This window comes from Novosphingobium mangrovisedimenti (assembly GCF_025153475.1).
GTDB classification, from domain to species: domain Bacteria; phylum Pseudomonadota; class Alphaproteobacteria; order Sphingomonadales; family Sphingomonadaceae; genus Novosphingobium; species Novosphingobium mangrovi_A.
Genome location: NZ_JANZXA010000005.1, coordinates 56516 through 114186 on the forward strand (window position 1 = coordinate 56516; position 57671 = coordinate 114186).

Consider the following 57671-nt stretch of genomic DNA (forward strand, 5'->3'; position numbering starts at 1 on the left):
ACAGCGAAAGGTGCCGACGAGGTTAATGGCGATGGCCTTCTCGAACAGCCCCATGTCGTGCGCCTTGGGCTCGCCCGTCTCGCGGTTCTTGCCCACGGTCTTGGAAGCCGGCGCAATGCCCGCGCAGTTGACGAGCACGCGTTCCTGCCCGTGCGCCGCGCGCGCCTTGGCGAAACCGGCATCGACGCTGGCATCGTCGGTCACGTTGACTTCGCAGAACACGCCGCCGATTTCCTTGGCCATCGCCTCGCCGGCTTCGGCATTGAGGTCGAAGATCGCAACCTTCACGCCCTGCGCCGCCAGCGCCCGCGCCGTCGCTGCCCCAAGACCCGAGGCCGCGCCGGTAACGACGGCGGCAACACTACTATCAAGCTTCATTTCGTATTCCCTTCCCGAACGAGCTGCACGCACGCGCCGCCGCGATTGGCGGACGGGTGCGCCCCGATGATTTAATCAACCGGTTAAGCAGCACATCCGGGCAGGTCAATCGGTCAGGGCAAAATCACGCCCCGGCGTCATGACACGTGTAAGGTCCCCGATCTGCGCGAAAAGCCGCTTCAGTTGGCCTGATCGAGCCCGCGCTGGACCTGCGAACGCTCGATATTGGCGCGATCGCTGCTGCGCTGCGCGTCCCACTGGCTCTTGCGCATGCAGACCTTCTTGGAACGCAGGAGCGAACCGATCTGCTGAATTCTTTCGCAGATCACGGGGTCCGCCTTTTCCACCGCATTTTCGGTCTCGGCCGCAGCGGTTTCGGTCTTGGAAACGGCATCCGCGGAAGCCTTGGAATCCGGCTCGGCGAAGGCAGGAACGGCAACAACAACAGCTGCTGCCACGAGAATACGGGAAACAAGATGCATGAAAATCTCCACGGCACGAACGCAAGGCTCAAGTGCCTGAATTGACAGATGTCCCAAGCTATTATGGATTTGTGTTTTCTTCAAGCACGCGCAATGTCGAAAGCTATTGTCATGCGTTCACCGGCGTCGAACGGCCGGGTTCCGTGCCACATCCAGCTGGGGAACAGCACAAGTCGCGCTGGCCTGGGTTCGACCGTGCGGCGCGGCGCGATCGTCAGGCCCAGTTCGCCAGGCGCTCCGCCCAGGTCAAGACAGCCTTCCTCCTCGCCCAGCCCTTCGGGCACCGACACGTAAAGCGCCGAACTGATCCAGCCTTGCGGGTGATGGTGTGCTGTATGGAATCCGGCCTCGCCCAAACGCACCGACCAGCTTCCGGCAAAACGCGGACGCTGCACGCGCACTTGCGAAAGCATGGGGTGCGCCGCGTCTGACGGCGGCAGCTGCGCCATGAAGCTCGCAACCTCGCGCCGCAGCACCTCGCGCACGCGCGCGATTTCCGGTTCGGTCCGCGCCAGCAGCGCGCCTTCAGTCTGCGTTCCGCCGCGCACCGACTGATCGAGGAAGCGGCCGGAGCCCGCGTGCAGGCGGCGCAGCAGCGCACGCAGAGGTTCAAGGCCGATCTCCTCCGGATCGAGGTCGACCACCTTGTGAAGGCCGGCCTGCCCGTCGAGCCATTCGGCACGGGGATCACCGGTAAGGCGCCACGCCAGCGCCGCGTAGGGCCAGACGCCTTCCGCGCCGGTCGCGGCCAGCCAGGGCTCCACTTCGGCGGCCGCGCGCGAAGGTTCTCCCGTGCGCAGCCAGTGCCGCGCGCGCCAGACGGCATGGCCGGCATCTGCAGGTGCCCCCATGGGCTCGAAAATCACCTTGGCCTCTTCGCTCCGCCCCAGTTCGTCGAGCGCGGCCGCCTGCGGCAACCGATAGGCGGCATGGGCACCGCGAAGCGCGATCGCCTGCCGCGTGGCTTCCAGCGCCTCGGCATGACGCTCCGCCTCCATGAGGAGATTGATGCCCAGGACCCGCAGGCGATCGGCCTCCGGGTAGTGCTGAAGCGTGCGCTCGATTGTCGCCAGCGCCTCTTCCCCGCGCCCCATCAGCGCGGAAAGCTGGGCAAACTGGCGGTGCCCTTCATCCCAGCCGTGGTTCGCGGCGAGCATGGCATCCAGTTCGGACAGCGCCCGCTCCTTGTCCCCTTCGGCGAACCGCGCCGATGCCAGCCCCAGACGGATTTCCGCCTTGGCCGGTGACAGCTGGACTGCCTGCTCGAACAGCCGCGAGGCCGGACGGCCGGCCTCCAGCGTGACATGCGCGAGGGCATGGACGAGCCCCGGATTGCCGGGCACGAGCCGCAAGGCCTGTTCGAGCGCCGCAATGGCGTCGTCACGCCGGTCCAGCGCACGGCGCAGCATGGCCGCCCAGTGCAGCACCGTGGCATCGCCGGGATGGGAGCGGAGCCAGTCGCTCAGCCGCCTTTCGGCCTGCTCCTCGTCGCCGCTGCCCAGCGCCCGCTCCGCCAGCGCGGCGAGATCCGGGGGAGTATCACTCACACCGTCCCTCCCTTTCCGTCAGTCCCGCGCACCGGACATGCCTTCGGAGCCGATCATGGCGGCCACCGCCGCGCGCTCGACTTCGGAAAGACCGGGGTGCCAGGCATCGAAGATCAGCACGACGCGCAAGGCATCGCTGGGGTTCATCGCCTCGTGCTCCATGGTATCGTCGAAAGCGAAGGCCTCGCCCTCCTTCCACAGTCGCGTCTCTGCCCCCACGCGAAACCAGCAGCCGTCAGGAACGACGAGCGGCAGGTGGCAGACCAGCCGCGTGTTATCGACCCCCACGTGCGGCGGAATCGCGGTGCGCGGCGCGAGCAGCGAGAACATCGCGTTAGGCGAGGCGCCGGGCACCCGCGGCTGCGGCACGCGCGAGAGGATTTCCATCGTGCGCGGCGCCTGCGCTGCATTCTCCGCGACTTCCACGCCCTGCTTGAGCAAGTGGATCGCGCTCCAGTCCTTGTTCCGGTTGAGCGAGCGCCACTGCGCCAGCGCCTCGCGATCCTCGTACTGGATATAGGGTTCCAGTTCGGCGCGTTCCGACTGCAGGAGCGCCAGCATTTCCGCGCGGATCGCCTCGAACCCGGCTTCCAGTTCCGCCAGCCAGGGCGTCGTGCTGCGCGGGTGGAATTCACGCTCGACAATGCCGGGATAGTGAAAGTGCGTCGGCTGGCTGTGATAGACGCGCGTCTTTCTCAGGACATTGTCGCGAAAGCGGGCGATGCGCCAGTTCTCGTCCTCGTCGGCATGCGCCGCTGCATCGGCCGCCGCAGCCGCCAGCCGCGCCTCGCGTGTCTCCTGCCAGGCGGCATGGAAGGCCTCTCCGGCAGAAAGCGCGGCAGCAAGCGGCGGCGGCAGCGTACCGTCCGGCTTCTGCGCGATCGCCTCGGCCCACGCTTCGCCCGCACCGGCATCGTTGAGCCGCTCGAGCAGACCGGCCCGCATGACCAGCGCCACGAAATCGAGCGGCGCGATCTGCAAGGCACGGTGCACCGCATCGAGCGCGCGGTGCGGCTGACGCAAGGCACGGCGCAGACCAGCCAGCTTGAGCCACTGCGCCACAGCTTGCCCACCTGCCGGTTCCGCTTGCCTGAGCAGGGCCTCGAGTTGCTGCGCAGCCTCCGGCAGGCGGCCCGCGCCCGCCAGCTTGTCGACTTCGGCAAATCCGGCTTCTGTCGTCATGGCTTGCGCTGCGCCCTAGGCCGGTTCCACCGGAACCCCGGAAGGCTCGCCCCATTGCGGAACACGATCGTCCCCCAGCGCATAGCCGAACTGTTCCACCCAGGGACGCAGGCGATCGAACACGGGTTCAAGGTACTTTTCATAGCGATGCCAGCGACCTGCCGCGCGGGTATAGATCGGCTCGGTCACCTGCGAATAGCTGGCCGTGCGCACGATGCCGCGCGCACGTGCGGCCTCGCGATGGTCGAACGCCTCGCCCTGCCACGGCAGCCCTAGCCATTCGAACAAGGGGCCCAGTTCACGCCCCTGATCGGCCACCAGCCTCTCGTAGACGATCGTATGCACCGGCAGATCGAAAACCTCGCGAGCCTTGTTCCAGTAGGAAAAGGTCATGTCGTAGAGCCGCGCGGCGGTTTCCAGATCCAGGAAATTGCTCATCGCGTGGTTGGTGCGAAAGTTGGTGATGTAGCAGCTGAGCAGCACGTCGCAGGGGTGGCGCAGCGCCAGAATGAACTTTGCGTCCGGAAAGAGACGACGGATCACCGGCACCTTGTTCAGATGTAGCGGATGCTTGTCGATCACCATGGTATCGGGGCCGAGATCGCCCAGCGTCGCCACTTTCTCGAAATAGCGTGCGCGGGCCTGCGCGATGTCCCCGGCGCCGAGCCCCGCGAGCGCGTCCAGACCGCCCAGCTCGTTCTCGATGTCGAGGATGAAATGCTCCTCTTCCATGACCAGCGTTCCGGGAGCGGACATCAGCATGGTATCGAGCAGTGTCGTGCCCGACCTCGGGAACCCGAGCAGGATGACCGGCGACGGCCGCTCTTCCGGCGGTGACGGCGACCAGCTGGCAACCCAATCCGGTGTCAGCGTGCGTGCCCCCTGCTCCACCATGTCGCGGTACATCGTGGCCTTGGCAGCGGGATCGGACGGCTCGGCGAGATGCTGGCGGTTCATCTCGGTGAATTCCGCGAACGCCTCGTCGTACCGGCCCATGCGGTCGAGCAGAATACCGCGCAGCTGGTGCTTGCGGTTGGCGACGACAACATCGCCGGCAGCCTCGAGCGCGGCGAAAGCCTCCTCGACACGATCGGCACGCTTGAAACGCAGCGCATCGATGAACGAAAGCGTTGCCGCGTCACCGCCAGCGGCCTCCGCCCGTTCGCGCAACGGTTCGAGCTCGGCTTCCCGGTTCGTCCTTTCGTAAAGCGCGGCCAGTCCGACAAGCGAGGGCCATAGCGCCGGATCGATCGCCAGTGCCGCCTCGAAAGCCGGCTCCGCCGTCGCATAATCGTTACGCTTGGACGCCTCCTGCCCGTAGTCCGACAGTACTCCGGCATCCCCCGGCGCACGGCGCGCGGCTTCCGCCAGCATCTCGAACGAACGGTCATCAGCGCCGGCCCGACGATAGAACGTCGCGAGGGCCAGGACCGGTTCGACGTCGGCGGGATCTTCCCGTGCCGCGTCCTGCAGGACTTTCTCACCCTCCTCGAAGCGTTCCGCTTCCAGCAGCGCATTGCCCAGATTGACCCTGATCGGCGCGGCATCGGGCGCGAGCTTCAGGGCCTTCTCCAGCACCCTGGCCGCCTCGGCGTGCTCGTTGATCGCACTGAGCGCGTTTCCAAGGTTGTTCAGCAGGGCCCAGTCATCGGGAAACCGGGCCAGAACGATGCGATAGAGCCGCACAGCCCGTTCGAACTCTTCCGCCTCCTGCGCAAGGTGGCCGCCGAGGCGGGCCAGCCGCAAGTTGGGTTCCGCCCTGGCCGATGCATCATCGCAAAGAGCCAGTGCCGCGGCGGCCCGTCCGACATGGAACAGGGCTTCGGCAAGGTTGACACGGACCGTCATGTCCTGCGGACGGAGCCGGTGGGCAACCTCGAGATAGGTAATCGCGCGATCGAAACGGCGGCGATGCGATTCGACCGCCCCGGCCAGAGCGGCAAGAACAGGGTCGTCTCCGTGCGTCGCGAACGTGGTGGCGGCAAGGACGGCGGCTTCATCGAGCCGGCCCGCTCGTGCCATCATGGCGATCTGCTGGAGGGTTTGCTGCGGAGTTGGGGCTGCCATGCGCGATCCGGATATTCATCAGCGTCGGCATTGCACCGACCGTAAATAAGAAGGCGGCGGCCCTCCATGGGAAGACCGCCGCCCAGACTAGTCGCTTTCAGAAGCGATTAGAAGTTCATCGTCACACCGGTGAAGATGTAGCGACCGAGCGGATCGTAGGTGCCCGGATAGGTGTTGCCGTTGCAGAGGACGCTGGCACAAGCGCTCGACGACACCAGCGGCGGCTGCTTGTCGAAGAGGTTGGTCGCACCCAGACGCCACTGCAGGTGGTCGCCGATGTCGTAGGTCATCGTCAGGTCGAAGTAGTCCTGAGCGGCGATCTTGGAGTCGAGCGAGTTGGTGACACCAGCCTCATAGTCGACAGCCGAGATGTGACGCCACTGAACGGACGCACCGAAGCCGCCAGCCGTACGGAAGGTGGCACGGGCCTTGTGACGCCACGTCGGCAGCGGCGTGGCCGTGGAAGAACCACCGCAGGTCGGACCATAGACACCCGAGCAGTCGTAAGGCGTGCTCAGGCCGTCGTCGACGACGTAGCGGTCGAGCAGCGTTCCGACGAGGTTCAGCGACAGCGTGCCGGCCGAAGCGATTTCAGTCGACCAGTTGCCGGTGAACTCGAAACCACGGGTCTTCACGCCACCGACGTTGACCGGCGTATCGATCACGTAACCGTCCGAGCTCAGCCAGAGCGAGCCGGCAGCGTTACGCGTAACGAGAGCACAGGCCTGGAGGTTCTCGTCGTCGACGCACGAATTCAGGATGGCATCGGCGCCGTAGCCCTGAATCGCGTTCTTCACCTTGATGTCGAACCAGTCGACGCTGATCGTCAGCCTGGGGATCCAGCGCGGCTGGATAACGACACCGAGTGTCTTGGTGGTCGCCTTTTCCGGATTGAGATCCGGGTTACCACCGATCAGGCCGTTGTACTGTTCGGCCGGGTTGGCAGTGACCTTGCTGCCCAGCGGAATGCCCTGGGCAAGACAGCCCACGTCGGCAGCCGTGATGGTGAAGCCGCTGCAGGGGTCGCTCACGCCATCAAGCGCGACGATCTGCGGCGCGAACAGCTCCTGGATGTTCGGCACGCGAACCGCGCGGTTGTAGCCGGCACGGATGCGGATGTCTGACACCGGAGCGAAGTCCACACCGAGCTTGAAGGTATCGGTGTTGAACGTGCGGCCGTTCGAGATCTTGTAGTGCGAATAGCGATAGCCGCCGTTGAACGACAGGTTGTAGACCAGACCGTCCTGAATCAGCGGGATATCGATTTCGCCGAAGAACTCGGTGACCTTGTAGTTGCCGGCAGTGTCCTTGGTCGGTGCGCCCTGGCCGGTGAGGTCACCGGTGTTGAACGCATTGTCCGCCGTCAGTTCAAGAGCATCGCGGCGATATTCCGCACCGATCGCGATGTTGATGCCGTCCGATGCCAGCGGCGACTGGATACCGTACTCGCCGAGGAGGCCGGTGAAGGTCGCGCTGAACACCTGCTGCGAGGTCTGCCCCTTGATGATGCCGGTAGCACCCAGGTAGCCGATCTGGTCAGCCGTGATCGGATTGCCGCTGAAGATGTCGTAGGGCACGCAGTTCGGATCGGTTCCGTTGAGCGCGGCGCGGCAGATCGGGTTACCGCTGCCATCGGTCACGACATCGAGAGCGTTCCGCAGGCGGGCGACCGAGAACTCGTTCGAGTAGACCTGCGTGTAGTTGGTACGGCCGTACTGGTAGTAGGCGTCGTACGACCATGCCTTGCCCAGCTCGCCACGCGAACCGATGACGGTGCGGAACGAGGTGTGCTGGAGGTCCGAAACACGCGGACCGCCTTCCACGTTGCGACGCAGAAGCTGGAAGAACGCGGTGTTCGGGTTGGCCGGATCGGTGACGGTGGCCTGCACCGCGGGATCGAGGCCATCATAGAGCTTCTGCACCAGCGGGAAGGTGCCGAGATAGCCGACGACCATGTTGCGATCGGTGCAGATCGCGCTGCGCTGCGCATCCGACATCAGCGGGTTGTCGCAGTTGATGGTCAGCGTGTTGCCGAAGTCGCCCGACGGAGCGATCTGGGCCAGCGTCCGGTCGTCCATGAACATGAATTCCATGTACGGGTGGATCGCTTCGTTGATCTCGTAGTCGGCGAAAACGCCAGCGGTGTAACGCTCGTCAGGACGCTGGAAGTAGTTCAGCGGCGCATAGTTGTAGCGCTGGACAAGGCCACGGGTGAAAGTGCCCGCGCCGAGACCACCGATCGTCGACGTCGTACCGACACCGCCGCCGGCAATCGGCGTCGAGTCGTAATAGATGCCGGTGCCGATCTGGTTGGTCAGCGAACCGCCGCAGCTGAAAGCGCCCGACGCGCTGGCCGAGATCGTGCACGACGAGTAGTCGCGCTTGCTCTGCAGGACCGGGTTCGCCTTGCGGTAGCCGACGTAGGCGGTGGCATGGCCGCGACCGTCGTCGAACGACGTGCCGAACGCAGCGGTGATGTCGTACTGGCCGCCGTCCGTCACGTTGCCGGTCGGGTAATCGAAGCCCGAGAAGCCCGAGGCCTGACGCGCGTCAAGCAGCGGCGTGATGAAGTTGTTGCGGTTGTCGTGATTGTAGAAACCGTAGTTGGCGTCGATCTTGAAGCCTTCGAAATCGGTATCCATCACGAAGTTGACGACACCCGCGACAGCGTCCGCACCGTAGGTCGCCGAAGCACCGCCGGTCAGAACGTCGACGCGCTTCACGAGCGCGGCCGGGATGAAGTTGAGGTCGGCGGCCGACGTGGTGGTGTTCGGGTCACCGGTCATCAGGCGACGGCCATTGATCAGCACCAGAGTACGCGACGAACCAAGGCCGCGCAGGTTGACGGTGGCAGTACCGGTCGCGCCGTTGGCGAGCGACGAGCTCTGCGACGCAACGACCTGCGGCAGCGAGTTGAGAAGGTCTTCGGTGCGCGTCGTACCCGAAAGCGAGATGTCGTCCGACGTCATCGTCGTGATCGGCGCGATCGAGGTCTGGTTGGGCGCAACAATGCGCGTACCGGTAACGATGATCGCGTCGCCTGCACCTTCGTCAGAAGCTGCATCCTGCGCATATGCCGCACTGCTGAACAGAGCGAAGCCCAGCACCAAAGGCGCTGCACCCGCCTTGAGCGCGGTGAGTGTTTGATTTTTCACAAGCGTGTCCCTTTTTCTAAGGCGCGGTGTGACCCCTGCGCCTTGGATTTAATTCTAAGGCGCGGTGTGACCCCTGCCCCCTAGATTCCCCGACAATGCCCTAGCCCACAGGCTTGTGAAGCACTGCCGGTAGATGTCCTTTCATTGCGCAAAGAAGGAATTGGGCAAAGAGCTTTGGAGACGAAGCTGCAACATTCGCGAGCGCTTGTGACAAATGCGCAACAACCCCCGGCAAGCCCGACCATTTGCCCCGGAACCCATGGATTCAAAGGGGGAAAGATCATATTTTTTGTAAGCGATATTGAAGCAACATCGTTTCACCAAAGGCGGTATTGCACTTATATTACTGCATCGACCACCAAGATTGCAGAGCCGTGAGCGATCGCCCACGCGGCCATATTGGCAGTGCCCCGCACACAAAAATGTGCAATATTTCCCGCCCTTTTCCGCCACGCTACGCACTGACGCCTTGACGGAAGCCCGGCGAGACGCTTCCCCTGCCCTCGCTCCGGCTGGCTGCAACCGGATGCAATCCTGCGATTGTGACCCTGTTGAAGAATGGGTCGGCGAAGAAGGGGACACGTCTTGTACAAGGGCTTTCTGGCTGCGCTGACCGCAGCGCTCCTCGTATCGCAACCGTCCTTCGCGAAGGACGACTCCAGGCCGGACCTCTACCGAAAGCTGATGGATTGCCGGGCCATGTCGAACCCGGACGAACGCCTTGCCTGCTACGATGAGCAGACCGCCGCGCTCGACGAGGCAACGCAAAAGCGCGAAATCGTGATCTCCGACAAGAAGGCCATCGACACCGCCCGGCGTGGCCTGTTCGGCTTTGCCGCGCCAATCGGCAAGCTCATGGGCTTCGGCGGCAACGATGACGAAGACGACTCCGATGAAATCAAGGAAATCGAGACGAGCGTCTCCTCCGTGCGTCGCTCCGGCAGCGGCTGGCTCCTCAAGCTGGAGGATGGCAGCACCTGGGAACAGAACGATACGCGCGACTTCGTGCTGTCCCCCAAGGTCGGCAACACCGTCCGCATAAAGCGGGGCGTACTCGGCACCTACCTCGTGTCGGTGCAGGGACAGCGCTCGATCAAAATGCGACGAATCAACTGACCGCGCCGGCGCGACTCTCCCCCAATCGCGACACGATCCGGCGCGCCCGCCGAACGGCCACAAGACCTTTTGCCACACTGCAGCTGCCCGGGCTGATCCGGAGCGACAGCACGCGCCCCGAACGCCCTGCGGCGGCCACGTAAGAGTTTTTCAACGAACTATCGCCAAAAGCAATTTTCAGAGCTTGCCTCACGGTCGCGCGACTCAACGATTGCCGAATGCAGTCCGCCAATTCGCCAGCGCCCGCGACAAGGCCAGCCGGGGCTTTTTTTGGAGACTGTGACACGATTGTCACAAGTATCGCAGCAAAGATCTAAACGTAACGAAAACAGTTGAATGGTCGTTCATGCGGGGCAACAAACTGGAGCCATTGCAGCGACGCGCACACGGGGCGCGAGCCTGTGAACAATGAGCGCCCAGCAGGAATGGTCACGCACCCGCCGGCCGCTCAATATGCAACAAGGGACACATCACGTGAAAACTTCCATCAAAAAGGCTGCGCTGCGAAGCGCTACGTGCCTTACGTTCGCATCATTGGCGATAGGCTTTGCCACCTCGGCAAACGCACAAGATACGAAACAGCCGGCTCCCGACAACGACGCCTCGCCGTCGATTATTTCAGAGAATGTCCCGGTTCAGAGCGACGGTACCATAATCGTCACCGGCTCGCGTATCCGGCGCGATAATTTCAGCACGCCGGGACAAGTCAACATCATCACACGCGATGACGCCGTGCTGGCCGGAACGACTTCCACTGCCGATGTGTTGCAAAGCTCATCGGTGACATCGGGCACATCGCAGATCAATGGCTCCTTTCTCGGTTACGTATCCGAAGGTGGCCCCGCTGCCAGCACCGTCGGCCTCCGCGGCCTTTCATCCTCTCGTACGCTGGTTCTGCTGAATGGCCGTCGCCTCGCTCCGGCCGGCGTCGGCCCGCAACTGGTTGCCGCCGACCTCAACGTGCTGCCATCCGCGATCATTTCCCGCATCGAGGTTCTGCGCGAAGGTGCTTCGTCGGTCTACGGTTCGGACGCAATTGCAGGCGTCATCAACGTCATCACCGATCCGAAAGTCGAAGGCATCACCTTCGACGCCTACACTGATCAGCCAGTTCAGCACGGCGGTGGCGGGCGAACCTATCGCACCTCGGTCGCTGCCGGAAAGGTGTTCGACCGTGGCCACATTACCGCATCATTTGAATATCGCGAACGGACCGGAATGCGCGTGGGCGACCGCGGCATCTTCAGCTGCCCCCGCGACCTGTATTTCGACCCGACAACGGGCGACGAAGTCGGCGCAGTCGATCCCTCGACCGGTCAGCTCATGTGTTTTCCATACACCACCGGCGGCGGCTCCGGCATTGCCAGCGGTTACGGCATCTATTACAGCTTCAACACCGGCCAACAGGGTCGTATTACCTACGACGAAAACGGAAATACGCGCCTTGTCAATGGCTTGTTCCGCGTCGGCCCCAGCCCGGTACAGCTGAGGGACCATATAATTTCGCCTGTGCGCACCTACACCGGCTATCTTGACGGTTCCTATGAACTGGACATGCTCGGCGATGCGGAAATCTACACGGAGGCTCTTTTCACGCGTCGCGAATCCCACCAGGATTTCTCAGGTCAGATCAGCATCAACCCGTCTGTCCTCGATCCCAACATCGAGATCTATGGCGGCAGTTACGACGGCACGCCCTTGTCGGCCTATGGCTTCCCCGTCAGCCCCTTCTTCCCTACGGCACTGTCGGATCAGGGCATCAACTACTACACGCCTTTCCTTCTGCCCACGACGATGCGCACAAGTTCGCAGCGCGTCGACTTCCTGCGCTGGAACGGCGGGCTGCGCGGCAGCCTGGGCTTGGGCGACTGGCGATATGACGCGAACTTCCAGTATTCCCACACAAAGTCGCGATACGCTATTACTCAGACGACGCCCGAACGCCTGAGCAATGCCCTTGAAACCGTGCTGGCGCCTGCCGGAACCCCAGACGATCTAATCACCTATGCCCAGCCCTACCAGGCTGGAGCGGGGAACGGATATACCTGCGCTTCGAACGTCGATGGCTCTGGTAATTTCATCAGCGGTTCGAGCTGCGTTCCGCTCAACATGTACGACGTGAACATCTTGCTGAACGGCAACGTGCCGGCAAATGTCTACAACTACCTGTACAGGTCGGACGTCGGCCACACCAAGTTCGACCAGACCACAATCTCGCTCAACGTTGACGGTTCACTGTTCGAAATCCCGGGCGGAACTGTGCGTGCAGCCTTTGGTTACGAACATCGGCGCGACAAATTGAATGACACGCCGTCGATCGATGCTCAGAACGCCAATCTGTACAACTACAGCTCGGCCCAGATCACCAAGGGCTCGGACACCGTCGACGAAATCTACGGCGAAATCGGAATCCCGTTCCTAAGTGATCAGCCGTTCTTCAAGCTGTTGGAACTTGATGTCTCCGGGCGTTGGACACATTACAAGTCCTACGGTTCGGACTTCACGTACCACTTCAACGGCCAATGGGCCGTGAACGACTGGGTTCGCTTTCGTGGCAACTACGGCACCTCATTCCGCGCACCGAACCTCTATGAGCAGTTCGTTGCCGACCAGACCGGCTTCTACGGCGGCGACGTTGACCCCTGCTCGGCTTTCGGCACTGCCTATTCGCCGGGTGACACTGTCTACGACAACTGCCTGAGCGTGCTGCAGCCGATCTTGGGCAACAATGCGGTCAACTACATCGCAACCTCAGGGCCGATGGTGACGACGCGCGGCGGTGCCGGTCTCCTCAAGGCGGAAACATCCCGTTCGTGGGGCGGTGGCGTGGTCTTCACGGTCCCGACCGGGCCGTACGACTTCTCGCTGGCAGTCGACTACTGGAACGTCAAGGTGAAGGGAGAAGTCACTACGCTTGGTTCACTGATCCTGCGCCGCTGCTACGAGGCCGACGACTTCCCGAACAACCAGTATTGCGATCTGGTCGCCCCGCGTCGTCCGGCCGGCGACCCGCAGCAGGGCACGCTGGCCTCGTTCCTCAATCCTTACCTGAACGTATCCCAACAGGCTGCGTCGGGTATCGACTTTGACGTGCGCTTCGCAACGGACATCGCCGGTGGACGTTTCGTGGCCCGAGCCGAGGCAACACGCAACATACACCAGTACTACCAGCTCTTCGCAGAAGATGAGAAGATCGATTACAATGGCACGCTGGGTGTGCAAGGGTTCGGTGCTGGCCCGAAGTGGGTCGGCAACCTCGACCTGAAGTATATCTTCCCTGGCGACAAGTTCACTGTCCGCTATGGGATCACCTATGTGGGCAAGCAGGACTCGTCCTCGGACGGTGAAGGCATAGTTGCCCCCTACCTCGGCGCCGTCAATTATGACCTCGTCGCAGAGGAATACTGGGAACATGGCCTGTCGTTCCAGTGGAAGGTCGAGGATCTTGGCCAGATCACGATGGGCGTGAACAACCTGTTCAATGCCAAGCCGCCGATCATCTCATCGTGCCCGAGTTCGGTCTGCCAGTACACGCGCATCGGCAACCGCTTCAACTCGAGCAACTACAACCTTGTTGGTCGCTCATTCTTCCTGAACGTGACCCGCACGTTCAAGTAAGTTTGCTTCCGGGTGCGCCCGGGACAACGGCAGAATCGGGGGCAGGGCTCGAAGAGCCCTGCCCCCTTCTTGCATTTACCGCTCTTGCCCGCGATGAAGATGGCATGGCGCCATACCAAAGCTTTCCAAAACCCGAGATCGTTTCCCGGCTGCAAGCCGCCGCCGCACGCTTCATCAGTGAACCCGAAGCAGCATGCGCCGATATCAAAGCGCTGATACGGGACGAGCCTGATTTCCTTCCTGCACGTCGGGTTCTGGCAAGACTGCTGCGAAACCGTGGCCACACCTCGCAAGCTATGCTGGTCGAAGCGGAAGCGATAGCTCTTGGTATTCAGCGTCCTGGATTTGCATCCGCGCAAGAGGCCTTTCTGTCCGGCGACATAGCGAAGGCCGAGCCGCTCGTCCGAAACCACCTGAAGCAGGATCCGGAAGATCCCGCTGCAGCCATGATGCTCGGTGACATCGCGGCACAATGCCGGGCGCAACGGGAAGCCGAAAACCTCTACCGCAGGGCAATTCTTCTCGCCCCGACCTATGTCGAAGCGCGGATAGCCCTCGCCAAGTTGCAACGGGATACCGGGCGTTACATCGAAGCCTTGGATACCCTCGCACAGTCACTGAACATTCGGCCAGATCACCTTCCATCGCTTTCGCTCAAGGCGGCCATTCTGGTGCAACAACGCCGTTTCGAAAAGGCCGAAGCTGTATTCGGCGAACTTCATGACCACCATCCGCAAGACGCGCGCGGGTGGTGCAATCACGCCTTCCTGCTCAAGACAATCGGGCACCTCGGCGATGCAGTGACGGCCTACCGCCAGGCAATTGCCATAGACGCCGCCAATGGCCTGGCATGGTGGGGGCTTGCCAATCTCAAGACGGTGCACTTCAACGCCGACGACGTGGCAGCCATGCGCGACGCGCTCAACGGCGCGTCGGTTACCAGCGAACAGCGTGTCCACCTGTCTTATGCGTTGGGCAAGGCATTGGACGATCTGGGCGATTCGGCCGGCGCCTTTGCCGCCTATTCGCAAGGTGCGCGACAACGCCTGCTTGAAACGCCGCACGATCCACTCAAAAACGAGCAACACGTAAGCAAAGTGCTCGCAACATGCACGGCGGATTTTTTCGAGGCGCGCACCGGCGTCGGCCATCAGGCACGCGACCCGATCTTCATTGTAAGCCTGCCACGCTCGGGCTCGACTCTTGTTGAGCAAATTCTCGCCAGTCATCCGCTGATAGAGGGCACCGAGGAGTTGCACGATATCGAGCGCATCGCACTTGGACTTGCTCCGCAAGGCGGAACTGGCGGCTGGCTCGACGTCGTTCGCTTGCTCCCCCCCGAAAAGCTCCACGAACTTGGCGGACACTACATTGCCGCAACCCGCCGCTTTCGGGAAACCGAGCGGCCATTCTTTACGGACAAAATGCCCAGCAACTGGGTCTTTGCCGGGCTGATCCACCTTATCCTGCCAAACGCGAAAATCGTCGACATCCGGCGTCATCCGCTAGGCTGCGGCTTCGCGAACTTTTCGCAGCACTTCAATCAGGGCATCAATTTCTCATACGATCTTGAGCACATCGGCCGGTTCTATTCCGCCTACGTCCGGCAGATGGCGCATTTCGACAAAGTCCTGCCCGGCCGCATCCATCACCTCACCTACGAAGCGCTGGTCGAAGATACCGAAGCCGAAGTTCGCCGCCTGCTCGACTATCTCGAACTGCCGTTTGAACCTGCCTGCTTGCGCTTCTTCGAAAACAGGCGTGCAGTTCACACACCCAGCTCGGAACAAGTGCGCTCTCCGATTACCCGCGACGGCATGGAGCGCTGGCAGCGGTATGCCCCGTTTCTTGAGCCACTAAAGGAGGCACTCGGACCCGTGCTAACGCACTACCCCAAAGCGCCTCCTTCTTTCACCGACTGACGATGCTCACACCACGCTGATCACCAGCGCGCCGTCGCCCTCCTCGATCCGCACGGTCGAGCCGTCGGGCACTTCACCGGCGAGCAGCTTTTCGGCCAGCGGGTCCTGCAGATAGCGCTGAACCGCGCGCTTGAGCGGCCGCGCGCCGTAAACGGGATCGTAGCCCACCCGGCCCAGCCAGCGCTTCGCGGCGTCGGTAAGGTCGAGCACGATCTTGCGGTCCTTGAGCAGCTTCTGCACCCGGTCGACCTGAATATCGACGATCGGGCCCATGTGTTCCTGGCCAAGGCGGTGGAACAGCACGATCTCGTCCAGGCGGTTGAGGAACTCGGGGCGGAAGTGCGCCTTGACGACGTCCATCACCTGCGGCTCGACGCTCTCGACGGTCTGTCCTTCCTCCAGGCTCGTGAGGTACTGGCTGCCCAGGTTCGACGTCAGGATGATCAGGGTGTTGGTGAAGTCCACCACCCGGCCCTGCCCGTCGGTTAACCGGCCATCGTCGAGCACCTGCAGCAGCACGTTGAACACGTCGCTGTGCGCCTTTTCCACCTCGTCGAACAGCACGACCTGATAGGGCCGGCGCCGCACCGCTTCGGTGAGCACACCGCCTTCCTCGTAGCCGACATAGCCCGGAGGCGCGCCGATCAGACGGGCAACGGCGTGCTTCTCCATGAACTCGCTCATGTCGATGCGCACCATCGCGGTGTCGTCGTCGAACAGGAAGCCGGCGAGCGCCTTGGTCAGCTCGGTCTTGCCAACGCCCGTGGGGCCGAGGAACAGGAACGAGCCCAGCGGCCGGTTCGGGTCCTGCAGTCCGGCGCGAGCGCGCCGCACGGCCTTGGAGACGGCTTCCACCGCATCCTTCTGGCCGATCACGCGCTGGCCGAGGACTTCCTCCATCTTGAGCAGCTTCTCGCGCTCGCCCTCGAGCATCTTGTCGACGGGCACGCCGGTCCACTTGCTGACGACACCGGCGATGTCATCCTCGGTCACTTCCTCGCGCAGCATGGCGTTCTCGGATTGCGCCTGCGCTTCGGCAAGCTGCTTCTCGAGGTTCGGGATCGTGCCATAGGACAACTCGCCCGCACGGGCGAGATCGCCCGAACGCTGCGCCTGTTCCAGTTCGAGGCGCGCAGTGTCGAGCTGTTCCTTGATCTTGCCTTCGGCGGCGATCTTGTCGCGCTCGTTCTGCCAGCGGGTGGTCAGCTCGCTCGACTGCTGTTCGAGATTGGCAAGTTCCTCGCGCAAGGTGGCGAGACGGTCCTTCGACGCCTCGTCGCTTTCCTTGGCCAGAGCCGCTTCCTCGATCTTGAGCTGGATGATGCGGCGGTCGAGGCCTTCGATCTCCTCGGGCTTGCTTTCCACTTCCATGCGAATGCGGCTCGCGGCCTCGTCCATGAGGTCGATCGCCTTGTCAGGCAGGAAGCGGTTGGTGATGTAGCGGTTGGAAAGCGTCGCGGCGGCAACGATCGCGCCGTCGGTGATGCGCACCCCGTGGTGCACCTCGTACTTTTCCTTGAGCCCGCGCAGGATCGAGATCGTATCCTCCACGGTCGGCTCGTCGACGAAGACGGGCTGGAAGCGGCGCTGCAGGGCCGCGTCCTTCTCGACGTACTTCTGGTACTCGTCGAGCGTGGTCGCGCCGATGCAGTGCAGTTCGCCGCGCGCAAGGGCAGGCTTGAGCAGGTTGCCCGCGTCCATCGAACCTTCCGAAGCACCCGCGCCGATCAGCGTGTGCATCTCGTCGATGAACAGGATGATCTCGCCCTCGGCGCCCTTCACTTCGTCGAGCACGGCCTTGAGGCGTTCCTCGAACTCGCCGCGGTACTTGGCGCCCGCGATCAGCGCGCCCATGTCGAGCGCCATGAGCTGGCGGTCCTTGAGGCTGTCGGGCACGTCGCCATTAGCGATGCGCAGCGCGAGCCCTTCGGCAATGGCGGTCTTGCCGACGCCGGGATCGCCGATGAGGACGGGATTGTTCTTGGTGCGGCGGGCAAGGATCTGCACGGTGCGGCGGATTTCCTCGTCGCGGCCGATGACCGGGTCGAGCTTGCCGTCCTTCGCGGCCTGCGTGAGATCGCGCGCGTACTTCTTCATCGCGTCGTAGGCGTTCTCCGCCCCCGCGCTGTCGGCGGTGCGGCCGCCACGCAGTTCGGTGATCGCGGCTTCGAGCGCCTGCGCGGTGACGTTACCGGCCTTGAGCGCCTGCCCGGCCGGACTCGTGGTGGCGAGCACCAGCGCCAGCAGCAGCCGCTCGACCGTCACGAAGCTGTCGCCGGACTTGGTCGCGGCCTGCTCGGCAGCGTCGAGCACGCGCACGGCATCGTTGTCGAGACCGGGCGAGGCCTGCGCGCCGCTGCCCGAAACCGACGGCACCTTGGCCAGGGCCTTGTCCAGTTCCTGGGTGGTATAGGCGGGATTGCCGCCGGCGCGCGTGATCAACCCGGCGGCCATGCCTTCGGAATCATCGAGCAGCGCCTTGAGGATATGCTCGGGGCTGATGCGCTGATGGTTCAGACGGATCGCGACAGTCTGCGCGGCCTGAAGGAAACCCTTGGCGCGGTCGGTGAATTTTTCGAGATTCATGGTGTGTGATGCCTCCTGACCCCGACGATATAGTGTTGCATTTTTACAACACAAGAGCCTCTACCCACTATTTATGCCCGCTCTAGATGGGCGGTCTTTGACAGTGCGCAAGCATTTGCGCACGAAAAAGGGCAGCCCGCGAACGGACCGCCCTTTCAACGCCTTTTCAAGTGGTTCAGTGCGCGCCGATGGTGTCGGGGTGGCCGTCCGGATCACCCGAGACAGTGCCGTCCGCGGAAAAGCCGACCAGCAGCAGCCCCGCCAGGTGCGGCGTCGCCATCGAGGTGCCGCTGATGGTGTTGTAGCCGCCGTCCCGCCAGGTGGAGAGGATGCTCACGCCCGGCTCCGCATAGTCGATCGGCGGATTGCCGTAGTTCGAGAAGCTGGCCCATTTGTCGCCGTCGGAAAAGGCCGACACGGTATAGACATTGGGACCGTTGACACGCGCGGGCGAGTAGTCATTGGCATTGGCGCCCGAATTGCCCGCCGCGATCGCGAACTTCACGACCGAGGAGGCCGCAAGCACGGCGGCGTCGAGCGCATCGTCGGTCGGACCGCCCAGGCTCATGTTGGCCACGTCGCCCGCCTGCCCGTGCTGCCCGACCCAGTCGACACCCGCGATGACGCCTGCGTAGGAGCCGCTGCCGCGGCGGTTGAGCACCCGCACCGGAATGACGGTCGCCCCGGCGGCGACGCCGATCACGCCGATCGAATTGTTCTTTGCCGCGATCGTGCCCGACACGTGGGTGCCATGGCCATTGAGATCCTCTGTCAGCCCTTCCTCGCGCGTGACGAAGCCATTGCCCAGCGACGCATCGACAGTGAGGTCGGGGTGCGTGGAATCGATGCCCGTGTCGATGATCCACGCGCGCTTGCCCACGCCCGAAACACCACCGTTGACGCGCGCGATGCCCCAGGGCGTCTGCTGGCCGGTGCTGCCGCCACCGCCACTGCCTGGCTTGCCCTTCTGCGCCTCGATCGGCGGCGCCAGTTCGATCACGCGATCGGGTTCGCAATAGGCGATCGAGGGATTGCGAGCCTTCATCTGCGACGCGGCCTGCGCGCTCATGTTCGTCGAGAAGCCGTGGATGGTGTACCTGTAGAGATGCGTCACTTTCCCGCCAGCTGCGGCGGCGGCCCGGTGCGCCTCGGACTGCACGCCCCCCGTGTTCACCGCCTTCTTGTTGAAGACGCAGATGTACGAATTGGGAATGATGTCGCCGGACTTGGCCAAAGCCGGACCCGCAGCGACCAGGGCGGCCGTCGAGCACGCCAGCGTTGCCATGAGTTTGATTTTCATATGCCCTCCGCTTCGAAATAAAGGCGGCCATACGCCCCCCGCTTCCGCAGAGACTAGCACTCCGCCCCCCGTCGTCGAGGGTATGCCGGCCGGTTAGCCATACTATTTCGGGACACATCGCGGAATCGCAGTTATTCCCATGTTTTCATTGCATAAATGACCCGAAAAAAGCGCCATCCAGATGTATGAAATTGCGAGCAACCCTCTTGCTTCACCCTATATGTGTTCATTATTGAACATTCCCCGGCAGAGAACGACGAAAAGCGGCCGCGCCAGCCGTCGCCGAGTCCCTGTTGCCGCCTCGTCACCGTCGCGATGGCGGTAAATCAACGATGTCGTTCATCATGCCCTTGGCCCGGTTGCAGCCATCGCCTAGCGTGCCCGGGACAACCCACAACAACGGGAAGAGGTATCCAGACGTGGCGAAATTCACTCCCCAGCAGGCAGCGGACGTTCTTGCGATCAAGCAGGTCATCTACGAATGGGGCGACGAGCTGGACATCAACAACGGCCTCTCCATGCGCAAGGCGGACTGCCTGGCGGAGGACGTGCAATATTTCGTTGGCGGCGAATGGCGCGACGGGCTGGCGGCGGTCGAGGCCTTCTACAAGGGCCGCGCCGAAGCCATGACGGCCGGTCCCGGCCTGATGACGATGCGCCACATCATCACCTCGCTGCGCGTCTCGTTCGACGACGCCGATCATGCCAAGGTGGGCTACCTGCTGGTATTCTTCGCCACCGTGACGGACCTCGACAAGTACTGCGATCCACTGGCCGTGGCCGACGTGAAGATGGAATGCCGCCGCGACAACGACGGCGAATGGCGCATCAGCCGCTTCGACAGCGGGCAGATCTTCAAGCGGGGGTAATCCGGCGCCTGCTCAGTTCCCGCCAAGGATGCCCTTGAGCAGGCTTCCGGCCGGCTTGAGCGGATTGGCGCGCAGCTTCGTCTCCTCGTTGCCGATGTAGCGGAAGATGCCGTCGAGCGCCTGCCCGGTGACGGAATCGCCCAGCTTGTCGTGCGTGATTCCGGCTTTCGCGAGCACGTTCGACCGGCGCGTGAGGCTGTCGAGTTGCCCATAGGCGCCGACCTGCGCGAGACCATCGTCGACCAGCGGGCGCAGCTTGCCCCTGAGCTCGTCTCCGGCGCTGCGCCGCAGGTACTGGGTCGCCCCGTCGTTCTGGGTGGCGATGCCGGGGACATCGGCCAGCGACAGCCGCGAGATCGCCGAACGGAAGATCGGCTTGGCCTCTCCCGCGGCGACGCCTGCGGCATCGTTGAGCCGCCGCACCAGGTTGTCGGTGAGGCCCAGCTTGCTGCCGGTATCGAGCACTTTGCCGAACACGCCGCCGAGCCCACCACCCAGGCCGCCCACCAGCGGAAGGCCGATGCGGATGTCCGGATCGTTGTAGAAAGCGCCGGGCTCGGCCAGCTTGTCCAGCGAACTGTCGGACGCGCGACCGAGCAGGTCGACGAACGCGCCTCCGATCCCCGCGGCCCGCGCGGCTCCGGGCCAGGTGGCAGCGATCGCGCCGCCGGCCAGCGTCGCCAGCATGACCGCAACGGCATCGCGCCGCCCCATACGATCCTCAAAGCCCGCCATCACACTATCTCCTTTGAAAGTCGGGTGAAGTTTGCACGCCGATGCGCCTCACCGCAACCCGAAGCCGCACTGTTCAGCTTGCGGCAGGAACAGTCTTTGCTAGACCTCGTGCATGCGCATTGCCCCCGTTTCGAGCCTCACCGCTCTCGCCGCCGCCCTTCTCCTCGCCGCCGGTTCCGCCGCGCCCGGCACCGTCGCATTCGCGAAGACACCCGCCCCTGCCGCGCAGGCTTCCGCCACGGCCCCGGCAGCGCTGCAGGATCTCGTCTCGAAGGTCGACATTCCCTACGAGAAGTTCATCCTGCCCAACGGGTTGACGACCATCGTTCACACGGATCGCAAGGCGCCGATCGTCGCGGTCACGCTCTACTACGAGGTCGGCTCGAAGAACGAGCCGCGCGGCCGCACCGGCTTTGCGCACCTCTACGAACACCTGTTCTTCGGTGGCTCGGCCAACGTGCCCAATTTCGACATTCCGCTGGAGGCCGCGGGATCGACGCCGACCAACGGCTCGACCTGGTACGACCGCACCAACTACGTCGAGACCGTGCCCACCGGCGCGCTCGATCTGGCGCTGTTCATGGAAAGCGACCGCATGGGCCACCTGCTGCCCGCGGTCACGCAGGACAAGCTCGACAAGCAGCGCGGCGTCGTCCAGAACGAGAAGCGGCAGGGCGACAACCAGCCCTATGGCCTCTACGACTATTTCCAGGCCGACGGGCTCCTCCCGATCGGCCATCCCTATCGCCATTCCACCATCGGCTCGATGGCCGATCTCGACGCCGCGACGCTGACGGACGTGCGCACGTGGTTCACCGATCACTACGGCCCCAACAACGTCGTCCTCGTGCTCTCGGGCGACATCGATGCCGGCACCGCCCGTCCCAAGGTGGAAAAGTGGTTCGGCGGCATCCCACGCGGCCCCGCCATCGAGCCGGTCAAGGCCGGCCCGGTCACCCTGCCCGCCCCGGTCTCGCGCGACATTACCGATCAGGTCCCCGTGCTGCGCCTGACCCGCAACTGGACCGCCCCCGGCCTCAACGATCCCGATACGCCCGCGCTCAGGATCGGCATGCATATCCTGGGCGGCCTTGCCAGCTCGCGGTTGGACAACCAGCTGGTGCGCGGCAAGGAACTGGCCGTTTCGGTCACCGCCTACGACCAGGTCTTCCAGCAGCTCGGCTTCCTGACCATGTCGATGGACGTGAAGCCGGGCGTCGCACGCGCCGAAGCCGAGGCCGCCTTCGACAAGGTACTGGCCGACTACCTGCGCGAGGGCCCCACCGAGGATGAAGTGCGGCGCGCCGTCACCGCCCTGCTCTCGGGCGAGATCGGCGGGCTCGAACGCGTCGGCGGCTTCTCCGGCAAGGGTGCGACACTGGCCGAGGGTCAGGTCTATTCGGGCGATCCCGCGCACTACAAGAAAGACCTTGCCGCCATGGCCGCGCTGACGCCGGCCAGCATCAGGGCCGCGCTCGGCAAGTGGCTCTCGCGCCCGGTCTACGCGCTCAATGTCGTGCCGGGTCCGCGCACCGACAGCGGCGATGCCCTGGGCGGCTGGGGCGACGAGGCCGATCACCCGGCCCCGCCAGCCGATCCGCACGCCATGGCCCCGCCGCTGCCCCCCGCCCCCGAGCGCACGGCCCCGCCGGTCCAGCCCGTCGCGGCGCTGAAGTTCCCGGCAATCGAGCATGCCACGCTGGCCAACGGCATTCCCGTAACGCTCGCCCGCCGCACCGCCGTGCCGAAACTGGTCATGGCGATCGATTTCGACGCCGGCTATGCGGCCGACGCGCTCGATACGCCCGGCACGCAGGGGCTGATGCTGGCCATGCTCGAAGAGGGCACGACGACGCGCAGCGCCACGCAGATCGCCGAAGAGCAGGAACGGCTGGGCGCCAATATCGGCACCGACGGTTCGCTCGACACCAGCACCGTCACGCTGAGCGCGCTTTCGGACAACCTCGCCCCGTCGCTGGCGCTGACCGCCGACCTGATCCTCCACCCCGCCTTCGCCGAAAGCGATTTCACGCGGCTCAAGGCACAGGCCCAGGCCGAACTGGCGCAGACGCTTTCCTCGCCCAAGGCGCTGGCGGCACGCACGCTGGAGGCCGAGGTCTATGGCACGCATCCCTATGCCCAGCCGCTCGACGGCCTCGGCAACGCGCAATCGCTGGCCGCGCTGACGCCGGCCGACATGCGGGCCGCGCACGACAAGTGGCTGCGTCCCGATCTCGCCCGCATCACCGTGGTCGGCGACGTGACCATGGAACAGCTCAAGCCGATGCTGGAAAAGGCATTCGGCCAGTGGAAGGCCCCGGTAAGCGCACCTCCCGTCAAGCCGGTCGACGCGGCGACACCGGCGGCCAGCGCGCGCATCGTCCTGATCGACCGTCCCAACTCGCCGCAGTCGGTGATCCTGGCCGGACGCGTTCTGCCGCTCACCGGCCAGACGCCGGACGAGGAGCCGCTGACGCTCGCCAACGACGTGATCGGCGGCGATTTCCTCTCGCGCCTCAATCTGGACATCCGCGAGGACAAGGGCTGGAGCTACGGCGTGAACACCAGCGTCAGCCAGCCCACGGGCCCGCGCCTGCTGCAGGTCTCCGCGCCCGTCCAGGCAGACCGTACCGGCGCCGCGATCAAGGCGATCGTCGCGGACATGTCCGCCCTGCCCGCCAGCAAGCCGATCACCGCCGAGGAACTCCAGCGCGTGACCGAGGGCGCGATCCGCGCCCTGCCCAACCAGTTCGAAACGAACGCCTCGGTGCTCTATGCCATCCGCAAGAACGACCGGCTCGGCCGCCCCGAAAACTACTACGAAAAGCTCGCCGGCACCTACCGCGCGATCGGCGCCGACCGGATCGGCGAGGCCGCGCGCGAATACCTGCAGCCCGAGGGTCTCACGTTCGTTGTCGTGGGAGATCGCAAGGTCGTCGAACCCCAGTTGCAGGATCTCGGCCTGCCGATAGAAGTGCGCGAGGCCCCGAAGGGCCCGGAAGAGGAGTGAACCGCATGACCATCGCCGGAAGCTACGACTGCGTCACCAAGACCCCGATGGGCCCCCAGAAGGGCGTACTGACAATCGTCCCGGGCGAAGGCGGCGCCTTCTCCGGGGACATCACCGGCGACCTCGGATCGATGGAGATCAAGGGCGGCACGATCACCGGGAACACGCTGACCTGGCAGATGAAGATGACCATGCCGATGCCGATCGAACTCGACTGCACCGCCACGATCGAAGGCGATGCCCTGACCGGCAAGGTCAAGGCGGGCATGTTCGGGACGATGGATCTGGCGGGTACGCGCAAGATGTAGTTCCGCCCCGTTCAACGGCCCGGAGCCCCCAATAAATCTCCACATCGTAGTGGCTTGCTCCCGACGTTCGGCAAGAATAAGAATGCCGGCGCGACGACTCTGCTCCCTGCATGGAAGTACAGGCTTCGCATTTGGGAGGGGGGAGATAACGCTTGGGGCAGGCCCGCATCCGGGCTGCGCTTGTCGCAGCATTCCTTGGCGCGCAGTCCACGGCCTTGCCGGCACAGGACATGGAAACAGATGCAGGTACGGACACCACCGCCTGCGAACTGCATGTCTGGCCCGCCGACGGCCTGCGCTCGACCTATCATGGCTGGTTTCACGGAGGCATCGTGGATGGCGCCGTGGAAGGTCGCGAGGGGTACCGAAAGCTGCCGGGCATTCCGTTGGACACGCCCCATCAGGTGGAACTGTTGCGCGCTTCGCCCCTGGCCGAAGCGCTTGCCCTGCCCGGATACCGCACGCTCGTGCATGAGCAGGCCCTCGACAGCAACACCGCAAGGCACACGCCGGGCCGCCTGATCGCGGACGCGCCCTCGTGCTATGCCGAACTGGTGGTCGACGACGTGTTCTTCCAGGAAGACATCGTCAACGGCAAGTTCCTGAAAATCCTGTTCCGCTACCGCTCGTTCGATGGCGATGCGCTGACGCGCCGTTTCGGGACCTACACGCAGGTCCCGCTTACGGCTTTCCCGCCCGCGACCCCGGATGCCGTCGTGGCCGCATCGAGCGACATCGACCAGGCATACGAACGCTCGCTGACAGAGTTCGGAACCGCGCTCCAATCGCCTCCGAAGCAGAAGAAGAAAAAATGAAAATGACGTCCTCGTTCGTGGGAGAACATATGAAAGCCTGTCGTTTTATTCTGGCCGCGTCGGCCATTGCCCTGCTGCCGGCCATTCCGGCTTTTGCGCAGGATGAAGGCACAACGGTGGAAACCCCTGCCGCCGCCGAACAGGCCGCCGAAGACGCGGTCGAAACAACCGAAGATGCCGTCGCGACAACGGAAGACATTGTCGAGACCACCGAAGACGCCGTTGAGGCAACCGAGGAAGCCGGGCAAGCCGAGACGCAACCTACCCGGATTTCCCCGGCCGAGCCTGCCGACGGGTGCGAATTGCACATCTGGCCGGCGGAACGCATGAACTCGATGACGTCCGGATTGCTTGGCGGCGGCCTGATCGACGCCGCGCTTCACGCGGGCACCGATGCCAACAACAAGACGCTGCTTGCCAGCGCTCTCGACAGCCCCAGCCAGCTCGACGCCCTGACCTCGCTCGACCTGCGCACGGACCTCGGGCTCACCCCGGGCACGACCTACGTGCTTCACCAGCAGCCGCTCGAACGCAAGACGATGAACAGCGTCAAGACGCGCCGCTCCGATTCAACCGCGACCTGTTATTCCGAACTCATCGTCGCCGATGTCTTCTATCAAAAGGCGATGATCTACGGCCGTTCGCTCAGGACCCTCTTCATGGTCCGCGAGTTCGGAGACGACCAGAAGATCGACTACCAGTACAAGGCCTGGGGCGGCAACGGCCTCAAGCTCTTCCCGCCCAAGGAGGGTGAGGACGCAATTGCCGCGCTCGATGAACTGGTCACCGTGTTCCAGGGCAACTTCGAGGAATTCGCCAAGAACGAACGCACGGCGAAAGCCCGCGCCGGCAAGTAAGGCCTTGCCGAACACCGGCGGCACTGCCCATGGCAGCGCCGCCGGTTTAGTACATCAGTCCAGCTTGCCCTTCAGGATCTCGTTCACGACCTGAGGGTTGCCCTTGCCCTTCATGGCCTTCATCGTCTGGCCGACGAAGAAGCCGAAGAGCTGGACCTTGCCGGCCTTGTACTGCTCGACCTTGTCGGCATTGGCGGCGAGGACCTTGTCGACTTCGGCCTCGATCGCGCCGGTGTCGGATTCCTGCTTGAGGCCTTCGCGCTCGACGATCGTGCCGGCATCGTCGCCGGTTTCGAGCATGATCTCGAGCACCTGCTTGGCCGCCGAACCGGAAATCGTGCCCTTGGCGATCAGCGCCAGAAGTTCACCGCCCTTTTCGGGGGTTACCGGCGATTCCTCAAGGCTGGTGCCCAGCTTGTTGAGCGCGCCGAACAGTTCGGAGATCAGCCAGTTGGCCGCCTGCTTGGCGACCTCCGCAGGCTGCTTGCCCGAGGCCTTGGCAGTCTCCGCCAGCAACAGTTCGAACCAGCGCGCGGTCTCGACATCGGCCGTCAGAACGCCCGCGTTGTAGGCAGACAGCTCCAGATCGGTCTCGTAACGGTGACGCTTGGCATCGGGCAGCTCGGGCAACGAATTGCGGCATTCCTCGAGGAAGGCATCGTCGAGTTCGAGCGGCAGCAGGTCGGGATCGGGGAAGTAGCGGTAATCGTGCGCATCTTCCTTCGAGCGCATCGAGCGCGTGGTGCCGGTGCCCGGATCGAACAGGCGGGTTTCCTGAACGATCTTGCCGCCACCTTCCAGAACATCGACCTGGCGGTTCGCCTCGTGCTCGATCGCCTGCATGACGAAGCGCACCGAGTTGACGTTCTTGGTCTCGGTACGGGTGCCGAACGGTTCGCCCGGGCGGCGCACCGAGACGTTGACGTCGGCGCGCATCGAGCCCTGGTCCATGTTGCCGTCGCACGAGCCGACATAGCGCAGGATCGTCCGCAGCTTCGACAGGTAAGCCCCCGCTTCGGCGGGAGAACGCATGTCCGGGCGGCTGACGATTTCCATCAGCGCCACGCCAGAGCGGTTGAGGTCGACATAGGACATCGTCGGGTGCTGGTCGTGCATAAGCTTGCCCGCGTCCTGCTCGACGTGGATGCGCTCGATGCCGATGGTCTTGGTCGAGCCCTCGGGGTCCTTCTCGTCGAGCACGATCTCGATCGAGCCCTCGCCCACCAGCGGGTGGTAGAGCTGGCTGATCTGGTAGCCCTGCGGCAAGTCCGCGTAGAAGTAGTTCTTGCGGTCGAAGCGCGACCACTTGTTGATCTGCGCATCGATGGCGATGCCGGTGCGCACCGCCTGACGGATGCACTCGCGGTTCGGTACCGGCAGCATGCCCGGCATCGCCGCATCGACCAGCGACACCTGCGAATTCGGCTCCGCACCGAACGCGGTGGCCGAGCCGGAAAACAGCTTGGAGTTGGACGTGACCTGCGCGTGGACCTCAAGGCCGATCACGACCTCCCAGTCACCGGTTGCGCCCTGGATGCGATAATCTGACATAAGACTTTCGAAAACACTCTTGTTTGTTGCCGCGCTCTACCGCGTGACGGATGTTCCGGAAAGGGGCAAGCCCAAAATGAGGGCTGGTTAACGCACCTGCCCACCTTTATAAAACCCCATAGCCCTTCTCAAGCGGATACAGCCTCCATGACCCAGTCTGTCCTAGCCGAACGCGCCGAATCCGACACCACGGGCAAGCCCGTTCTCGATTTCAAGCGTGACGACGGCTTCTTCGAACTGGATCGCAAGGCCGCCAGGGAAATCGGCGCCTCCTACGCGGAGCGTTACCGCACCGCCTCGCCCTTCCCGCATATCGTCCTTGATAATTTCATGGATCGGGAAATCCTGCGCGAGGTCAACCGCGAGTTCCCGCAATCGGAAAAGGGCCGTTTCTCGGACGAATTCTCGCAGCTCAAGACCGGCTACACGCTCGACAAGATCCGCAGCGCCTATATCCAGGACCTGTTTTCCGCGCTGAATTCCGCCGCCTTCCTCAACTTCCTCGAGAAGATGACCGGCATACAGGGTCTGGTGTCCGATCCCCGCTTCGTCGGCGGCGGCCTGCATGAAACGCGCCGTGGCGGCCACTTGTCGATCCACGCGGATTTCAACATCCATCCGACCTCGCGGATGCGTCGCCGGCTCAACCTGATCCTCTTCCTCAACGAGGACTGGAACGAGGAATGGGGCGGCGCGCTGGAGTTGTGGAACAAGGCCATGACCGCCTGCGAGCACAAGGTCCTGCCCGAAATCGGCCGTGCGGTCGTCTTCAACACCGACAGCACCAGCTATCACGGACACCCCGATCCGCTGGAAACCCCGCCCGACATCACCCGGCGCTCGATCGCGCTCTACTACTACACGGTTCCCGAAGGCCTGCGCATTCCGCATACGACCGTGTGGAAAAAGCGCCCCGGCACCAACGACAAGGCGGCATCGCTGGGCGAACGGACGAGCTACGTCATCCGTCACCTGCTGGGCAAACGCTCCGAGTACTGATGCGCCAAGGGCGCCGTCAGCCCCTGCCGATGCGTCCCGGTCCTGCCATGCGCTTGCGCATCGGCAGCACCGGACGGCCTACTTATTTCAACGACCGCATGTAGTCGGCCGTGATCTGCATCTCTTCGCGCAGCATCTCTGCCGCGGGGCCATCGATCGTTGAGTTTTCGCAGAGACGAATGATCACCTCCCGATACTCCGGGTACTTTCGCAATTCAAAAGCCGCCGCCATCTTCGAGGCCACGCTTCCGTCCGGTTGCCCCAGGTGATCCATGATCTGGAAAAAGCGCTGGTATTCCTGATGGCTGACCTCCCGACGCCGCGCCAGCGTGTAGAATATCGCCGACCATGCGAGCGCACCCAGGGGAATGACGATACCTGCCCACGCCAGCCATTCGCCGGCCGTAGACAGGTTCATCATCATTACCACCACTTCTCCGGCTTCGCCGTGAACCCGGCCCGCTGCTCGATCGCGAGGCCTGCGTTCAATACGCCCTGCTCGTCGAATGCCTGGCCGATGATCTGCAGCCCCAGCGGCAGGCCTTCACGGTTGAGACCGGCAGGGACCGACATCGCCGGCAGGCCCGCCAGCGAGGCGGGCACCGCGAAGACGTCGTTGAGGTACATCTTGAGCGGATCGTCGACATTCTCGCCGAGCGCGAAGGCAGCGCTCGGCGCGGTCGGCGCGAGGATCACGTCGCATTCGGTGAAGGCGTTCTTGAAGTCGTGGCTGATCAGCGTGCGCACCTTCTGCGCCTGCGTGTAGTAGGCATCGTAGAAGCCTGCCGAGAGCACGTAGGTGCCGATCAGGATGCGGCGCTTCACTTCGGCGCCGAACCCGGCAGCGCGGGTTGCTGCGTACATGTCCTGCAGGTTGGCGCCATCGGGCAGGTCACGCAGGCCGTAACGCACGCCGTCATAGCGCGCGAGGTTCGAGGAAGCCTCGGCCGGGGCGATGATGTAGTAGGCCGGCAGCGCGTACTTGGTGTGCGGCAGCGAGATCTCGACGATCTCCGCGCCCGCGTCCTTCAGCCATTCAATGCCCTGATCCCAGGACTTGGCGACGTCCTCGTCCATCCCGTCCATGCGGTATTCGCGCGGGATGCCGACTTTCTTGCCCTTCATGTCGGCCGAAAGGTTCGCTTCCCATTCGGGAACGGCCATGTCGAGACTGGTCGCGTCCTTGGGATCGAAACCGGCCATGGCTTCGAGCATGATCGCACAGTCGCGCGTGTCGCGCGCCATCGGCCCCGCCTGATCGAGCGAGCTGGCGAAGGCGACGACACCCCAGCGCGAGCAGCGCCCGTAGGTCGGCTTGATGCCGGTGATGCCGGTGAAGGCGGCGGGCTGGCGGATCGAGCCACCGGTGTCGGTGCCGGTCGCCGCCGGGCACAGCCGCGCGGAAACGGCGGCGGATGAACCGCCCGAGGACCCGCCCGGCGCCAGCGCGGCATTGCCGCCGTCGTTGCGCTTCCACGGCGAGATCACGTTGCCGAAATAGCTGGTCTCGTTCGAGGAGCCCATCGCGAACTGGTCGAGGTTGAGCTTGCCAAGCATGCCCGCGCCCGCATCCCACAGCTTCTGCGAGACGGTGCTCTCGTACTCGGGCTTGAAGCCTTCGAGGATGTGGCTGGCCGCGGTGGTCTGCACGCCGACCGTGGCGAACAGGTCCTTCATGCCGATCGGCACGCCGCCCATCTTGCCCAGCGCCTCGCCCGCGGTGCGCTTGGCATCGGTGGCCTTCGCGGCCTCGATCGCGGCTTCGGGCGTCGCGACGATGAAGGCGTTCAGGGCCTCCTGCGCAGCGGCGACATTGGCGTTGAAGGCTTCGGCCACTTCGACGGCGGTGAAGTCGCCCTTGGCAACGCCGTCGCGGATGGCAGCTACGCCGAGTTCGGTAAGGTCAGTCATGCTGTTTTCCAGCCGTTGTGGCCGCATGCCCTTCGACAAGCTCAGGGCGAGCGGAGATAGAATCGTTCTGTTCCCAAGACCGCTCATCCTGAGCTTGTCGAAGGATGCGTATCACTCGATCACCTTGGGCACGCCGAAGAAACCGTGCTCGGCCGCGGGCGCATTCGCCAGCACGGCATCGCGCTTGTTGCCGCCGGTGAGCGGATCGGCATCGATCACGTCGTCGCGCAGGCGCAGCGTGTTGGGGATGACGGCGGTCATCGGCTCGATGCCGGTGACGTCCACTTCGCCGAGCTGTTCGACCCAGGCGAGAATGCCGTTGAGCTCGGGCACCATTGCCTCGAGTTCCTGCTCGCTCACCTTGATGCGGGCAAGGCTGGCGATCTTGGCCACGGTTGCGGTATCGACCGACATGGCTGTTCCTCAATGATGCGAGGCCGACGCGCGGCCTCTCCCGGAAAATAGGCTGTGAGCGGGCGCTAGCACCCGCTCCAGACCGCATCAAGCGGCCATAGGCCGGATCAGGGGTGGACCGGAGCCTCGCCGCCCTGGGACTGCATCTGCATCTGTTGCAGCTGCTGCATGATGCGCTGCTGCTGCTCGATCTCGGCGCGGCTCTTGAAGTCCAGCAGTTCGATCTCGAAGGTCAGGTCGGTGTTTGCCGGAATGTCGCCCACGGCCTTGCTGCCGTAAGCCAGTTCCGAGGGAATCTCGACCTTGTACTTGCCGCCGCGCTGCATCTGCACCAGCGCCTTGCTGAAGCCGGGGACGACTTCGCCCAGCGCCATCGGCACCTGCGTGGCCTGATCGAAGACCTTACCGTCGGGCAGCGTGCCCTTGTAGTTGATGAGCACGACGTCTTCCATCGTCGGCGATTCGCCGGTGCCGGCGGTCAGCGTCTCGACATGAACGGCGGGCGGCAGCGCGGCATAGGCAATGCCGCCGGCAGCCAGTGCAATCGCGGCCACGCCCAGCCAGATCTTGGTGAGTGCGCCCTTGGCGATCGGCTGGAGCGGGACGCGGGTGATCTCTGTCATCGTCGAATGGCCTCGTTCGGGTTCGCCCCGGAGCATGGATGCACAAAGGGCGCGGATGGGATTTCCGCGCCCTCATGGCTCAAGCCGGGCCCACGTTCAAGAGGAACCGGAGATTTTGCGGCGCCCTGCGCACAAGCGCAGGATTCCAGCCTTACTTGACGCCGTCGCGCTCCATGCGCTTGCGCTCCAGCTTGCGGGCGCGACGAACGGCAGCGGCCTTTTCGCGGGCGCGCTTCTCGGAGGGCTTTTCGTAGTGACGGCGCAGCTTCATTTCGCGATAGACACCTTCCCGCTGCAGCTTCTTCTTGAGCGCACGAAGGGCCTGATCAACATTGTTGTCGCGAACCATGATTTGCATAAACCGACACACCTCACAAATCGAATGCGCTAGCCCCGCATTCCGACGCGGGGGCACACTCATATAAAATACGAAAACACGCCGAATCCCCATCGGGGTCGGCTCGAAGTTGGGGGCCGCTAGCACCGGACTGGCAAAAAGGCAAGCAATCTCGCGAGAGAACTTGTCTCGCGCCGGGCACGTAACTCGGCCTTCGATGCCTTAATACCACACCTGCGCCGGTTATTCCAGTTGGCTGGCAACAAGGCCGCATCCGGACGAACCCGCTCGCAAGGCGTTCCATGCAGATGGGCATTCCATGCAGATGCATGCCGCACCGCGCCGATTCGGCACACCCGCCCGAACCGCGCCCGCCCGATCATGGCGGAGATTGGAAAACCCCGCGTTCGCGGCTAAGGCGGCCTGATGCCTCAACCTTCCTTCCTTGCCGCATCGCTTTACGTAGCGCTGGGCGGCGGCACCGGCGCCTGGCTGCGCTTTCTCGTCGGCCGCGCCTGGACCGCCATGATCGGCCCCATACGCGCCAGCGAATTCCCCTTCGCCACGCTGACCGTCAACGTGCTCGGCAGCCTGTTCATGGGGCTGCTGATCGGCTGGCTTGCCCGCTTCGGCAGCCATGGCGAAGGAACGCGGCTGTTCCTCGCGACCGGGATGCTGGGCGGCTTCACCACCTTTTCCTCGTTCAGCCTGGACATCGTCACGCTGGCCGAGCGCGGCCAACTGGGCCTTGCCGCCTTCTACACAGGCATTTCGGTAATCGCAGGCGTGACCGGGCTGTTCCTCGGCCTCGCGCTCATGCGGCACGTGGGGTAAGCGCGATGGCTGATACCGATTCCGTCCGCCAGTTCACCGTCGGCACCGACGACGATGGCGTCAGGCTCGACCGCTGGTTCAAGCGCCACTTGCCGCAGGTGGGCTTCGCCACCGTATCGCGCTGGGCACGCACCGGGCAGATCCGCGTCGACGGCAAGCGCGCCGACGTCGACACCCGGCTGGAGACCGGGCAGGTCCTGCGCGTGCCGCCCGGCGGCGAGGCCAGGCCCGGCGGCAAGGCGCCCCGCCCCCGACGCGAACTGACCGAGGAAGAACTGGCCCTCGCCGATTCGATGGTGCTGACGCAGGACCGCGCCGCGATCGTGCTCAACAAGCCGCCCGGGCTCGCCACGCAGGGCGGATCGGGCATGAAGCAGCACGTCGACGGCCTGCTCGATGCCTTTGCGATGGGCGGGCCGGGGGACACAAAGGATCCCCCGCGCCCGCGCCTCGTCCACCGGCTCGACAAGGATACCTCGGGCGTGCTGCTGATCGCGCGCACGCCAGGCAGCGCCGCGTTCTTCTCCAAGCGCTTTTCGGGGCGCTCGGCCAAGAAGATCTACTGGGCGCTGGTGGTGGGCGTGCCGAACATCAGCGACGGCATGATCGAACTGCCGCTCGCCAAGCAGCCGGGCACCGGCGGCGAGAAGATGCACGTCGACGAGGAGAACGGCCAGCCCGCGCGCACCCGCTACCGCGTGCTCGACCGCGCCGGCAACCGCGCCGCCTGGGTGGAACTGCATCCGCTGACCGGCCGCACCCACCAGCTACGCGTGCACATGGCCGCCATCGGCCATCCCATCGTCGGCGACGGCAAGTACGGTGGGCAGGACGCGTTCCTTTCGGGTACGATCAGCCGCAAGATGCACCTGCACGCGCGGCGCCTCATCATCGACCACCCGGACGGCACCCCTCTGGACGTGACCGCCCCCCTGCCCGAACACTTCGCCAATTCGATGGCCTCGCTCGGCTTCGACGAGGCGGACGGCGCGGAACTACCCCCGGCCCCGCCCGAGCCGACCAAGGCCGACGAAAAGCGCGCCGCCAAGGCCCACGCCAAGGAATACCGCAAGGAACGCCGCGGCGAGCGCCGCAAGCGCAGTGACAGCCCGTCGGGGCGGGTCCGTTCCGGCAAGGCGGCCGGCACCCCCGGCACGAGGAAGACGCCCGGCAAACCCGGCGGCAAACCGTCCGCCCGACCCGGCCCGCGCAAGCCCGGCGGTGCGCGTCCCGGCGGCCCGAAAGGCCGCCGCTGATGCACCCCAACGCGCAATTCCGCACGGAGAACCGGGCGCTGATGGAAGCCCTGGTCGCCGAGATCGGCTTCGGCATGATCTTCGCGACCACGCCCGACGGCCCGCGCGTGGCCCATACGCCGCTGCTGTGGACCGGCGATGGCGCGCTGCAATTCCACCTCGCGCGCGGCAATGCGCTTGCCCGCCACCTTGACGGCATGACCGCGCTGGCCGTGGTCAACGGCCCCGAGGCCTATGTCTCGCCGCGCTGGTACGAGAGCACCGTGGAAGTGCCGACGTGGAACTACGTCACCGTCGAAATCGAGGGCCGCGTGCGGCGGATGGACGATGACGGGCTGCAAGGCATGCTCGAAGCGCTCTCGGCCCACAACGAGACGCGTATCGCCAGCGGCACGCCCTGGACGATGGACAAGGTGCCCCCCGCACGGCTGAGCCAGCTCAAGGGCGCCATCGTCGGCTTCGAGCTGGAAGCGCAGGCATGGCGGCCGACCTTCAAGCTCTCGCAGAACAAGAGCGCCGACGAGCGCGAGCGTGTGGCGCTGGGCCTTGAACAGGAAGGCTCACGCGCCATTGCCCAGCTTATGCGGGACGTGGTCGGATGAAACTTGCCGTGTTCGATTGCGACGGCACGCTCATCGACGGGCAGGCCTCGATCTGCGAAGCGATGGAGATCGCCTTCGCTGCCTTCGACCTGCCCGCCCCCTCGCGCGGGAACATCCGCCGCGCGGTGGGCCTCTCGCTGCCCCGTGCGATCCGCCAGTTGCTGCCCGACAGCAGCGAGGAACAGCAGCACGCCATGGCCGATGCCTATAAAGAGGCCTTCCGCACCGCACGCAGCGAGGGTCGTGTCGCACAGCCGCTGTTTCCCGGCATCGAGGACCTGCTGCGCACACTCCACGGCGCGGGCTGGACGCTGGGCGTCGCCACCGGCATGTCCGATCGCGGGCTGGCGCATTGCCTTGCCGACAACGGCATTTCCGACCTCTTCGTCACCCTGCAGACCGCCGACCGCCACCCTTCCAAGCCGCACCCGGCCATGCTGGAAGAAGCGCTGTTCGAAGCGGGCGCACTGCCCGAAGAGGCGGTGATGATCGGCGATACCGGCTACGACATGCAGATGGCGACCAGCGCCGGCACCCGCGCGATTGGAGTCGACTGGGGCTACCACCACCCGCACGAACTGATCGCGGCCGGGGCCGAAAAGGTCGTGGAGACCCCCGCCGAGTTGCTGGAATACCTTCAGACATGAGCGAGAAAGATCCCGCCGCCGCGCGCTTTGCCGCGATCCACATCACGCGCCTGATGGGCGTGGCCTTCGTGGTCGTGGGCCTGCTCGTCGCCACCGGTCGCCTGCTTCCCGGCCTGCCCGATTGGGTGGGCTATCTGCTTCTCGCCAACGGGCTGGTCGACATTTTCGTCATCCCCCCGATTCTCATTCGCAAGTGGCGCACACCGAAATGAAACGCTTCTACAAGGACGTAACCGTCGATCAGACCGACGGCGGCTGGCGCGTGCTGCTCGACGGGCGCGGCATCAAGACCGCCGGCGGCCGGGCGCAGGTCGTGCCAAGCAAGGCGCTGGCCGAAGAACTCGCCGCGGAATGGGCCGGTCAGGGCGAAGAAATCGACCCTGCCGCCTTCCACTTCCGCGATCTTGCCGATTTCGCCATCGATGCCGTCACGCCGGACCGCACGAAAGTGATCGCCGACCTGCTGCCTTATGCAGAGACCGATACGCTGTGCTACCGCGCCGATCCCGACGAAGCGCTCTATCAGCGCCAACTCGAAGTCTGGGAGCCGCTGCTCGCATCGATCGAGGAACGCCTCGGCGTGCGTTTCACACGCATCTCGGGCATTCTCCACAAGCCCCAGCCCGAAGTGACGCTGGCGCGGCTGCGGCAAGAGATCGAAGCCGAAAGCAACTTCGCCCTCGCCGCGCTCAAGATGCTGGCCAGCCTCGCCGCCTCGCTGACCATCGCCACCGAGGCGATCCGCCCCGGCGCCGATGCCGAGGCGCTGTGGAAAGCTGCCGAACTCGAATCCGACTGGCAGATCGAGCTGTGGGGCGAGGACTGGGAAGCCGCCGAACGCCGCACCGCCCGCTTCGAGGCCTTCACGCTGGCGATGCGCATGGCGGAACTCTCGCGCGCCGAATGAAGCTGATCTTCAGCCGCAAGGGGTTCGACAGCACGGCCGGGGGCGTCCCCTCCCCGATCGTGGACGGCGTGCCCGTCTCGCTGCCGATCCCCGCGCGCGACCGTTCCTGCACGACCTTTGCCGACCGCGGGCTGCAGGACCTCGTCACGCAGACCACGCGCGGCAAGCTGACCGGTGCGGACTTGTGCCATGACGATCCGATGTTCGCGGATGGACTGTGCTGGTTCGGCCAATGCGGCGCGGCACAGGGGCACCTCATCAAGCACGGCGTCGGTCCGGGCGATCATTTCGTGTTCTTCGGCCTCTTTGCCGATCCCGAGACGGGCGAGCGACATCACCGCATCTTCGGCCATATGAAAGTGCTGGCTTGCGGCGCGCCCGATGCGGTTGCCCGCTCACAACACTGGTGCAATCCGCCGCGCCCGCATCCGCACCTTTCGGGCGAATGGCCGGCCAACAACGCGCTGTGGTTCGGGACCGGCACAACGGCCGTCTCGGCAAATCCCGCCCTGCGCCTCACCCGGCCCGGCGGCCCGCTCAACCTGTGGGACGTGCCGCCTTGGCTAAAACGCCGTGGCCTCACCTACCATGACCGACCCGAACGCTGGATCGGCCGCACCGGGCTCGATTCCGCCAAACGCGGGCAGGAATTCGTCTGCGACCTCGGCCGCGCGCGGGAACCGCGCCGCTGGCTGGAACAGATCGTTGCGCTGATCGAGGGCTGCTGACGCGAAAAAGCCCGCTGCGGACGAACCGAAGCGGGCTTTCCGTCAGGGCTGTGTGGGAACACGCCAGCCCTGTCTTCTTGAGATCGGATCGATCAGAACTTCACGCCGAGCGCGACGATGCCGTTGTGGCGGCTGAAGTCGGATTCGTAGTTCGAGTAGCGATACTCGGCCTTGACGAAGATCTTGTCGCTCAGGTCGTACTGGTAGCCGGCGCCGAGACGGAAACCGTCGCCGTTGGCACCGTCGCTCGCCGAGTCCACGCCGTCGCTGTAGGTCGCGCGGATGCGGGCGTTGGTGTAGCCACCGAAGACATAGAGCTTGCTCTTGTCGCCCACCGAGGTGCCGAGACGGACGACGGCGGCCAGATCGCGGCCGGTCTTGACGCACAGACGATCGCCGGCGGCGAGGACGTCGCGGGCGCATTCCTTGGTGGTGCTATCCGCAACGGTGCCCTGGATGCCGACGAACATGCCGCCCGACAGCGGAAGGTCGTAGCCCGCCGAAACGCCGTAGTTCAGGCCCTCGTCCGACTCGCCCTGGACCGAGATCGAATCGAGACCGGTTTCCACCTGCACATAGGCCTGGGCATTGGCTGCGGCCGGGATCGCGAACAACGCGGCGGCAGCGCCTGCAATGGCGAACTTCTTCATGATAACTCCTGCATGTACTAACCTTCCGCGCCGAATTCGGCTGCGGGGAGGCGCCGCATACAGATCGAAAAAATGCAGGCAAACCGGATAGTTGCCACATCACTGAAACAGAACTGTCATTGTTGCGGGGCAGCAACAGGCCAGAACCGGCAAAACGGGGAACTTCCCCGGATTTTCCCCGCTTCAAACGATTAAAGAGAAATGCTTGAAGCCTGTCCAAGAATTATTTTTGCAGGCAGGCCTTTAAAAATGCAAAGCCGATTCCAAGGGAACGTTACTTCGGGCTTTCACCCGCAAGCCAGTCCGATACCTGCCGCGCGACGTCGTTGGCCGCTGCATTTAGCGCGGGGCCTACCGCCTCGGCCTTCGGCACGACGTCGTTGACCACCGCCTCGAAGCGCTTGGTGGCGATCTGCGACCCATCGATGCCATCGGTACGCACGGCATCGAAGCTTACCACGACGGCCCGCTTCTGCGCATCGTAGCCCAGCCGCAGCAGGCGTCCGCCGATCACGGTCTTGCCGGTCACTTCGTAGTCGCCGCCCTCGACCACCAGCTTGCCGGTGCGGGCGCGGATCGTCTCGGCCAGCAGCGAACGGAACTGGCGCGTGGGCTTTTCGATCCAGGCCGCGTTCTTCAGGTAGGCCAGCCGCGAGGCATCCACGCGCACCGGCACGCGCAGCACGTCGAGACTGCGATCGGCATCCGGATCGAGCACGACGATCGCATCGGCCAGCTGCCCGCTCACGGCCGCCCCGGCCGGGGCGGTTTCCTCGGCGGTCAGGCGAAACAATTCCTCGGGCGCCTTTCCGCCAAGGCTGATGCACCCCGACAGGCCGAGGCACGCGGCCGCGATCAGCAGGCCCTTGACGATACGGTCTGTGCCCGAGGGCTTCGTCGCTTTTTCCATCACGTTCCCAATCATGGCCAGAGTCACGGCTTGTAGTCGGGCAGCTTCTGGCCCTTGAGCAGTGCGCCGGCCCCCTGCTCGTCGATCTTCTCGGTCACGTTGCGCAGCGCCTTGCTGGTCGCGCGCAAGTCGCGGATCGCGGCCTCGGCGGCGGGCAGCGTGCTTTGCGAAACCTGGTCCAGCGCCGGCTGCGCGTGCGCCATCGTGGCATTGAGCTGGTCCATCGACTTCTGCGCCGAGGACAGCGTGCGGCGAAGCTGCGCCGCCAGCGAATTGCTGTCCGTGCCCAGCAGATTGCCGGCCTTGTCGGCAACGCCCTCGAAAGCGGCGAGCGTCTTGGTCGCCTGATCGAGCGTGCCCTGCAGCTCCTTGAGCGTCTTGCGCACTTCGGGCGTCGCGCCGGACAGGTCGCGCGTCATCTTGTCGGCATTGTGCAGGATGCCGGTGATCGAGCGACGGTTGTCCTCGGACAGCAGGAGATTGAGATTTTCAGTCAGCGTCGCAAGGCGCTCCATCAGCAGCGGGGCGTTGGCCAGCACCTCGCTGAGGCCGCCACGGCTGGTGGGAATGACGGGGACCCCTTCCGGCCCGGGCTCGGTGAGCGGCGGAGCGCCCTTCTTCGCACCTTCCAGCTGGATGTCGGAAACGCCGGTGAAGCTACCCTGGATCGTCGCCGAGGTGCCGATGGTGATCGGCACCTTCTCGTCGACGCGGATGCGCACGCGCACGAAGCTGGGGTCCTTGCGCCACAGTTCGATCTGCCGCACCTGTCCCACCGGCACGCCCGAATAGGCGACCTCCGATCCCTTGGCGAGGCCGTCCACCGACTGCTTGAAAAAGATGTCGTATTCGTTCTGCGCACCCTCGTTGAGCCGCGCGATCCAGACGATGGCCGCGGCGAGCGCCACCAGCAACGCCAGCGTGACGGCTCCTACCCAGACGTGATTGGCCCGTGTTTCCATGCCGTAAGCCTATGCCCCCGTGTTGCCTGCACTGTCCATGGCGGTCTCGACTTCGGGATCGCCTTTTGCCGCCAGCGCAGCCCGGCCGCGCGGGCCGTTGAAGTATTCCTGGATCCACGGATGGTCGAGTGCGAGAAGTTCCGGGATCGTGCCGACCGCGATCACCTGCCTGTCCGCGAGCACCGCCACACGGTCGCAGACGGCGTAGAGCGTGTCGAGGTCGTGGGTGATGAGGAACACCGTCAGCCCCAGCGTCTCCTTCAGCTCGCGCGTCAGGTTGTCGAAGGCGGCCGCACCGATCGGGTCAAGCCCCGCGGTCGGCTCGTCGAGGAACAGCAGTTCCGGATCGAGCGCCAGCGCGCGCGCCAGACCGGCTCGCTTCTTCATGCCGCCCGAAAGTTCGCTGGGATACTTGAACGCGGCCTCCTCGGGCAGCCCCGACAGGCGCACCTTGAAGCGGGCGATCTCGCTGCGCAGTCTGTCCGAAAGCTCCGGGTAGAACTGCTTGAGGGGGACCTCGACGTTCTCTTCCACGGTCAGCGTGGAGAACAGTGCGCCGCCCTGGAACAGCACGCCCCAGCGCGAGCGAATATCGATGTCGTCGCCGTCGTGATCCGCCATCATGTCGTGCCCGAGCACTTCGACCGAACCAGCGGCGGGTGGCTGCAACCCGATGATCGAGCGCATCAGCACCGACTTGCCGGTACCCGAGCCGCCGACCACGCCCAGCACCTCGCCCTTGCGCACCTTGAGCGAGAGGTCCTCGTGCACGACATGCTCGCCGAAGGCATTGCGCAGCCCCTCGACCACGATGGGGTATTCGCCCCGATAGTCGTCAGAAAGGTCCGTCATTTCCAGCCGATCTCCGTGAAGAAGATGGCGAAAAAGGCGTCGAGCACGATCACGGTGAAGATCGCGGTGACCACCGCCTGCGTGGTACGCGTGCCCACTTCCTCGGCGCTGCCCGAAACCTGCATGCCCTGGTAGCAGCCGGCCAGCGCCACGATCAGCCCGAAGACCGGCGCCTTGGACAGGCCGACCCACACGTCGGTGATCGGCACCACTTCCTGCATGCGCTGGAGGAAGGTCCAGAATGGGATGTCGAGCGCGAAGTTCGAGATGAAGGCGCCGCCGATGATCGAGAGCACCGCCGAATAGAAGCCCAGCAGCGGCATCATGATCATCGAGGCAAGCACGCGCGGCACCACCAGCGCCTCCATCGGCGAGACGCCGCTCGTGCGCATGGCATCGACTTCCTCGGTCAGCTTCATCGTACCGATCTGCGCGGCGAAAGCCGATCCCGAGCGGCCCGCGACCATGATCGAGGTCATCAGGATGCCCAGTTCGCGCATCGAGAGGCGGCCGGTGAGGTTGATGGTGTAGATCTCCGCGCCGAACTGTTCGAGCTGCACCGCACCCTGCTGCGCGATGACGATGCCGATCAGGAAGCTCATCAGCCCGATGATCCACAGCGAGTTGATACCCACGTACTGCATGTGGTGCACCAGCGCCGTGCCGCGCAGGCGCGAAGGGTGGCGCAAGGTCGTGCCCAGGGCCGCGATCAGTTCGCCCAGGAACGCGATCGACCTGACGAAACCGTGCCCCCAGCCGATCACCACATCGCCGATGTCGGCCAGCGTGCGCGGCAGCAGCGACGGCCCCGGCAGGGGTTCGGCCGGATGTTCTCCCACGCTGCCGATCGCGGCGAGCAGCCGGTGCGCCTGCTCGCTTTCGCCGGTGATCGAAAGGCCGTGCTCGCGCGCGTAATTGGCGACGAGCCATGCCCCGGTGGTGTCGATATCGTCCACACCCGACAAGTCGATACAGGCGAAATTTCCGTCGAGCGCGGCCAGCCGGGCATCGAGATCGCCGAGCGAAAAGACTCGCAACGCCCCCTTCAGCGCCAGTGTCGGGACGCCGCCATCGTCGCTTTCCGACAGGGTAAATTCCGCGTATTCGCGCATGTCCGCCCGTATTTGAGGGAAAAACCGTGGTCCGGCAAGTGGTTCTACCCATGCGACGAAGCGGAGGCCACCTCCCCGGCCGCCATGGCGGAAAAATATTGTGCAGCACTCTCGCCTTGCACGGAAACCCGGGCGCTGGCAAAGCCCCGCGCCATGACTGAAACCGCGCCTGAAACCGCTCTCGACAAGACTTTCGACCCCGCCCAGATCGAGGCCAAGTGGTATGCCCGCTGGGAACAGGATGGCCTGTTCCGTCCCGAACGCCCGGATGCGCAGCCCTTCACGATCGTCAATCCGCCGCCGAACGTAACCGGCAGCCTGCACATCGGCCACGCGCTCGACAACACGCTGCAGGACGTGGTGATCCGCTACGAGCGCCTGCGCGGCAAGGATGCGCTGTGGGTGGTGGGCACCGACCACGCGGGCATCGCCACGCAGATGGTGGTCGAGCGCCAGCTGGAAGCCCGGCAGGACAAGCGCACCAACTACACGCGCGAGCAGTTCGTCGACAAGGTCTGGGAGTGGAAGCACGAGAGCGGCGGCACGATCACCGGCCAGCTTCGCCGCCTGGGCTGCTCGATGGACTGGAGCCGCGAACAGTTCACCATGGACCCGCACTTCACCAAGGCCGTGGTGAAGGTCTTCGTCGACCTCTACAACGAGGGCCTGATCTACCGCGACAAGCGGCTGGTGAACTGGGACCCCCGGCTCAAGACCGCGATCAGCGACCTCGAGGTGGAAACGCGCGAGGTTCAGGGCAGCTTCTGGCACTTCCGCTATCCGCTCAGCGACGGATCGGGATACATCACCGTGGCCACCACGCGTCCCGAGACGATGCTCGCCGACATGGCCGTGGCGGTGAACCCGGAGGACGCGCGCTACAAGGCCCTGCTGGCGCGCAAGGCCACCGTGATCCTGCCGATCACCGGGCGCGAGATTCCCATCGTCGCCGACGAGCACGCCGATCCGGAACTGGGCTCTGGCGCGGTGAAGATCACGCCGGGGCATGACTTCAACGACTTCGAGGTCGGCAAGCGCGCCGGGTTTAAGCCCGCCGACATGCTCAACATGCTCGATGCCGAGGCGCACGTGTGCCAGACGGCGGACGGGCTGATCCCCGAAAAGTACCTCGGCCTCGACCGCTTCGAGGCGCGCGAGATGATCGTGGACGAGATGAAGGAGCTGGGCTTCCTCATCCCGCACGTCACCAGGGACAAGGAAGGCCACGAATTCGCGCACGACGCCGAGCCGCGCACAATCCAGACGCCCTACGGCGACCGTGGCGGCGTGGTGATCGAGCCCTGGCTGACCGACCAGTGGTACGTCGACGCGGCGAAGCTGGCCGGTCCGCCGATGGAAGCCGTGCGCTCGGGCGCGATCGAGATCGTCCCCAAGACCTGGGAAAAGACCTTCTTCAACTGGATGGAGAACATCCAGCCGTGGTGCGTGTCCCGCCAGCTCTGGTGGGGCCATCGGATTCCGGCGTGGTATGCAGAGGACGGCGAGGTCTTCGTCGCCGAGACCGAGGAACAGGCGCAGGCACTCGCCGGCAACAAGTCGCTCACCCGCGACGAGGACGTCCTCGACACCTGGTTCTCCTCCGCGCTCTGGCCCTTCGCAACGCTCGGCTGGCCGGACAATGTGATTGAAAACCCCGCTCAGCCTGAGCTTGTCGAAGGCCCCTCGCCCAGCGCGGAACGTGCTTCGACCCTTCGACAAGCTCAGGGCTCAGCACGAGCGGAGAAGGTGAAAGCGGTTCCGGGCTCGCTCCTCGACCGCCACTACCCCAACGACCTGCTGGTCTCCGGCTTCGACATCCTGTTCTTCTGGGATGCGCGCATGGCGATGCAGGGCATCCACTTCATGAAGGAAGTGCCGTGGAAGCGGCTCTACCTGCATGGTCTGGTGCGCGCGGCGGACGGGGCGAAGATGTCCAAGTCCAAGGGCAACGTGGTCGATCCGCTCGGCCTCATCGACCAGTACGGCGCCGACGCGCTGCGCTTTTTCATGGCCGCCATGGAAAGCCAGGGCCGCGACGTGAAGATGGATGAGAAGCGCGTCGAGGGCTACCGCAACTTCGCCACCAAGCTGTGGAACGCCGCCCGCTTCTGCCAGAGCAACGGCATCGGCGCGAGCACCTCGGTAGCGGCGCCCGCCGCCACCAGCGCTGTCAACAAGTGGATCATCGGCGAAGTCGTCGAATGCCAGGCCGAACTCGACAAGGCCATGGCCGACCTGCGCTTCGACGCGGCGGCGAACACCGTCTATCACTTCGTGTGGGACCAGTTCTGCGACTGGTACATCGAACTGGTGAAGGGCAATTTCGATGCGGAAACCAAGGCCGTCGCCGGCTGGGTGCTCGACCAGATCCTCGTCATGCTGCACCCCTTCATGCCCTTCGTCACCGAAGAGTTGTGGAGCAAGATGGGCGACCGCGCGGACTATCCGCTGATCACCGCCAAGTGGCCCGAGCCCGGGGCTTCGGTCGATGCCGGGGCCAAGGCCGAAGTCGAATGGCTGATCGCGCTGGTCGGCAACCTGCGCGGCGCGAAGGCCGAACTCGGCATTGCGCCGGGCGCGCGCCTGACCGCCTACCTTGCCGATCCGTCCGATACGACGAGGGCCATCGTCGAGCGCAACGGAGCGGTGGTGGACCGCCTCGCCCGTCTCGACGCGATCCATTTCGAGGCAGCCCCCGCCGGACCGATGCTGCAGATCGGCGCAGGCGACGCCATGCTGGCGATCCCGCTCGAAGGCGTAATCGACATCGCCGCCGAAAAGGCCCGCCTCGAAAAGGCGCTCGCCGCCTCGCAGAAGGAAGCCAAGTCGCTCGAAGGCCGCCTCTCGAACCCCAAGTTCGTCGAGAAGGCCAAGCCAGAGGCGGTCGAAAAGGCCCGTGCCGACCACGCCCACCACGCGGCGGAAGCGGAACGACTGGCCGCCGCGCTCAAGCGACTGGGGTAATCCTCCCCGGCACGGGGAGGGGGACCATGCGAAGCATGGTGGAGGGGATTTGCCCCCCGACGCAAGGTAGAGTGGCAGGGATCGTCCCCTTCCACCACGCCTCTGCGCGTCGCGGTCCCCCTCCCCGTGCCGGGGAGGACATACCGGCCCTGCGCGCAATTTCATTTTCCTACCCGCGCGCCTTCTGCCACTCTGGCGCGATGACCACCCTGCCCCGCACCCCGCAAATCCCGCAAAAGGTGACAGTCCGGCGCAAGGTGACACTTTTCTCCCTGGACCGTGTAAACCGTGTCAACCGGACCTGTAACCTTGCGCCCCCGAACCCATGCTGACGCTCGCCACCACCACTCCGGGTGAACCCGAACTGTTCGCCTCGCTGCAGGGCGAAGGGCCCTCGATCGGGCGGCCCAGCACTTTCGTGCGCCTGTCTCGCTGCAATCTCGCCTGCCAGTGGTGTGACACCGCCTACACATGGCGGTTCGAGGGCGACAACCGTCCCCACCGCGACACCGCCGCGTTCGAACGCAAGGCCAACCAGCTGTCGCTCGACGAGACCGACGTGGCCGGGCGTATCGCCGCCCTGCCCCCGGACCGGCTGGTGATTACCGGCGGCGAGCCGCTGCTGCAGGGCGCGGCGCTGGCCCGCATGGTTGCCGCGCTCAACGAACAGCGGCCCGGCATGCACATCGAGATCGAGACCAACAGCACCGTGGCGCCGCACCCGGCGCTCGATCCACTGGTCCACCAGTACAACGTCAGCCCCAAGCTCGCGCACAGCGGCAACACGGCGGACCTCGCGCTGATCCCGGAGCGGCTTTCCGCCTGGGCCGCCGATCCGCGCGCCTATTTCAAGTTCGTGATCGCCGAGCCCGGCGACCTGGACGAAGTCCTTTCGCTGCAACAGGCCCACGCGATCCCCGGCGACCGTTTGTTCCTCATGCCCGAAGGACGCTCCAGCGATGTCCTGAAAGCGCGGTCGCAATGGCTGGCGGAAATTTGTTCCCGGAACGGATTTCGCTTTACCGACCGCTTGCACATCCATCTCTGGGGCGACACGAGAGGAACATGAACGAGGCCTCCCCCATCCCCGCAGGCGAAGATCCGACCAGCGAAACCGAAGTTCCGCCGCAGGACCTCGGCCCCGTGAAGGGCGACCTGACGAAAGGGCCGATCCTCAGGACGCTGCTGCTGTTCTCGCTGCCGATGCTGCTCTCCAACGTGCTGCAGACGCTCAACGGCTCGGTCAATGCCATCTGGGTGGGGCGGCTGATCGGCGAAAGCGCGCTGGCGGCAACGGCCAATGCCAACGTCATCATGTTCCTGCTCTATGCCACCGTGTTCGGCTTCGGCATGGCGACGACGGTGCGCGTGGGCCAGCACTTCGGCGCGCGCGACATCGACGCGGCGCGCAAGACTTTCGGTTCCGGGCTGGGGTTCTGCTTCGCGCTCTCGCTGATCGTCGCCGTGGCAGGCGGGATCTATGCCCCCGCGCTGCTCCACACGCTGGGCACCCCCGATGCCAGCAAGGCCGAGGCGCTGTCCTATCTGCGCGTGATCTTCGTCACCATTCCGCTGGGCGGCATCAACATGATGGTCTCGATGGCCATGCGCGGCGCGGGCGATTCCAAAACGCCGATGAACGCGATGATCCTGACCGTCGCGATCGACACGGTGCTCAACCCGGTGCTGATCATGGGGCTGGGGCCGATACCCGAACTGGGCATCGCCGGTTCCGCGCTGGCGACGGCCTGCGCCAATCTCGTGGGCATGACGTTCCAGATCTGGCGGATCTACCGACAGGACCTGCCAATGCGGCTGCGCGGGGCCGAACTCGGCTACGTCGTGCCGCAGGGCAGCGAACTGCGCTACATCGTCACCAAGGGCCTGCCGATGGGCGCGCAGATGCTGCTGGTTTCCTCCGCCGGGCTGATCATGGTGGGCCTCGTCAACCGCGAGGGACTGAATGCCGCGGCGGCCTATGGCGCCTCGCTGCAACTGTGGAACTACCTGCAGATGCCCGCCTTCGCGATCAGCACCGCGGTCAGCGCGATGGTCGCGCAGTCGCTGGGCGCGGGCGATCATTCGCGCGTGGGCAAGGTCACCCTCGTCGGCATGGGTACGAACCTCGTGATGTCGATCGCGCTGGCCGCGCTGATCGTCGGGTTCGATCGCCCGCTGCTGGCGCTGTTCCTGGGCGGCAACAGCCCGGCCCTGCCCGTCGCCGAGCATATCCAGCTGATCTGCACGACCTCGTTCGTGATTGTCTCGATCACCATGATCCTCACCGGCACGATGCGCGCCTACGGCGCCGTGGTGGCGCCGCTGGTGATCATGTTCCTGGGTCTCTATCCGGGGCGCCTCGGCTTCTACTTCCTGGCGCGGCCGATGATCGACAGCGAGGCGGTATGGTGGGCCTATCCGGTCGGGTCGGTGCTCACCGTGGCGCTGACGCTGGCCTACTACCGCTTCGGCAAGTGGCGCGACGCGTTCAGGATGTGACGCGCCGCGTGCCGGCCCGGCGCAGAGGGGCCTAGCGCCCCTGCGCGCGCCAGCGCTGGACGATGCGCTGGACCATTTCCTCCTCGCCGCCCGAGCTGTTCCACAGCTCGGTGAACGAGGGGTCGGCAGAGGCCGGGCGCTTGTGTTCCTCGAGATCGTCGAAGGACACGCGGATCGGGATCGCGACGCCTTCCCCGCAGATGATGCACTCGCGGTTGCGCAGCGCCGGAATGGAATCGAGGAAACCGCGCGCGCCTTCGGGCATCGCCGCGCGCACGAAGGCCTGGTCGCGATCGTTGTTGAGGCGCATCGAGATGATCGTGCCGCACTGCGACAGCACGCCCTCGGCAAGGTCCGACGGACGCTGCGTGATCAGGCCGAGCGAGATGCCGTACTTACGGCCTTCCTTGGCGATGCGCGAAAGGATGCGCCCGACCGAGGAGCCGTCTGCGTTCTTCTCGTTGGGCACGTAGCGGTGAGCTTCCTCGCAGACCAGCAGGATCGGCCGCGTCTTTTCCTCGCGCGCCCAGATGGCGAAGTCGAAGACCATGCGGCTGAGCACCGCAACCACCGTGCTGGTGATGTCGGACGGCACGCCCGACACGTCGATGATGGAGATCGGCCGGCCATGCGCGGGCATGCGGAACAGCTTGACGATGAAATCGGCCATGGTGTCACCCACCAGCATGCCCGAGAACATGAACTGGTAGCGCGGATCGCCCTTGAGCTCGTCCAGCTTGTTGCGGATGCGCAGGTACGGCGCGCTGGAATGGCCCTTGTCGAGCTTGCCCATCTCGTTGTTGAGAATGTTGGACAGGTCCGAAAGCAGATAGGGAATCGGCGAATCGACCGTGATCTTGCCCATCTGCTCGGCAAGACGATTCTTCGAGCGCGCCTCGAGCAGGCACTTGCCGAGAATCTCCGCATCGAGCTGGCGTTCATCGCCGTTCGAGGTGAGCAGCGTCTCGCAGTGCTCCTCGAAGTTCATCAGCCAGTACGGCATCTGCAGGTTGGAAACGTCGAGGATCACGCCGGTATTGCGGAACGCTGCCGAATATTCGCCGTGCGGATCGACCATGATCACATGGCCCTCGGGCGCGTGGTCGCAGATCCGGTGCAGGATCAGCGCGGCGCTGGTCGACTTGCCGGTACCGGTCGAGCCCAGCAGCGCGAAGTGCTTGCCGAGCAGGGCATCGACATAGAGCCCGGCCCGAATGTCGCGGGTGGGATAGACGTTGCCGATCTGGATCGCGCTGCGACCGTCGCTGGCGTAGATCTGGCGCAGGTCCTCGCTCGTCGCCGGATAGACCAGCGCGCCGGGAACCGGGTAGAAGGTGACGCCGCGCCGGAAGCTGTGAATGCGGCCCGTCAGGCGCTCTTCCTCGCCCTCGCCAAGGAAGTCGGCATCGGCAAGGATGCCGTCCGTGACCCGTCCGTCCTGCTTCTGGTTGCGCACGCTGGCGAGCAGCCAGCCATTACCGACGCGAATCTTGATCTGGCTGCCGACCTGCCCGGCAAGCGCGACCGCCGGATCGGAATCTGCAGCGGTCTGGTTCAGGCGGTTGGCGTCGAAAGCGATGCGCGTTCCCGATCCGGCGATCTCGAGGACAACCCCGATCGGTTCGCTTGCCTGGCTTGCCGCGGGGGCCCTGCCGGCCTGCGGAGTTTCACCGGCAGTAGCTTCACGAGCACCGGCAAAGCTATCAAGTCGCATCTGGTTCATTCAACACCCGAAGTTCTGGCAACCGCTGCATCCCTAAGGGAGAGGCCGTTAATTTCTGCCTAAAGCCGCGAAAGCAACGATTGCAGAATCGGATGTCCGGAGTGTGGGATCAGACCAGCGCGAACAGCCGGCCCGCCAGCCAGCCCATCGCCACCGAAATGAAAACGGCAAGCACGCCATAGGCAAAGCCGTAATCGTTGGAAAAGTGCGCCACCGCGCGCTCGAGGCCGAGCTTGCGCACTTCCACCTGGCTACTGGCCGATGCGACCACGCGCCCCTGCGAGATCGCGAATGTCTCGGCGGTGTAAGTCCCCGTGGGCACGCTCGAGGGCAGGCCGATATGCGCTTGGTAGAGAACCTGCTCGCTGACCGTCACGCCCCCTTCGTCCTCGCGATAGAGGCCGTGGCGGCGATTGAGATCGACCAGACCATCGGCGAAGCGGGCCTGTTCCGCGGGGTCGAACGCCCCGATCGGCGAGAGCTGCAGCCATTTCAGGCCAAGTTCGTAAATCGCCGCTGTCTTGTCGTCGACGATCTCCGAGATCGGCCGGGTGGAGGCAATGGCATAGTAGGACGGCGCGGACCGGAACTCGGTGCTCGCGGCATTGATCCAGATTCCGGCAACCTTCTGCTTCTCGCGCAGGACGATCGACTGGGTCGGCCCCTTCAGCACGATCACGATGTCGTAGTCCTGCGCCGCGCGCGAGCCTTCCGGCGTAAGGATCGCGCCGAAGAGCAGGAGATCGGTCCCCGTGAAGCCCTGCTGCAGATCGACCTCGTGCTGCGAGATTTCCGGCACCAGAATGGGATCGCGCGCACCGGTCAGCAGAACGAGCGCGAAAAGCGCCAGAACCGGGGCGAACCGGCGGCTCACAGCGGAGCCACCGAATATATCTCGTCCGGCCGATAGCCGAGACCGACGGCCATGCGCGCCGCGACCAGCAGGACGATGACCGCCAGGATCAGGCGCAGCTTCACCGGATTGGCCTTTTGCGAGAACTGCGCCCCGATCTGCGCCCCAGTGACCGACCCAAGCAGGAGCAGCGAAGCGAGGACGATGTCGATCGCATGCGTAGTGAGCGCATGCATCATCGTGGTCGCCATCGTCGTGAACAGGATCTGCCACAGCGAGGTACCGACCACGACATTGGCGCTCATGCCCAGGATGTAGAGCATCGCCGGCACCAGAATGAACCCGCCGCCGATACCCATCAGCATCGTCAGCACGCCCGTACCCATACCCAGCAACAGGGGCGCGAGCGGCGAAATGTAGAGCCCCGAACGGTAGAAGCGCCAGCGCATGGGCAGACTGGCCACCATCGGATGGTGACGCCGCTTCCTTGCCGCGATGGGCACGCCGCTGCGCTCGGCGCGGATCGCCTGGATGCTTTCCTTGGCCATCAGGCTGCCGATCGAACCAAGCAGCAGGACGTAGAGGATATTAATGACGGTATCGATCTGGCCGAGCTGTTCGAGCAGCTTGAACAGGACCGCACCGATCCCGGTGCCCAGGATGCCGCCGGCGACCATCACCGATCCCATCTGGTAGTCCACGCCGCCACGCCGCGAATGCGCGAAAACGCCCGAAACGCTGGCGCCCGTCACCTGGCTGGCGGCGGAAGCGGCCGCAACCGTGGGCGGAATGCCATAGAAAATCATCAAGGGCGTCGTCAGAAAGCCGCCGCCCACGCCAAATATCCCGGAGAGCAGTCCGGTAATCGCCCCCAGGGCAATAATAACCAGCCCGTTTACCGAGAGATTGGCGATGGGAAGATAGACGTCCATTTCTTGGCTCTCGCTACCGCAGCACGCGGCGCGAGGAAAGCGACGAATCAGAAACCTGCGGAAAGAGTCACTGCCGGTCCCGACCCCGGTTCCGCATTGCCGGCAACCCGCACCCGCCAGTCCAGCGCGATCCGGCCGAACACGCGCCGGCTCAGCGGCAACGTGACGGTGGCGGACGGCCCCATGTCCAGTCTGGCGGCGCCCTTCTGCGCTCCGCCCCAGAGCCCTCCGCCCAATCGCGCCTCGGCGGCCCCGAGGCGCAAGACCCGCCGGTCCACACGCACCTGCCCATCGGCAAACGGGGTCGAGAACTCGCCTCCGACATAGCCGCCCTGCAGATAGGCTTCCGCCTGCAGGTCATGTGGCAGCGCGATCGGCGGAAGCTGGGTATAGACGAAGGCGGCGGGCTGGAACCGGCTTTGCCCCTCGTAATCGGTGAGCCGGCCTTCGATGGCGGCCACGACGGGGACCGTCGGCAGCGGCCGCCCGGAAAGGCCCAAGGCCACGGAATTCTCGCGAAACTGGCCGAGCGCTGTTGTCGTGCGGGCATAGATCGTCGGCCGGTAGGGGCTGGTGCTGTCGACCAGATAGCGCAGCACCGCACCAGTCTGGCTCGCTCCGTAGGCCGCCGGAAGCACGCCGGAAGACAGGCCTTGCCCGGCATCGTTCCGCAGCAACGCCCAGGTATCGAACGACCAGCGCGTGACCCGCGCGGGCTGCGGCAGGGGGACCGGCGGCACGGCCTGCGGAGCCGCACTCGCGCGGGGAAGCTGCGGATCGGGAGAGAAAAACGGCGGATTGGAACCCCGCAGGGCACTATCGACGAACCCGACGCGGCCAGATGCGGGCATCAACGATCTGGCTGACGCTCCCCAAACCGAGCCGGACGGGTCCCAGACGCCAAGTGGCCGGACAACGACCGGCGCCGGCGGCATCGCGCCGGCAATCGTCGGCTGGAACGCGACGAAGCCGCCAGGATAACGCGTCCCGTATGCCGACAGGAACCCGCCCACGCTGGCTGGCGGATAAGCGGATGCATAGACGGGCGACGCGAGCCCCGGCAGCGACTGCGGCCCCGCACGGCCATCGACGACGAACCCGACGGTCGATAAGACCGCCCCGCCCGCGCCGGCGTGCATCGCGACTGCATCGTTCGTCAGAACCGGCGCTTCCCAGGCAGTCGCCCGGCCGCCGATCCAGCCGGCGAATATCGCCAACAAGGCGACCAGCGGCTGCCCCCGGGTGGTTTGCGCCCCCCTCACCGTGTTGCCGTTCCACCAGCGGCAGCCAGTATCGGATGGGCATCGTGCGAGGTCTTCTCCCACGTCACGGCGGCGCCGCGCAACGTGCGCATGTACCCGGCGAAGGCCTTTCGCCCCGCCATGATGGCGATGAAGTTGGCGACCGGGATACGCATCAACGCACGCACGCCTTCCGGCCAGCCATACTCGTGCGCGGTAAAGGCAAAGCGAGCAATGGAACGCCAGACGAGGCTCGCGAAACAAAGGAGGAGCATGCCCTGCAGCCAGGGCGAGATTTCCGGTTGAGCCCTCACCCCGGACAGCCGCACTATCGAGAGCAGTCCTTCAACGACGATCAGCACATAGCCGCATGCCAGAACGATCGAGGTCAGCGGTCCGCGCCGGTCGCGCAGCACCATCCACCAGTCGGCCAGCCCCCTGCTCCAGCCCAGCCGGTCCCAGCTCTGGAAGGCAATGCCATGAATCCAGCGCGCCTTCTGCCGCACCGCGTCCTCGAGCCGCGCGGGAAAATAGGCCCGCGTCGCCACGAGCTGGTTGTCCGCGTCGCGCACACGCAGAAACCGCGAGGCCCCGCCTTCGCGCCAGACCAGAACGCCCAGTTCATAATCCTCGGTGAGGCATTCGGCCGCGAACGGGCCGGGGCCGCCCTCCGCAACACGGCGCCGGGCAATGCCCGCGATGATCTCGCGCGCGAAGCCGCAGGCGACCCCGGCAGCGGGAATCGCCGCGCCCAGCGCATCGCGGACGACCAGAGACTTTGCGTGCGATTCCGTGAACTCGTCGGAGTAGTGGCCCGCCACCCATGGCGACGCGGGCTGCGGTTCCGGCCGCACGGGCAACTGCACGAAATCAACCTCGCCCAAGGCGCCGTCGATGACGGCAAGTTCCGCCGGGTGGACCATGTCCTCAGAATCGTGCAAGACGACGCTTCTGAAGCGATGTCCATATCGCCCCTCATCGTCACACAAGGCGGTGTAGAGGCGGTTCAGGCAGTCCGCCTTGGTGGTCGGCCCGGCATTCTCGTGGATGACGATCCGGACACGCGCGTCAGCGCCTGCCCCGGACATGGCAGCCGCGATCGTGCCTGGATCGTTGGAATAGCAACCGACGTAGAGAGTGAAGTCATCTTGCCGCCAGACAGACAGGGCATGACGCACGGTATGGCCGATCACTTCAGCCTCATGCCATGCCGCGATCAGGATCGCAGCCCGCCCCTGCAGGGGCGCGGCGGCATCCTCTCGGGATATCCGCCCGTCGCGCGCACGGCCGGCAAGCTTCAGCCAGATCCAGCAAAGATCCACGCCGATGTCATCGATGGCGCCCAGCAGGAACCAGAACGCCGCGAAAAGCAGAAGTTCCTGCTCGAAAAACTGCAGCCCTTTGATAACATGCTGGATTACGACAGTGGCTTCCACCACGCCCCCTTCCTGTATCCGGCCGGAATTACGGCTACAACCGATGCAAAACGATTGCACCTTTTAGAAGAAAACCCGAAAACATACTTATGAGCATCCCAAGGCATTTCGCCAATCAATTGGCGCGCAGTTTCACAAAGTTAATGGGCGGTGAAGCATCGGCGGGTATTCTGCTGATCATCGTGGCCATGCTGGCTTTGATTGTGGCCAACACCGGTTGGGCCTACGGCTATCACGAGCTGTTCCATCATGAACTTGCGTGGACGCCGATCAGCAAGCTCGACAGTCTGCATTTGTGGATCAACGACGCGTTGATGGCGGTATTCTTCTTCGTCGTCGGACTCGAGATCAAGCGCGAGATACTCGACGGGGAACTCTCCAATGCCGCCAAGCGCCGCCTGCCGGTGCTCGCAGCGGCGGCCGGCATGGTCATGCCGGCGCTGATCTACCTGATGACAACGGGCACCAAACCGCCGCTGGCGCATGGCTGGGCCATCCCGGCAGCGACGGATATCGCCTTTGCCGTCGGCGTACTGGCCCTGCTCGGCAAGCGCGTGCCGGCATCACTGCGCCTCTTCCTGCTCACCGTAGCGATCGTCGACGACCTCGGCGCGGTGATGATCATCGCCGTATTCTACACCAAGATCGACGCCGGCACGCTTTACTGGGGCATTGGCGCACTGCTCTTCCTGGCCGGACTGATCCTCGCCAACCGGCGCGGCGTCCATCACCTCTGGGTCTTCCTGATCCTCGGGTTCGGCCTGTGGTACTGCATTCTCAATTCCGGGATCCACGCCACCATCGCCGGGGTCATCTTCGCCTTCACCATTCCGCTGCGGCCGCTCTATCACGGCGACAGCATGCTGCTGCGCCTGGAACATGCGCTGGTGCCCTGGAACAGCTACGTCATCGTCCCCCTGTTCGGATTTGCCAATGCCGGCGTAGCGCTGGGCGGTATCGGACTGGCGGGCCTTTCCGACCCGATCCCGCTGGGGGTCGCCCTTGGCCTGTTCCTCGGCAAGCAGATAGGCATATTCGCCGCGATCGTCATTTCCGACCGGATCGGCTTCGCGCCGCGCCCTGCCGGAGCAAGCTGGGTCCAGTTGTGGGGAACGTCGGTCCTGTGCGGGATCGGCTTCACCATGAGCCTGTTCATCGGCGCCCTCGCCTTCCCGCGCTATCCGCATCTTGTCGAGGAAGCGAAGCTGGGAGTCCTGCTGGGCTCGCTGCTGTCCTCGCTGCTCGGCTACGCCATCTTGCGCATGGCCAAGACGCCACAGGCCGAACAGCCGGACTGATCCGACATCAAAAGACTTTCGGGAACCGCAACCCGTCCGGACCTTCGCCTGACAGCGAAGGTCCGGACGGGCGCTTAGCAGGTTACCAGCTGCCGACGTTGGGCATGCTGACCCAGGGTTCGGCCGGCTCGAGCTTTCCATTCTGAAGCAGTTCGACCGAAATCCCGTCGGGCGTGCGGATAAACGCCATGTGCCCGTCGCGCGGCGGACGATTGATGGTCACGCCGGCATCCATCAGCCGCTGGCAGGTCTCGTAGATGTCGTCGACCTGGTACGCGAGGTGGCCGAAGTTGCGGCCACCTGAATATTCCTCGGCCAAACCGTCTTCCGCAGGCCAGTTGTAGGTCAGCTCCACTTCGGTGTCCTCCTGCCCCTCGGGCGCAAGGAAGATGAGCGTGTAACGGCCCTTTTCATCGGAAAACCGCCGCGTCTCCCACACCCCGATCAGCTCGAAAAAGCGGATCGTCGCATCGGGATCAGTCACGCGGATCATGGTATGAAGATATCGGGTCACAGAATTAACACCTCAATTCATCGATAAAACAGAACGGTTCATCGTACATACAGCCGCAAACCGGCATCCCGAACAAACACTCAGGGAGACGCTGCCATGTCCGACGATAGCCCAGAAAACAGCCACCGCTCCAGCCCCGCCATGCGCAATTTCGCAACGCAGCGCTTGATCGTCAGTTCCGTAATTCTTGCAGCCGGCATGATCGTCGGCGGCTTCGCGCTGGGCGACGGCCTGAAGCGGGCACAACGGGCCGAGCGCGCTGTAACCGTGCGCGGACTGGCCGAACGCGATGTCACAGCCGATCTCGCGACCTGGACGATCAGCTATTCGTCGACCGCCACCGCGCTTTCCGCCGCACAGGCGAATGTCGATCACGACACTGCGCAGATCCGCGCATTCTTTCGCGATCTGGGCTTTCCCGCCGATGCACTCCAGCCGACCGGGGTGAACGTCTCCCAGTTCAAGGACAACGGCGTCCCCAACTTCACCGTGCGCCAACGCATGACGCTGCGCACCCACGACATCAAGCGGGCACAGGATGCCGTACGGCGTCAGTTCGATCTGGTGCGGGGCGGCGTCATCCTCGAGGAAGGCTCGGGGATGTCCTATACTTTCACCAAGCTCAACGACATCAAGCCCGCCATGGTGGCAGAAGCGACCAAGGACGCCCGCGCGGCAGCCGAGCAGTTCGCCAAGGACAGCGGCGCCGAAGTCGGCTCCATCAAGAACGCGACGCAGGGCTATTTCTCGATCAATGCGCGCGACGGCGATTCCGGCGGCGGCTGGGGCGTATCGGACACGCCCTACAAGCAGGTCCGCGTTGTCACGACGGTGAATTTCTACCTGAAGTAAACCGCCACTTGCGGATACAGAAAACCCGCCCGGAAAGCTCCGGGCGGGTCCTCCTGCGAAGAACTTCGCGTGTCGTTTCGATCAGAACGAAGCTGACAGGGTCGCAACGACGGCGTCGTTGGTGTAGCTGTCGATCGACGGACCTTCGACGCCGACATAGGCCAGGCTGACCGAAAGCGGGCCAACCACGGTCGCCGAGGCACCGATCGACCAGTCGAGGCCGGTGTCGTCGGTCGAACCGGCGAGCAGCGGCGGAGCCAGCACGCCGTCGGTGTAGCCGAGGTGGCCGCTGATGGTGATCGGCGTGTTGGGAACACCCACTTCAACGTCGCCGTAGAGGTAGAGGTTGTCGTCACCGCCCAGCGAGTCCTGCTTCCAGGCATAGGCGATACCACCGGTCACGGTGGCCGGACCGAAGGTGCTCGAAACCTTGGCGTAGGGTTCCCAGTAGTTGTAGTCGCCAGCCGCGCCCGGAGCATTCGGGTAGGCGTAGTACAGGAGGCCGACGTCGACGGTCGCGCCGCCCAGGTCACCGCTCCAGCCGCCGTAGAGGTCGAGCTCGGTGCTGCCGTAACCGCCGCTTTCGTCCAGCGACGAAGCCCAGGTACCGACATAGAAGCCGCTCTCGTGGCTGACGTCGAAGCCGCCCTGGATGGCGATGTCGCCATCCGAAAGCGAGACACCACGGAAACGGTAGTCGCTGGTCAGCGAGACGTTGGCAGAAACCGTGATATCCGACGGAACTTCTGCGTCCTGGGCCAGAGCCGGGCTCGCAGCGAGCGCAGTGCCCGCAAGAAGAGTTGCGGCGATGGCGCCGCGGACGGACATAAGCATATTCATTCCCTCACTAATTCTTATTGGTGCGTTGTCCCACCTGCACGGTCGCCCCAGGTCTCGTTTCGGACCAAATCGCGACTGCACAATAATGCTGCACTGCACCACGTTGTGGTACAAGAAAAATTTCATTTCAGAGACAATCCGGAAACAATGTGTGGACTTTTTGCCACTATCCGACACTTAACCCCAGGTGTCTTGTCTCCCGTGCGCGACGGGCTTATATCGCGCTGCAACGAATGCTTGCGAAAATACGAAATATACTGGCTCGTCCAACGGCGACGAAGTCCCCTTCCGTCCCCGCCGGAGAGCGCGTCTACGCGATCGGCGACGTGCACGGACGCATCGATCTGCTGGAAAACCTCATCCAGGCCATCGAGGCTGACGACGCCGGCCGCCGCAAGGCGCACACCACGGTCGTCATGCTGGGCGACCTCATCGACCGCGGGCACGACAGCGCCGCCGTCGTCGCCCGTGCACGCGAATGGTCGAAGCACCGCGAAGTCGAATTCATCCAGGGCAACCACGAGGAAATGCTGCTCGTGAGCCGCAAGAAGACCGAATCGCTGCGCGGCTTCCTGAAGTTCGGCGGCATCGAGACGATCCAGTCCTACGGCGTCGATGCAGAGACGATCGCGGCGGCGGACTTCGAGGAACTTCAGCGCCTGATGAACGAAGCCATCCCGCAGGACGATTTCGACTTTATCGACAGCTTCAAGAAGATGGTTCGAATCGGCGACTACCTGTTCGTCCATGCCGGCATCCGCCCTTCCACCCCGATCGAGCATCAGCTCGGCCAGGACTGCCGGTGGATTCGCGAACCATTCCTGAGCCACAAGGGCGACTTCGGCGCCTTCGTCATCCACGGCCACACGATCACCGAGGAGCCGGACGTGTGCGCCAACCGGATCGGCATCGACACGGGGGCTTTCGTGCATGGCACGCTTACCGCGATCGGCCTCGAAGGGACGGATCGCTGGTTCCTCCAGACCAACGACCGGGGACAGCAGGAAACGCTCGAAGCCAGCGCCGCGGCCTGATCCTCGCCCATTCGGGGAGGATGCGTCGGGGAGCCTGTAAGCCGGGTTCTGTGCCTGGCGTGGTCTCCCAATGCCACGAATGACCTTTGGGACCTTACGCCGCGGCGGCAGCCATTCCTCTCGGCGACGCATTGCCGCGCCGCTCCAGCGACCAACCCGGGCTGCCTGGGTCCGAAACCGACCCGCCATCCGAAGATAGCCAGCAGCCCCTATTCGGTCTTGCTCCGGGTGGGGTTTACCATG

Annotated in this window: 49 protein-coding genes and 1 other RNA gene (2 of these 50 running past the window's edge); 22 read left to right on the plus strand and 28 right to left on the minus strand. The window is 64.6% G+C overall.

Annotated elements, in window-relative coordinates:
* The 6 genes from NZK81_RS08905 to NZK81_RS08930 all read right to left on the minus strand — a co-directional run.
* On the minus strand, window positions 1-378 hold the 5' portion of the coding sequence (locus NZK81_RS08905; RefSeq protein WP_260045776.1) for an SDR family oxidoreductase. Its footprint begins 408 nt before the window's first position; the window shows 378 of its 786 coding nt (coding positions 1-378); it begins with the start codon at window positions 376-378; the stop codon falls past the left edge of the window.
* A 179-nt stretch (window positions 379-557) separates the two neighbouring features.
* Window positions 558-860: a hypothetical protein gene (locus tag NZK81_RS08910; RefSeq protein WP_260045777.1), complete on the minus strand. Its 303-nt coding sequence runs from the start codon at window positions 858-860 to the stop codon at window positions 558-560.
* A gap of 80 nt (window positions 861-940) precedes the next feature.
* Window positions 941-2407 (minus strand): 2OG-Fe(II) oxygenase family protein, encoded by a 1467-nt coding sequence (locus NZK81_RS08915; RefSeq protein ID WP_260045778.1) that lies wholly within the window; start codon window positions 2405-2407, stop codon window positions 941-943.
* A gap of 18 nt (window positions 2408-2425) precedes the next feature.
* Complete coding sequence (locus NZK81_RS08920; RefSeq protein WP_260045779.1) at window positions 2426-3589, minus strand: aspartyl/asparaginyl beta-hydroxylase domain-containing protein; 1164 nt, start codon at window positions 3587-3589, stop codon at window positions 2426-2428.
* Window positions 3590-3604: 15 nt separating this feature from the next.
* A complete protein-coding gene (locus NZK81_RS08925; protein WP_260045780.1) occupies window positions 3605-5656 on the minus strand; it encodes a tetratricopeptide repeat-containing sulfotransferase family protein in 2052 nt (683 codons plus the stop codon).
* A gap of 107 nt (window positions 5657-5763) precedes the next feature.
* Window positions 5764-8811, minus strand: coding sequence for a TonB-dependent receptor domain-containing protein (locus NZK81_RS08930; RefSeq protein ID WP_260045781.1), 3048 nt, complete (start codon window positions 8809-8811; stop codon window positions 5764-5766).
* 585 nt (window positions 8812-9396) lie between these two features.
* Between NZK81_RS08930 and NZK81_RS08935 the strand changes: the two genes are divergently transcribed.
* The 3 genes from NZK81_RS08935 (at window position 9397) to NZK81_RS08945 (ending at window position 15467) form a co-directional block, all read left to right on the plus strand.
* Complete coding sequence (locus tag NZK81_RS08935) at window positions 9397-9927, plus strand: hypothetical protein (protein ID WP_260045782.1); 531 nt, start codon at window positions 9397-9399, stop codon at window positions 9925-9927.
* Between the two features lie 408 nt (window positions 9928-10335).
* Complete coding sequence (locus NZK81_RS08940) at window positions 10336-13545, plus strand: TonB-dependent receptor domain-containing protein (protein ID WP_260045783.1); 3210 nt, start codon at window positions 10336-10338, stop codon at window positions 13543-13545.
* 104 nt (window positions 13546-13649) lie between these two features.
* A complete protein-coding gene (locus NZK81_RS08945) occupies window positions 13650-15467 on the plus strand; it encodes a tetratricopeptide repeat-containing sulfotransferase family protein (RefSeq protein ID WP_260045784.1) in 1818 nt (605 codons plus the stop codon).
* A 6-nt stretch (window positions 15468-15473) separates the two neighbouring features.
* Here NZK81_RS08945 and clpB read toward each other — a convergent pair whose 3' ends face one another.
* Window positions 15474-18053 carry an ATP-dependent chaperone ClpB gene (gene clpB, locus NZK81_RS08950; protein ID WP_260045785.1) on the minus strand — a complete coding sequence of 860 codons (2580 nt, stop codon included), beginning with the start codon at window positions 18051-18053 and terminating at the stop codon, window positions 15474-15476.
* A 175-nt stretch (window positions 18054-18228) separates the two neighbouring features.
* Window positions 18229-19353, minus strand: a complete 1125-nt coding sequence (locus NZK81_RS08955) for a S8 family serine peptidase (protein ID WP_260045786.1) — start codon at window positions 19351-19353, stop codon at window positions 18229-18231.
* A gap of 419 nt (window positions 19354-19772) precedes the next feature.
* Here NZK81_RS08955 and NZK81_RS08960 point away from each other — a divergent pair, with 419 nt between their 5' ends.
* Complete coding sequence (locus tag NZK81_RS08960) at window positions 19773-20222, plus strand: nuclear transport factor 2 family protein (protein WP_260045787.1); 450 nt, start codon at window positions 19773-19775, stop codon at window positions 20220-20222.
* A 12-nt stretch (window positions 20223-20234) separates the two neighbouring features.
* Here the strand turns inward: NZK81_RS08960 and NZK81_RS08965 are convergent, their stop codons facing one another.
* Complete coding sequence (locus tag NZK81_RS08965) at window positions 20235-20957, minus strand: DUF4197 domain-containing protein (RefSeq protein ID WP_260045788.1); 723 nt, start codon at window positions 20955-20957, stop codon at window positions 20235-20237.
* Between the two features lie 112 nt (window positions 20958-21069).
* On the opposite strand from NZK81_RS08965, the gene NZK81_RS08970 reads away from it, so the two are divergent.
* The 4 genes from NZK81_RS08970 to NZK81_RS08985 all read left to right on the plus strand — a co-directional run bounded on the left by NZK81_RS08970 (window position 21070) and on the right by NZK81_RS08985 (window position 25947).
* Window positions 21070-23967 (plus strand): M16 family metallopeptidase, encoded by a 2898-nt coding sequence (locus NZK81_RS08970; RefSeq protein WP_260045789.1) that lies wholly within the window; start codon window positions 21070-21072, stop codon window positions 23965-23967.
* A gap of 5 nt (window positions 23968-23972) precedes the next feature.
* A complete protein-coding gene (locus NZK81_RS08975; protein WP_260045790.1) occupies window positions 23973-24275 on the plus strand; it encodes a hypothetical protein in 303 nt (100 codons plus the stop codon).
* Window positions 24276-24505: 230 nt separating this feature from the next.
* Window positions 24506-25090 (plus strand): hypothetical protein, encoded by a 585-nt coding sequence (locus NZK81_RS08980; protein ID WP_260045791.1) that lies wholly within the window; start codon window positions 24506-24508, stop codon window positions 25088-25090.
* Window positions 25091-25119: 29 nt separating this feature from the next.
* Window positions 25120-25947 carry a hypothetical protein gene (locus NZK81_RS08985; RefSeq protein ID WP_260045792.1) on the plus strand — a complete coding sequence of 276 codons (828 nt, stop codon included), beginning with the start codon at window positions 25120-25122 and terminating at the stop codon, window positions 25945-25947.
* Window positions 25948-26001: 54 nt separating this feature from the next.
* Here NZK81_RS08985 and gatB read toward each other — a convergent pair whose 3' ends face one another.
* Complete coding sequence (gatB, locus tag NZK81_RS08990) at window positions 26002-27498, minus strand: Asp-tRNA(Asn)/Glu-tRNA(Gln) amidotransferase subunit GatB (protein ID WP_260045793.1); 1497 nt, start codon at window positions 27496-27498, stop codon at window positions 26002-26004.
* A 147-nt stretch (window positions 27499-27645) separates the two neighbouring features.
* Between gatB and NZK81_RS08995 the strand changes: the two genes are divergently transcribed.
* Window positions 27646-28497, plus strand: a complete 852-nt coding sequence (locus NZK81_RS08995) for a 2OG-Fe(II) oxygenase (RefSeq protein WP_260045794.1) — start codon at window positions 27646-27648, stop codon at window positions 28495-28497.
* Window positions 28498-28579: 82 nt separating this feature from the next.
* On the opposite strand, the gene NZK81_RS09000 is transcribed toward NZK81_RS08995, so the two are convergent.
* The 5 genes from NZK81_RS09000 to rpsU all read right to left on the minus strand — a co-directional run bounded on the left by NZK81_RS09000 (window position 28580) and on the right by rpsU (window position 31803).
* Window positions 28580-28921 (minus strand): hypothetical protein, encoded by a 342-nt coding sequence (locus NZK81_RS09000; protein WP_260045795.1) that lies wholly within the window; start codon window positions 28919-28921, stop codon window positions 28580-28582.
* Window positions 28921-30408 (minus strand): Asp-tRNA(Asn)/Glu-tRNA(Gln) amidotransferase subunit GatA, encoded by a 1488-nt coding sequence (gene gatA / locus NZK81_RS09005; protein ID WP_260045796.1) that lies wholly within the window; start codon window positions 30406-30408, stop codon window positions 28921-28923. Before gatA ends, NZK81_RS09000 begins: the two co-directional genes overlap by 1 nt.
* Window positions 30409-30519: 111 nt before the next feature.
* On the minus strand, window positions 30520-30822 hold the full coding sequence (gatC, locus tag NZK81_RS09010) for an Asp-tRNA(Asn)/Glu-tRNA(Gln) amidotransferase subunit GatC (RefSeq protein WP_260045797.1): 303 nt from the start codon (window positions 30820-30822) through the stop codon (window positions 30520-30522).
* 107 nt (window positions 30823-30929) lie between these two features.
* The gene (locus NZK81_RS09015; protein ID WP_260045798.1) at window positions 30930-31445 is read right to left on the minus strand and encodes an FKBP-type peptidyl-prolyl cis-trans isomerase; all 516 of its coding nucleotides are present in this window, start codon (window positions 31443-31445) and stop codon (window positions 30930-30932) included.
* A 151-nt stretch (window positions 31446-31596) separates the two neighbouring features.
* Window positions 31597-31803: a 30S ribosomal protein S21 gene (rpsU, locus tag NZK81_RS09020; protein WP_007011585.1), complete on the minus strand. Its 207-nt coding sequence runs from the start codon at window positions 31801-31803 to the stop codon at window positions 31597-31599.
* Window positions 31804-32208: 405 nt separating this feature from the next.
* On the opposite strand from rpsU, the gene crcB reads away from it, so the two are divergent.
* From crcB to NZK81_RS09055, 7 genes are read left to right on the plus strand one after another with little or no spacing between them, the layout of a single operon-like run.
* Window positions 32209-32616 carry a fluoride efflux transporter CrcB gene (gene crcB / locus NZK81_RS09025; RefSeq protein ID WP_260045799.1) on the plus strand — a complete coding sequence of 136 codons (408 nt, stop codon included), beginning with the start codon at window positions 32209-32211 and terminating at the stop codon, window positions 32614-32616.
* A 5-nt stretch (window positions 32617-32621) separates the two neighbouring features.
* Window positions 32622-33872 (plus strand): RluA family pseudouridine synthase, encoded by a 1251-nt coding sequence (locus NZK81_RS09030; RefSeq protein WP_260045800.1) that lies wholly within the window; start codon window positions 32622-32624, stop codon window positions 33870-33872.
* Window positions 33873-33913: 41 nt separating this feature from the next.
* Window positions 33914-34474, plus strand: a complete 561-nt coding sequence (locus NZK81_RS09035; RefSeq protein WP_419181665.1) for an FMN-binding negative transcriptional regulator — start codon at window positions 33914-33916, stop codon at window positions 34472-34474.
* Window positions 34471-35121 (plus strand): HAD-IA family hydrolase, encoded by a 651-nt coding sequence (locus NZK81_RS09040; protein ID WP_260045802.1) that lies wholly within the window; start codon window positions 34471-34473, stop codon window positions 35119-35121. Before NZK81_RS09035 ends, NZK81_RS09040 begins: the two co-directional genes overlap by 4 nt.
* Window positions 35118-35333 (plus strand): hypothetical protein, encoded by a 216-nt coding sequence (locus NZK81_RS09045; RefSeq protein WP_260045803.1) that lies wholly within the window; start codon window positions 35118-35120, stop codon window positions 35331-35333. The genes NZK81_RS09040 and NZK81_RS09045 overlap by 4 nt, the downstream gene beginning before the upstream one ends.
* Window positions 35330-36028, plus strand: a complete 699-nt coding sequence (locus NZK81_RS09050; protein WP_260045804.1) for an ATP12 family chaperone protein — start codon at window positions 35330-35332, stop codon at window positions 36026-36028. The genes NZK81_RS09045 and NZK81_RS09050 overlap by 4 nt, the downstream gene beginning before the upstream one ends.
* Window positions 36025-36756 carry an Nmad3 family putative nucleotide modification protein gene (locus tag NZK81_RS09055; protein WP_260045805.1) on the plus strand — a complete coding sequence of 244 codons (732 nt, stop codon included), beginning with the start codon at window positions 36025-36027 and terminating at the stop codon, window positions 36754-36756. The genes NZK81_RS09050 and NZK81_RS09055 overlap by 4 nt, the downstream gene beginning before the upstream one ends.
* 92 nt (window positions 36757-36848) lie before the next feature.
* On the opposite strand, the gene NZK81_RS09060 is transcribed toward NZK81_RS09055, so the two are convergent.
* From NZK81_RS09060 to NZK81_RS09080, 5 genes are all read right to left on the minus strand, one after another.
* Window positions 36849-37406, minus strand: coding sequence for an outer membrane protein (locus NZK81_RS09060; RefSeq protein WP_260045806.1), 558 nt, complete (start codon window positions 37404-37406; stop codon window positions 36849-36851).
* A 274-nt stretch (window positions 37407-37680) separates the two neighbouring features.
* Window positions 37681-38316: an ABC-type transport auxiliary lipoprotein family protein gene (locus NZK81_RS09065; protein WP_260045807.1), complete on the minus strand. Its 636-nt coding sequence runs from the start codon at window positions 38314-38316 to the stop codon at window positions 37681-37683.
* A gap of 23 nt (window positions 38317-38339) precedes the next feature.
* A complete protein-coding gene (locus NZK81_RS09070) occupies window positions 38340-39278 on the minus strand; it encodes an MlaD family protein (RefSeq protein ID WP_260045808.1) in 939 nt (312 codons plus the stop codon).
* Between the two features lie 9 nt (window positions 39279-39287).
* On the minus strand, window positions 39288-40130 hold the full coding sequence (locus tag NZK81_RS09075) for an ABC transporter ATP-binding protein (protein ID WP_260045809.1): 843 nt from the start codon (window positions 40128-40130) through the stop codon (window positions 39288-39290).
* On the minus strand, window positions 40127-41242 hold the full coding sequence (locus tag NZK81_RS09080) for an ABC transporter permease (protein ID WP_260045810.1): 1116 nt from the start codon (window positions 41240-41242) through the stop codon (window positions 40127-40129). The genes NZK81_RS09075 and NZK81_RS09080 overlap by 4 nt, the downstream gene beginning before the upstream one ends.
* A gap of 153 nt (window positions 41243-41395) precedes the next feature.
* Here NZK81_RS09080 and NZK81_RS09085 point away from each other — a divergent pair, with 153 nt between their 5' ends.
* From NZK81_RS09085 to NZK81_RS09095, 3 genes are all read left to right on the plus strand, one after another.
* Window positions 41396-44206 carry a valine--tRNA ligase gene (locus tag NZK81_RS09085; protein WP_260045811.1) on the plus strand — a complete coding sequence of 937 codons (2811 nt, stop codon included), beginning with the start codon at window positions 41396-41398 and terminating at the stop codon, window positions 44204-44206.
* 325 nt (window positions 44207-44531) lie between these two features.
* Window positions 44532-45275 (plus strand): 7-carboxy-7-deazaguanine synthase QueE, encoded by a 744-nt coding sequence (locus NZK81_RS09090; RefSeq protein WP_260045812.1) that lies wholly within the window; start codon window positions 44532-44534, stop codon window positions 45273-45275.
* Entirely contained in the window at window positions 45272-46705 is a 1434-nt protein-coding gene (locus NZK81_RS09095; protein ID WP_260045813.1) for an MATE family efflux transporter, read from the plus strand. The genes NZK81_RS09090 and NZK81_RS09095 overlap by 4 nt, the downstream gene beginning before the upstream one ends.
* A gap of 31 nt (window positions 46706-46736) precedes the next feature.
* Here the strand turns inward: NZK81_RS09095 and NZK81_RS09100 are convergent, their stop codons facing one another.
* The 5 genes from NZK81_RS09100 to NZK81_RS09120 all read right to left on the minus strand — a co-directional run bounded on the left by NZK81_RS09100 (window position 46737) and on the right by NZK81_RS09120 (window position 52950).
* Complete coding sequence (locus tag NZK81_RS09100; RefSeq protein ID WP_260045814.1) at window positions 46737-48428, minus strand: ATP-binding protein; 1692 nt, start codon at window positions 48426-48428, stop codon at window positions 46737-46739.
* A 109-nt stretch (window positions 48429-48537) separates the two neighbouring features.
* Window positions 48538-49302: a TIGR02186 family protein gene (locus tag NZK81_RS09105; protein ID WP_260045815.1), complete on the minus strand. Its 765-nt coding sequence runs from the start codon at window positions 49300-49302 to the stop codon at window positions 48538-48540.
* Window positions 49299-50213: a sulfite exporter TauE/SafE family protein gene (locus NZK81_RS09110; protein WP_260045816.1), complete on the minus strand. Its 915-nt coding sequence runs from the start codon at window positions 50211-50213 to the stop codon at window positions 49299-49301. Before NZK81_RS09110 ends, NZK81_RS09105 begins: the two co-directional genes overlap by 4 nt.
* A gap of 47 nt (window positions 50214-50260) precedes the next feature.
* Entirely contained in the window at window positions 50261-51475 is a 1215-nt protein-coding gene (locus tag NZK81_RS09115; protein WP_260045817.1) for a hypothetical protein, read from the minus strand.
* Window positions 51472-52950 (minus strand): glycosyl transferase family protein, encoded by a 1479-nt coding sequence (locus NZK81_RS09120; protein WP_419181666.1) that lies wholly within the window; start codon window positions 52948-52950, stop codon window positions 51472-51474. Before NZK81_RS09120 ends, NZK81_RS09115 begins: the two co-directional genes overlap by 4 nt.
* Window positions 52951-52979: 29 nt before the next feature.
* On the opposite strand from NZK81_RS09120, the gene nhaA reads away from it, so the two are divergent.
* Complete coding sequence (gene nhaA, locus NZK81_RS09125; RefSeq protein ID WP_260045818.1) at window positions 52980-54188, plus strand: Na+/H+ antiporter NhaA; 1209 nt, start codon at window positions 52980-52982, stop codon at window positions 54186-54188.
* 82 nt (window positions 54189-54270) lie between these two features.
* Here the strand turns inward: nhaA and NZK81_RS09130 are convergent, their stop codons facing one another.
* Complete coding sequence (locus tag NZK81_RS09130) at window positions 54271-54702, minus strand: VOC family protein (RefSeq protein WP_260045819.1); 432 nt, start codon at window positions 54700-54702, stop codon at window positions 54271-54273.
* A 141-nt stretch (window positions 54703-54843) separates the two neighbouring features.
* Here NZK81_RS09130 and NZK81_RS09135 point away from each other — a divergent pair, with 141 nt between their 5' ends.
* Window positions 54844-55554, plus strand: a complete 711-nt coding sequence (locus tag NZK81_RS09135) for an SIMPL domain-containing protein (RefSeq protein ID WP_260045987.1) — start codon at window positions 54844-54846, stop codon at window positions 55552-55554.
* 81 nt (window positions 55555-55635) lie between these two features.
* Here the strand turns inward: NZK81_RS09135 and NZK81_RS09140 are convergent, their stop codons facing one another.
* On the minus strand, window positions 55636-56388 hold the full coding sequence (locus NZK81_RS09140; RefSeq protein ID WP_260045820.1) for a TorF family putative porin: 753 nt from the start codon (window positions 56386-56388) through the stop codon (window positions 55636-55638).
* 332 nt (window positions 56389-56720) lie between these two features.
* Between NZK81_RS09140 and NZK81_RS09145 the strand changes: the two genes are divergently transcribed.
* Window positions 56721-57428 carry a metallophosphoesterase gene (locus tag NZK81_RS09145; protein ID WP_419181667.1) on the plus strand — a complete coding sequence of 236 codons (708 nt, stop codon included), beginning with the start codon at window positions 56721-56723 and terminating at the stop codon, window positions 57426-57428.
* A gap of 21 nt (window positions 57429-57449) precedes the next feature.
* Here the strand turns inward: NZK81_RS09145 and rnpB are convergent.
* Window positions 57450-57671: RNase P RNA component class A (rnpB, locus tag NZK81_RS09150), an RNA gene on the minus strand; it runs 241 nt beyond the window's last position.

What these genes read in the sequence shown, in the direction of transcription:
- NZK81_RS08980 (WP_260045791.1), top strand. Translation starts at nt 24,506, where the DNA reads ATGGAAACAGATGCAGGTACGGACACCACCGCCTGCGAACTGCATGTC.
- NZK81_RS09015 (WP_260045798.1), bottom strand. Translation starts at nt 31,445, where the DNA reads ATGACAGAGATCACCCGCGTCCCGCTCCAGCCGATCGCCAAGGGCGCA.
- NZK81_RS09140 (WP_260045820.1), bottom strand. Translation starts at nt 56,388, where the DNA reads ATGCTTATGTCCGTCCGCGGCGCCATCGCCGCAACTCTTCTTGCGGGC.
- gatA (WP_260045796.1), bottom strand. Translation starts at nt 30,408, where the DNA reads ATGACTGACCTTACCGAACTCGGCGTAGCTGCCATCCGCGACGGCGTT.
- NZK81_RS09035 (WP_419181665.1), top strand. Translation starts at nt 33,914, where the DNA reads ATGGAAGCCCTGGTCGCCGAGATCGGCTTCGGCATGATCTTCGCGACC.
- gatC (WP_260045797.1), bottom strand. Translation starts at nt 30,822, where the DNA reads ATGTCGGTCGATACCGCAACCGTGGCCAAGATCGCCAGCCTTGCCCGC.
- NZK81_RS09030 (WP_260045800.1), top strand. Translation starts at nt 32,622, where the DNA reads ATGGCTGATACCGATTCCGTCCGCCAGTTCACCGTCGGCACCGACGAC.
- NZK81_RS09000 (WP_260045795.1), bottom strand. Translation starts at nt 28,921, where the DNA reads ATGATGATGAACCTGTCTACGGCCGGCGAATGGCTGGCGTGGGCAGGT.
- rpsU (WP_007011585.1), bottom strand. Translation starts at nt 31,803, where the DNA reads ATGCAAATCATGGTTCGCGACAACAATGTTGATCAGGCCCTTCGTGCG.
- NZK81_RS09070 (WP_260045808.1), bottom strand. Translation starts at nt 39,278, where the DNA reads ATGGAAACACGGGCCAATCACGTCTGGGTAGGAGCCGTCACGCTGGCG.
- NZK81_RS09110 (WP_260045816.1), bottom strand. Translation starts at nt 50,213, where the DNA reads ATGGACGTCTATCTTCCCATCGCCAATCTCTCGGTAAACGGGCTGGTT.
- NZK81_RS09090 (WP_260045812.1), top strand. Translation starts at nt 44,532, where the DNA reads ATGCTGACGCTCGCCACCACCACTCCGGGTGAACCCGAACTGTTCGCC.
- NZK81_RS09060 (WP_260045806.1), bottom strand. Translation starts at nt 37,406, where the DNA reads ATGAAGAAGTTCGCCATTGCAGGCGCTGCCGCCGCGTTGTTCGCGATC.
- NZK81_RS09055 (WP_260045805.1), top strand. Translation starts at nt 36,025, where the DNA reads ATGAAGCTGATCTTCAGCCGCAAGGGGTTCGACAGCACGGCCGGGGGC.
- NZK81_RS09045 (WP_260045803.1), top strand. Translation starts at nt 35,118, where the DNA reads ATGAGCGAGAAAGATCCCGCCGCCGCGCGCTTTGCCGCGATCCACATC.
- NZK81_RS09085 (WP_260045811.1), top strand. Translation starts at nt 41,396, where the DNA reads ATGACTGAAACCGCGCCTGAAACCGCTCTCGACAAGACTTTCGACCCC.
- NZK81_RS09100 (WP_260045814.1), bottom strand. Translation starts at nt 48,428, where the DNA reads ATGAACCAGATGCGACTTGATAGCTTTGCCGGTGCTCGTGAAGCTACT.
- NZK81_RS08940 (WP_260045783.1), top strand. Translation starts at nt 10,336, where the DNA reads ATGAGCGCCCAGCAGGAATGGTCACGCACCCGCCGGCCGCTCAATATG.
- nhaA (WP_260045818.1), top strand. Translation starts at nt 52,980, where the DNA reads ATGAGCATCCCAAGGCATTTCGCCAATCAATTGGCGCGCAGTTTCACA.
- NZK81_RS08995 (WP_260045794.1), top strand. Translation starts at nt 27,646, where the DNA reads ATGACCCAGTCTGTCCTAGCCGAACGCGCCGAATCCGACACCACGGGC.
- NZK81_RS08920 (WP_260045779.1), bottom strand. Translation starts at nt 3,589, where the DNA reads ATGACGACAGAAGCCGGATTTGCCGAAGTCGACAAGCTGGCGGGCGCG.
- crcB (WP_260045799.1), top strand. Translation starts at nt 32,209, where the DNA reads ATGCCTCAACCTTCCTTCCTTGCCGCATCGCTTTACGTAGCGCTGGGC.
- NZK81_RS09135 (WP_260045987.1), top strand. Translation starts at nt 54,844, where the DNA reads ATGCGCAATTTCGCAACGCAGCGCTTGATCGTCAGTTCCGTAATTCTT.
- NZK81_RS08965 (WP_260045788.1), bottom strand. Translation starts at nt 20,957, where the DNA reads ATGGCGGGCTTTGAGGATCGTATGGGGCGGCGCGATGCCGTTGCGGTC.
- NZK81_RS08955 (WP_260045786.1), bottom strand. Translation starts at nt 19,353, where the DNA reads ATGAAAATCAAACTCATGGCAACGCTGGCGTGCTCGACGGCCGCCCTG.
- NZK81_RS09095 (WP_260045813.1), top strand. Translation starts at nt 45,272, where the DNA reads ATGAACGAGGCCTCCCCCATCCCCGCAGGCGAAGATCCGACCAGCGAA.
- clpB (WP_260045785.1), bottom strand. Translation starts at nt 18,053, where the DNA reads ATGAATCTCGAAAAATTCACCGACCGCGCCAAGGGTTTCCTTCAGGCC.
- NZK81_RS08945 (WP_260045784.1), top strand. Translation starts at nt 13,650, where the DNA reads ATGGCGCCATACCAAAGCTTTCCAAAACCCGAGATCGTTTCCCGGCTG.
- NZK81_RS08910 (WP_260045777.1), bottom strand. Translation starts at nt 860, where the DNA reads ATGCATCTTGTTTCCCGTATTCTCGTGGCAGCAGCTGTTGTTGTTGCC.
- NZK81_RS08975 (WP_260045790.1), top strand. Translation starts at nt 23,973, where the DNA reads ATGACCATCGCCGGAAGCTACGACTGCGTCACCAAGACCCCGATGGGC.
- NZK81_RS09050 (WP_260045804.1), top strand. Translation starts at nt 35,330, where the DNA reads ATGAAACGCTTCTACAAGGACGTAACCGTCGATCAGACCGACGGCGGC.
- NZK81_RS09075 (WP_260045809.1), bottom strand. Translation starts at nt 40,130, where the DNA reads ATGACGGACCTTTCTGACGACTATCGGGGCGAATACCCCATCGTGGTC.
- NZK81_RS09065 (WP_260045807.1), bottom strand. Translation starts at nt 38,316, where the DNA reads ATGGAAAAAGCGACGAAGCCCTCGGGCACAGACCGTATCGTCAAGGGC.
- NZK81_RS09040 (WP_260045802.1), top strand. Translation starts at nt 34,471, where the DNA reads ATGAAACTTGCCGTGTTCGATTGCGACGGCACGCTCATCGACGGGCAG.
- NZK81_RS08970 (WP_260045789.1), top strand. Translation starts at nt 21,070, where the DNA reads ATGCGCATTGCCCCCGTTTCGAGCCTCACCGCTCTCGCCGCCGCCCTT.
- NZK81_RS08985 (WP_260045792.1), top strand. Translation starts at nt 25,120, where the DNA reads ATGAAAGCCTGTCGTTTTATTCTGGCCGCGTCGGCCATTGCCCTGCTG.
- NZK81_RS08925 (WP_260045780.1), bottom strand. Translation starts at nt 5,656, where the DNA reads ATGGCAGCCCCAACTCCGCAGCAAACCCTCCAGCAGATCGCCATGATG.
- gatB (WP_260045793.1), bottom strand. Translation starts at nt 27,498, where the DNA reads ATGTCAGATTATCGCATCCAGGGCGCAACCGGTGACTGGGAGGTCGTG.
- NZK81_RS09080 (WP_260045810.1), bottom strand. Translation starts at nt 41,242, where the DNA reads ATGCGCGAATACGCGGAATTTACCCTGTCGGAAAGCGACGATGGCGGC.